Here is a 57,671-nt window from a genome sequence, read left to right as displayed (position 1 = left end):
GCCGGCGTGCGGCCGTATCCGTCGCGACGTCTTCGGCGTGGAGATCGGCGAGACCGCCCTGGTAATCGGCATGCCTGAACTGCGGGGCCGACTTCATTGAGCCGTCTCGCCGCATCATCGTTTGATCGGCGCGCCAGACCACACACGCACGGGCCAAAAGGTCCAGCGGCACGGCGGCGCGACCGTCGGCAGCGACTTTGCGGGTCTGAATGGTCCCAAACACCGCGCGCGCCTCGTCGGCGAACGCCGGATGGATCTCGCGAAACTCGTCAAGTGTGACCCACATGGCGATCAGGCGCAAAGCGCGTCAACCATGACGGCAGCCGCCCCCGGAATCCGGAGACCACCGTCAGCATACGCTGATGCGTAAACCCGGGTCTGCCCAGTATTGTGCAGACCAGCGCGAGTTGCGCTAATTTCGACGCCGGCGCCCCATAGGCAGATAATCACCTCGCTCATTTCCAGGAAGGCGATCGCGCTGCATACGCCGGACGCGGAACCCTTCGATAGGTTGTCGGGCACCGCCGTCGTAACACCGGCCGAATACCCGAGGAGCGAGTCTGCGGCGGTAGGCTCCCAGATCGGCTTCCCGCTGCCGGCGAACCCCTCGGTCTTCCGGAGCTTCTTTCGCGTCAATGGAGAGACGAGCCACCCGAGATTGCCGCGGTCGGCCTTCCCGTTCGCAACGGCGTACTCGAAATCACACAGATTGTCGTACGTCGGGGCGGCACCATTAACACCACCCACTAGGGTCTGGACGCCCGGCGTGTTTAGGATGCCCATGGGCTGACTGCTGCTGCCGGTCCCCGAGATAACAACGCGCTGAATCTCCGTGGCGAGTGCCGCCATAAGCTCGCTTCGAAGGAATGGCTCGACGAGCGACCCCTGCAGGAGAAGCTGGGTGGAGACATCAATCCAGGCCGTGATGCGGTGCGGCACGAGCGCGAGCCGCCCAAAGTTGAACGTCTTGCCGTCGCCCGAGGCGTTCTCGCTCATCCAATCCGCAGATATTGCAGCGAGCGCCCGGGGGAAGTGCAGCTCTGACTGCAGGCCCCCGAACACGCGCGCGCCCATTTTCTCGAGCACCAATTTATCGCGAAACGCGGCGCCGATTTCGGGCACTTCGGTGGAGATGGTCATGCCGCCCTGGTCGCCTGCGATGGCAGTGGTCCCGGTCGCCGAAAGGTCGCGGTGCTCGTACCACGGCAGGATGATCCCGGACGTTTTCCCGAACGGAACGCGAGTCCGCAGCTCCTCCTGCGCCTCGGCCTGCTCCCTGGTGAGATATTTCGCGCCGACCGCAGAGCGGGACTCGACGGCGATTTGATAGATACTTGGAAATCGTGACATAATATTGGTCGGTTTGTTGGTTTGGTTGCCTGAAGATGATCACGCCGCGGGACGCCCATGCGCGGCCCGCAACTCCTCGCTATGCTGCCGCACCACCAGCACGCTTGCCTGAATCCGGGGCACCTGTAGTGCGATCTGTTCTGCAATATTGCGGCCGTCGAAATCGCTCGCGTCGGCGAACAGCCGCCGCATCGACTCGGCCCAGGTCGACGCGTGATTTGCGGCCTGGAACTCCTGCTCAGCGATCACCTGCGGGGCGATGTAGCTGCACTTTCTCGCAAGCGCCTCGCCAAGGGTCGCGATCGTGCCATCAACCACGCTGCGTCTGAGCGTCTCGATATTCTCGGCGTGCGTCGCGCGAACCTCGGCTTCGAGCGCGGCGACTTCGGAGATGATTGGCTGCGCGACCCGTTCCGCTTCGAGTCGCAGTCGGATCAACTGTTGGCGCGCGTTGTTGAGTTCGCCGGATTCGCGGCACTGGAACTCGAGTTCAGCTTCGTTCATTGCGCGATTCTTCCCGCACTCGGCCTCAACTTCCGCGCGCGCCGCGTTGATGATCGCGAGGTGTGGTGCGCTGGACTTCGCAATTTCGCGCAGGATCTCGACGGCCTTCTCGGTCTGGGTTTTAGTTTTAAACATGTTGGTTGTTGGTTACATTGGGCCGGCGTGAGGCCCCTCCGCTAAATGTATGGATGCGCAAACTGACTGGATTGAAAATGTGTAGGCATCGGCTATTCCGATTCTTCTGTCTTCTTTTGCCCCGCAAACTCGTGTTCCGTTTGCACCGGTAGGTCGGTCGCCACGTGACGGGGGGCATAAAGCCTGAATCCAATGCGAAGGGCCTCTAGGTGCGCCTGCATCGTCCGCTCTGATACGCCGAGCCGCGCGCACACGTCGGCCATCGTTTCGCACCCCGGGAACGCGTTGGCGCCGCACGTGGCGAAGAAGAACGCCATGGCACGATCATGCCTCCACTTCTGCGCCTTGGATTCTGTAACCCATCGGACGGCCGCTGGCAGTGAACTGGAATCACGTGGGCGCATGTCGTGAGTCACGCCCAGCCGAAGCCGCCCAGGGTAAAACCGAGTTGTGCGGACCACCCGGACGCATCAAAAAGGGGGCTGTTGCAGAAACCTTGCGAGTTTTGAGTGACTGTAGCCACTCGGTGTTGCGCCGTGGCCTGAAGACTTTTGACCCGCCCCCGGGGGTGACCGACTCGCGCCCGAGGCCCGCCGCACGCCGCCCCGTGGCCGTGGCGTGGCGAGAATGGCCAGACCGACGCCGAGGGCTTGCCCGCGGACCCAATGCCGTAAACGCGAAGGAATCGACGGGGGCGCTTCATGCGGCCTCCTTTGGCGCATACGAAGCCGGCACATTGTCAGCCAGGTACCGCTGCTGCACGCGGTCCAACTGCTCCCACCGTTGGTCTGCCAGGTCTGGGTTGACCGCATTCTCCCGCACCCACGGCCTCCAATTGGCAGGCTCGGGAATCGCGGCGCCCTCGCGCGACTGCATAGCCGCCGCCGTCCTCTCGGTTACACCGGGGTGTGGTTCAGCATTGTCGAAGTGGCGGCCGGATCGTCCGGGATTACCCTTCTCGCGAGCGCGATCGACCTCGGCATGAAACACAGACGGCCAATCGGCAGCGGGGTATGAGTCCCGATGCATGAGCTTTCGGCCGCGGATCTCGCAGAAGGTGGCCTCGGCGGCGTTGGTGTTCGGGAAGGCGGTCGCCAGCTTCTCAGCCAACTCGGGCGGTAGATCAAATCGGGAAGACCAAGGAAAGGGCACAGAGGCGGGGGCGGGGCGCGCAGCGCCTTCTTTCCCCCCGTTCTTCATGTGATTCTTCTCTGATTCTTCTGATGTAGCCAACGGAGCGATTTGGGTTCCGTTGGCTAACGCTAGCCCACTGCTGGCTATCGTTGGCCCATGGTTGGCTATCGAAAGGAGTCGGTAGGTGGACGGTGCGCGAAGGGCCGGCGTGTTGATCTCGACGAGCCCGAGATCGGCCATGACGCGGAGGTGCCTTTTAATGGTGCTAACGCCAACGCCGCTCAGCCGCTGAATCCATGCGTGCGTTGTCTCGAAAGACTCTGCCTGTTTGTCGCTCGCGATCTCCGTCAACGCGTCATACACGGCCAGCGCAGTAGCGACGTTGTTCGTCGCGTCGAAGGCGTCTCGGATGATGCGGCGCGCGCCTTTGCTCTGCCAGCACCACGGGCCGTCATGGATGTCCCGCGCATTCACTGGGCCCCCTTCTCGCCGGCTTCGCGGCGAATGCGCTCGATCCTTCGCAACACCTCGCGTTGCGGCGGCCGGTCTACCTCGTCGGCTTCGTAGAAGTCTGCCAGGGCTTCGGAGCGCGTGCCGGCCGGCTCCATTGGCATCGGCGGCAGGCAAAGGGGGTATTGGTGGGGGAGGTCATCGGCCTTCATGGCGCGGCCCCCCTCGCCGTTCCCTGGCCGTTCTTGTGGCTTCACGGTATGCACTCAACAGCGCGTTGGGTGTCAACTCGTGCGGCAGTCGCTGAGATCGCGCCCAGGTGACAATGCGATCGACCTTGGTGTGTGTGCTGCCGCTCGCGCGGTTCTCGCGGCGGTTCATGCCGCCCTTCCGCCATCCGTGGCATTGGCGATGAACTGTCGAATGCTCGCTTCGGAATAGCGGAGCACCCGGGCGTTGAGCCGAACAGCCCTGATTAGCCCCCGCTTGGCGTACTGTCGCGCGGTGTGTGAGGTCTTGCAGCGCGACCCGGTGATTTCGTTGAAATACCGGAAATCAACCAACCTGTCACTGGTGTTACTACTGCGCGGTATGTCTTCCATGCCGCGGACAAGACCGCGCAACACCTCGCCCGACAATCGGACAAGAATTGCCGGAAATGGAACCTTTATTTCCGCGGTCGGCCGCGCCGCATCGGTACTCCCAATTCAGCACACATCTTCTTCAGGTAGCCCCAGTCAGGGCACCCGGAGCCAAAGCGCCTCCACGGAACGGAATCCATTAGGCCGGTCACTGTGTACTTGGTTCGGCCGCTCCAATCGATGCTATCAAGAATCGCAGATCGCCACGGGTCGTGCAGGTTAAGTGAACCGTCGGACCCGAGCCGCCGCAGGTAGCGCGCAGCGTCTTCAAAGAATTGCGTGTCTCGGCGGTCGATGGCGTCGATCAACTGAGCCAAGGCCCAATCTGCCAGCGGGCGCGCTTTCGCCTCCACGATCAAAGCCTCTGGGGTCGTATGCTGTGCCTCCGCGCGTTTCTGCAGAGTCGTGCCCCGGGGGTGACGATCTATCCATACTCGCTCAGCCCAGAAGGAACCAGGCGGGGCGTCGTGAAGATCACCGAGACGAGCCCGCATCTCGTTATCGAAGTAGTCGGCACCCTTTTTCGTCAGAATCCTGCGGCTATTCTCGGGGCGCCCTGGCCTTCGGGAGCTTGGCTTTTTTGCCTTGGTTTTGCGGCGCGCGTTCACATGCCACCTGCCTTTCCGGCCTCGCGCGAAACCTCGTCGCTTGGAGTTGGAATTGAAACAGTGACTCGGCGCTGTCTCACAAGATAACTGTCGCTCGTCGTCGTGATAGATGCGTGCCCCAGAAATCCACGTGCCTGTTCAAGCCCGTGAGCCTGGAAAACGAGCGATCCCGCGAGCTTCCGCAAAACATGAATGGGCTTTGCGTCGTGAACACCGTTGGCCCTCAGCCATTCTGTTAACTTTTCCCACGTGCGCCATGGCGAAGCATCACAGCGGTACGCGGGCGCGGCTTTGGTTTGCAGCTTCGGTGCGCCGCCCTTGAGCACAAACACGGGGTCCGGGTTGTCTGATTTCGCGCGCCGAAGGATATCGACGGCGACTTCATCCAAGTCGATTGTCCGGGCGCTTTCTTCCGACTTCGGCTCGAACCACTCGGTGCGCTCGATCGTGATGACTCGCCCAGCAAGATCCACCTGCGACCACGCCAGCCGGTCAGCCTCACTTCTCCGCAGTCCAGCGAGCACACAGAGACAGAAGGCGCGAAATGCCTCCGGCTCTTCCTTTTCCAACACTTGGCGTGCCTTGGCAAACAACTGTCCTGCGTTGATCCGTCCGGCGAAGCGCTTGGTGCTTCCGCCAACAGTGACGCCAGCAAAGGGTGGGGGGCTCGGCAGCGTGACATGAGACGCAAGCCCGCTCTCCATGATTCGCCTCGAGAATACCGCGCGCGCCATCCTGATGGTCGAGTCGGCGGAGATAGTTGCCGCGCGCTTCTCCACCGGATTTGTTGCGCGTGCGGCAATGCGCTTGTCGCGCCACTCGCGGACCGCGGCTGCCGTGATTATGGAGAGTGGAACCCCGTCAACTTTCGCACGCCAGGCAAGAAACTCGGCGGACCTGTATGCGGTCGGGTTCTCGGGGCGCTTAATGCCGGCGAGTTCGCCCGCGATTTGGCGGAGCCGCAACGCGGCCTGGGCAAACGACTGCTTTCGCGTCGTCACGAGTTGGGCAGCGGCGCCAATCGCCTGGCCAACCGTTCCGGCCGCAGGTTTCTTGACGGCATCCGGTTTGAATTTCGCAAGCGTCGCATCCCAACCGGCGGAGACGAGTGAGGCGTAAATCTGTTGGGCCTTTGCCGCCGCCGCCGCCGCGTTTGGTGTGTTGAGTCCGAACGCCCCGCGCCTGCCCTGGTGCTTAATTCGAACCGACCAATTCCCGGAGAGTAGCCGCCGGCCACCACGAGTGAACCCCTCGTGGAATAGCCGCTTTTTCCAATAGTCGGCGTGGAGCTTGGAGCGGCGCACCTGATGTTGCTCCGCCACTTCTCCGCCACTTTTTCGCTTCTCACTCCCGCTTTTTGCTTCGCTCAACTTCGCATTCATTGTCCCGTAAATCGCTGGTAACTCGGCACGAGTACCGGCCTTTACGCGATAGAAGCGAAGTGATGAGAAGTGTCCACTCAATAACTGTTAATCACTTGGTCGCTGGTTCGATCCCAGCCCGGGCAGCCATTTCGTCCTTTTGCCAGGAAGTGACGAGCGATGACAGGACGCGACTAAACCCCTCGTTGTCAGTGACATTGACCGAGGCGACGAATTGATCGCAAAGGTCAGCAAGTGACGCCGGATGCCCAGAACGCACAAAAACGTGTGCGTCTCTTTGTGCGTATTCCAAATTGGACGCTGGTATCGCTGATCCCGTGTGAGTGTTGGCCGGTGCCTTGGCGGCCAGCGTGGCGTCGATCCAAGGCAGCTTCGCCAGCTCAGTGTGCAGCGCCAGCGCCGGCACGTCGGTGTAGACCTTGGCTGTCAGATTCGCGTCGGAGTGCCCGAGGACTTCCTGGGCGACGCGCTGATTGATGCCGTAGCGGACGCCGAGCGTATGCCAGATCTTGCGGAAGGAATGAAATGAACCGAGCGCCCGAGCGCATCGACGCGCTCGATGCCCGCCCGCTTGAAATCGCCGCGGAGCAGATCGTAGGTCGGCCAGCGGAACCAGAAGATCGGTTTGCTGAGCGTGTGCGTTTCCTCGGGTTTCGGGCGCAAGGCTTTCAATTGCCCGACGATCTCCGGCCGCAGCGGCACCGCGCGCTTGTCTTTGTCCTTCGTCGTGCTCTCGCGAAACAGCGCGTAGGGTTGCGCCTCGTCGAGATGCACGTCGCTCCACATGAGCGCGCGGACCTCGCTCTTTCGTTGGCCGGTGTAGAGCAGCATTTGGTAGGCGAGCCGGCGCCGGCCGGCGATGGCGAACAACCGCCGCAGCTCGTCCTCGCTGAAAGCGCGGCACGGCCGCACCTGCTTCCCGCGCGTCTCGACGTGCGGCACTTTCGCGAGCGGGTTCACCATCAGACGGGCGGTCTGGACGAGCCAGTTCAGGAACGCGTTCGCGGAGAGTTGAAATTCCTTCTTCGTTTTCGGCGAGAGCTTCAGGCTCGTGCGCCACTTCACGAAAGCGTCCGCTCGGATGTCGCTCAAAACTTTCCAGTTGTTTTCCGTGATCATCCTCCGCACTCGCGTCGTCGTGTCGCGGACGTGTTTTGGGTTCAGCTCCCGGCCGCGCAGGTCGGCTTCGTAGTCGTCAACCAGATGTCCGAGTTGCGTGCCAGCGGCGACGCGCATGGCCTTCGGCGCAACGATGCCTTCCGCCTCGCGCTGTTTCTCGACGATGATTGCGCGGAGTCGCTGCCGTGCGACCTCGCGGTCGGGGGTGTTGAGGCTCACGCGGACTGGCTTCGCGCCTTTATCGAGGGAATAGCGGCCGCAGAACACGCGCGAGAGGACGCGCTTTCCGTTCACGATCCGCGAGGGTCTGAAAACGTATTCGATCATGATTGCACCTCCGAGTATTTGACCGCCGATGCTTCGAGGAACCGTTGCAGCTCGCTCGGCCGAATCCGCGGCGCCCGTTCGCTGACCTTCACGAAAGCAACCCGGCCGCCATCCACAAGCCGCCGGAACTGCCGCAACGAAATCCCCAGCACCCGAGCCGCTTCGGCAAAATTCAGCAAGGTCTCGACCGCGCCGGCATCGCCCACGTTCCGCAACGCCTTCGATTTCGGTGCAGTGTTTGCTCGCGAACGAGTCCCGTCGCGGTGCGGCTCGCGCGGCCAAACCGAACCCGCGCTTGCCGCGTCCACCAGCGTCGCCAGCGGCGGAGTCTCCGGGTGCTGGCCGCCAACGGCGCTCATGGTGCGAAACTCAAGTTCGGATGCGCTCGTGGTATTCATGACGGCACCACTCTCGCCGCCGTAGGCGGCGCGCTCAATCGCCCGCGCCTACCGAATCCGGGCGAGAGTGCCTCCCCATTTTCCGGTAGCTCGTGCGCGAGTCTGCTCCGTTCTTCGCGCGTCCGAGGTGAAGAAGCGCCTGCATCGTGGTCGCACACTTCGGGCACTTTGTTGGTTCGAGACGCAATACCCTAAGGACTTCTTGGGTTTCCAAGTCGCTCAAACCGGTCCCCAGCTATCGCCTCAAGCCGCGGTCGGCGCCTACCGTGATCGCGGTAGGCGACGCACGATCCGAAAATCCCCACGATGCGGCGGCTCGGCTTCGCCTCGAGGGTGCCGCCGCCCGAAAAAGCGGGGCGCTCGCCGCCGCCCCCGCGCCCCCGGCTCGGGGCAACTAATGGCAAGAAAGCAAAGCCGGTGCGCTCGTTGGCGCTCATGAATCGCGCCCTCCAGCTGCCCAAAACCGCAACCAAATCACGGGCCAACACGGCCTACTGCTCGCCTTTCTGCCGGCCTTTAGCCGCGCGTTTTGCCACGTCCGCGCGCAGAGCGCGCGTCTGGATCAGCGTTTCTTTTTCCCAGATGGCGACGATCTCCGGCGGCACGCCGCACTCGGTTGCGACGCGACGCCAACCACCGATCACGGACTCTTCCACTTCACCGAAAATCGTCCGGACCATCGTCGGACGAATCCCGGCCAGCTCTGCCATGCGATTCAGATCGGCGAGCGTTTGTGGGATCGCGGCGCTGCCGAACCACGACAAACCGATCAGGATGTTCGCGACATTTGGGTTGAGGTCGTAGGCGGGCGCGAGTGTCCAGGTGCGCGTGGTCTCGTCGTAAAGGAAGGCGTGATTGCGTCCGTGATCGTCGCGATTCACGGCGAGAAGATTGAAGATCGCGCGTCGTAGGCACTCGACCGCTTCCTCGTGGCCGCAGAGCCGTCGGGCGACGCGCATGAAATCCGAATAGTCCAACTGGCCATCGGACGCGCGACGATGCAGCAGGCCGCTCAACGTGTGGACGTGCCGTTTCGCCACCGTTCCATCGCTCGCGATGTATCGATCGAACCGCGCCGCGGCGAAATGCCGGCGTTGGCCGTCGTTCACGAGACAGGTGCGCGGCACCCGAATTCCAGCCGCTTTCGCCATCTTCATGTAGGCGAATTCCACCGCGCCGCCGCCATCAGAGTCGGCCGGCGAGAACTTCAGGATGCACGGCACGTGGCCGACGGGAGTCGGCCCGCCGACGAGAATCTCACGTTTGTCGGTTACGTCGGCCGAGAGCGGCAAATGCGCAGTCGTCTTGGGAAATGCTCCCCCAAGCGAACTGCCGCCTTTGGCCAATGCAGCGTTCACGTCATCGGTGGTGAGTGGCGCGGGCTTGGCCGAAGCCAAGGCGGCGGCGCGTTCGGCGAGCACTGCCAGCTCGACGGAAGAGGCGTCCGCGTCCCGGCCAGGTCCGAGCGCTGGTTCGAAGGTGATGGCGCCGGGTCCGCGGCGACCGATGGCTGCCAACTTGCCCACGACCGTCGTGATCTGCGGCAGCTCCGCGCGCATCACGCGCTCGCCCCACGCATCTGGCAGCGAATCCGCGATGAGCCCCGGCAGTCCGCCGGGAAACGGCGAGTCACCCGCACGGAATACCCGCGGCTGCGCCATCTGCTCGAGCGGAAATGCGATCGGCGAAAGATCGTGCCCGAGCTGCAGGAAGCTCGCTTCGAATTCGAGGAGATGCGCGCCGTCTTCCTCGCGATGCATCAGCGTCGCCATCGGCTGACCGAGAAAAGCGAGGCGAACAGATGATGGGTTCTTGTCCATGGTTTAGGCGGAACGCCGGGGTGCGCGTTTCCGGCGCTGGGCGCTCGCGTTCATGAATTCTCGCGCGCTCGCCGGAGTCTCCGGCGTCCGCTGAAACGACGCGATAAACGCGTCGGTGAGGCCGAGTGTTGTCAGCAGCTTCGCCAGCCCCAAAAAGCTGATCTGTCCGGAGCGTTCGAAACGCCGCAGGGTCGCAATCGCTACGCCGCTTTTTTGGCCAAGATCGAGTTGCCGAAGCCCATGGGCCAAGCGGTGCTGACGGACAGCGTCGGCTACAGTCCGCAGCAAGTCGGCTTCCGTATTAAGCGATAACATATTATCACTAAGGTCCAAGATGAGGGTTTAAGCAATCATGATTGATTGCTTAATTCGCCCAACAAAGTGGGCCTGGCCATCCTTCAGCAGACCGGCAAAAACGCCGACAAATTTTTACCCTCTTCCGCGCTCAAGCATTTGATTCCCAGCGTGAAAAAGCGCTCTAAACATCGGCAAAATGATCGGCAAAACCGACGGTCCGCACGGCCCAACTGTTCGGATAAACCTTACGGTCGTAAGGTTATTCCGGTCGTTTCAGGTTACTCGCCGACTGCCATCGCGCTGGTTCCACGTCTCTGACGCCAGCGAGGCGTGGCACGTTGGCAAGGCCACGTCGTCGCCGCATTCCCATTCGCTATTCGCGAATCGCGAATGAATGAGCTGGCCGTTGTTCTACGCGCTCACGCCCTCCAGGAAAATCGACGTTCGGTGGTGCTGGAGAAAATACTTCTGATCCGAATTGAAACCACCGACGCGAGGCGGATTCCCAGGGTCGACTCCCATGCGCCGCAGAGAATCAACGTCTGCGATGGGCGAGATTAGTGTCTCGCCGGAATCGGCAAAGGAGATGAATCCACGATCGAAGAGATGATCGATCGAGGGTGTCAGCAGCAGCCCGTTCCCCGCAGCTAGACGCTCCTCATTGTTCGATTCACGCCACGGCTTGATGTGGCTCGCGATGAGGTGGACGGGGTTTGAAACCTGCGTAACGCGGCAGCGAGTTTCAAAGCGGCTGACGTTAGTTTTGAACCGACCTTGGCCCAGACGAGACTTGATGAGGGCCGCGCGTTCCGTTTGCGGCAACTCCGATGACTCAATTTTTCGTTCCTCGACCTGCTCCCACTCATCGATCCCGGGCAATTCCACCTCGATGTTGTTTCCGCTACCCAGCTCGGCAACCTGAACAGCTGGGACCACGAAGCCGATCCGCTCCGCCACGATATGTCCGAGCACATCCGGAATGGCCGCGAGATAGACGGCCTGACGGCCGGTCCCGTCGGCGTTGAGCGGAGAGTGGCGAACACCGATGTGGGGGCCGATCTCATCGAGGACGGCGCGCGGCTGGATCGGGTTAGCCGCAGCCGCGAATTCAACGTCCACCCGCCATCCGATCACGTCCCACGCGTTACCAATGTGGCCAAACTCGTCTGGCCTGGGCGACGTGTAGCAGTGGGTTTTCGCTGCGCCAGAGCCATGGATCAGACCATCGGCATACGAGAAAACAACGTCGCCCGGCCGGACCATCCGCATGAAATCATAGAAGATATTTCGTGCACCATCCTTGCGGCGCTTTGGTGACCAGATGTAACCGCCACGAAATTCGTGCCGGAAAGTTTGCTTGTGATTCACCCACCAGAATGCCACCGGACTCAGTTGCTACTCGTTACTGCTCACGAGTCAGTCGAGAAATTACCTGCCCCAGGATGAATGCCGCATGACGGCTCCCAGCACCACCGGACTTAACCTGCTTATCTCCGACAAGCCGGACATCGAGCGGGACGCATTGGCCGACGCGTTTGCCCGGGGAGGTGGCGAGGTGCACCGCTTGGGCCGGTTTTGGGATCCGCCGGTATTCGATCCCGCAACGGTGCGCGTCTACGGAGCGGACTCGTTTTGTTTGGTGCTTCAGCAGAAGCTCGGGCTCGCGCTCTGCTCGCCCGCCGACGATCTGCTGCTACATGTGCCATCGCGCTTCCTTCAGCGCCAGATTGTGCGACGCACATTGACTGATGCTCTCACCACGCTTCCGGCATTCGTGAAGCCGGTCACGCCGAAGCAATTTCGCGGCGCCGTCTACTCCTCACCGGAAGAACTCAGCGCCGAATGCCGCGGTCTACCGCCGGACACTGCGGTTTTGGTTGCGGAGCCCGTGACATTAACAGCCGAGGTGCGGAGTTTCGTCGTAGAGGGCCAAGTCCTCGACGCAGCGATCTACGAAGGAAGCGGAGCACTAGAGTCCAGCTCGCGGCGGTTCGCGATGAGCCTACTCATCGGTTCTGAAAACACGCCCAATTCGCGGAGCGCATGGCTGCCTCAGCCGCCTGAATGGCCAGCCGAAGGACCAGCTTCGAGGCCTGCGAGCGAACCTCGGCCAATTTCGCGCGGAGTTCATCCAATCGTGAATCGGCGGCGCTCGCATTCATCGAGTGAGACTAACCCGAAATGACCGGCTTCAGCCAACCCGGCAGAGGATCGGCGCGGACGGAGCGGCTTTCTCGGACGCTGAGAACGAGCCGATATGGATTTTCGGCTGAACTGTTGTCATAGACGTGAACCTCGGGGACAAACGTCAGCGCCTGTCTGAGGTTCTCCAGGGACTGCCGGAAGCGCCGCTCGAGACGTTCCGGCGGCACGTCATGACCGCCGGCGCGCACCCGTTGAGCCACCCGAGCCCCGGAAAGTTGAGCGCTGGAGATGCCGATGAAATAGACCGTCACGCGGTAGCCGGCCGCGATCGCATCGCGCAGAAACTGAAGTTTCGCGCCCACGGGATCAGAGAAAACGGTCTCCGTGATGAAGGACATTTCCTCGGCCAGGAGTTGCGACCGCGCCGCATCCGCTGCTGCGGCGGCCTCAGAATCCGAAATTCCGAGCGCTGCGCCGATTCGGTCGGCGTTTACGAATGGCAGCCCGGTGTCCTTGAGGAAGGTCTCGAAAAACGTGGATTTGCCTGCGCCATTCGGGCCGGCGAGAAAGATCAGCCTCGGTTCCATGCCGGCACTCTATTCGACGGGAATGAACTGGCGGTTCGAAAACCGTCCGCGTCGAGTTGATCCGTCGGCCCTGCGTTCGATGATGAGATCGGGTGCCGTCGTATCCGCTTCGTAAACAGGTCCTGCATGTTTGGCGATTAGCGCGAGAGCCTTCTTTCGGCCTTTTTCGGACTGCGACAACGCTACGACCTGATCGAGATCCGCGACATTTCCGCGCTGCTTCACTTTCGCGACGCTTTCGCCCACCAGCACGCTGTCGAGCACCCGCCCCAGCTTGGCCCAGTGCTCGATCTGCGCGGTCGGAGGCCGATCGAACAACGCGCCGGTTGTTCTCGCCATGTTCACCAACTCCGAATCGATGCGCAGGGGGATTGAACTCATGGGCGAACTCTGTAGCATTTCGCTACACGGTCAACTTCCCTCAGCGATCGGCATCCGCGCTGAGTCAGGTCGATCCCGGAACGAACTTCCAGCCAGTCACTTCGCCCACGGCGAAAGGTCAGCGTGTGCGGTGCCGAGCCAGTCGACCACGGCGACACGAAGCTCAAGTGCGAACTCCCGCAGCTCCCTCGCTTCTGCGGCACTCACGCGGCCGGCGGCGTCGTACTCCAGCCCGTTCCGTTTCGCACGACAGGCATCAAGGCAGTCGGCGCCGTCCGGCCAGGTTTTGCCCAATATCAACGGCAGCGACGCAGTGGTGCGGTAATGCGCGTTCAGCTTGTCGGGTCGCCAGTCCTCCGCGAGCAGCGCAATCGAGCAGAGCTGGAGCGCGGCGTTGTAGGCGATGTTGAATCGACCGTGTGGGACAGATTTCGCTTCGAATCCTCAAGGTCGCGATCAACACGCCGAAGATCTTCGCGATTTGGTCGCGGGACGGCTGCTGTGGTTTGAGCCACCCCGCTCCTAGCCCAGTCGCTCAAGGTCATCGGCGCCTCCCTACACGAAGAGTTTTTCCTTCCCGAGCACATCCAGCACGAACGGGTTCTTCGCTCGCCGCTTCCGAAACTCCGCGGCGGTCATCGACACAGGATTTATCTCACGGCCGACCGCGTCCGTGGCCTTTCTCAGGGCCCACGTCGCTCGTCGCCTTGCCAGCGCCGGAGGCAAGCGAGCCGAAAACGAATGCCACTTCGATCCCCTTGATGCCCCGAATTGCCTCCGCGAGCACGTCGCGCAAGCCCGTGGTCTTGAGGACGAGTTGCTGCAGGTCCGGGAACAGCGGGTGGCTTGAGTTGGCCCGGTAGTAGCGTCGGTTCCCGTTGCGCCGGCTGGTGACAAGATCGGCCCCCGAGAGTTTTTCGAGTTCTCCTTGAACCGTCCCCAGTCAATGGCTGGCCCGGTCAGCGTAAGTTGTCAGTAATCCAGCAACAGCCGCGCGTTCATTCCCTCCATGATTTCGGCCGCCATTTCTGACGGAGTCCTGTTTCCACGCCGGTTAGCGACTTTGAAGTCCTGTACAAGCCTCTCTAGGTGCCGTGGCGGATAAAACGCGTAGCGCAGGCCGGCGCACGAAACGTACAGTAGCCGCGCGCCGGTGACCGTTCCGGTTCCGGCGCCGTCGGGACCTCCCTTGTAGTCGTAGTCCTTTATCGTTACCTCCAACGCGGTGAACCCATTTGGCGCCGCCGGCTCGCTTATCGCCCACAGCCGCGTGTCGACGCCGTCCGACCAAGAGCCGGAAACCGAATCCACACGGCCCAACCCGAGCAGCCGTCTGAGTTGCGTGTAGTCACAGGGAAATTCGATCAGCATCAGCGCGACGCCGAGACGCGCGATATCTGCGTTTGACGACCAGTCACCGACGGGCACGTCGATCTTTCGGGTACTGCGTATCGCGCCAGTGGAGAGATCAAAGGTGTAGTGCCAGCCGTCGGCGGTCGTCAGGCAAAAGCTCTTGTCGTACTCCTCAAGACGCAATGCGATCTCCGGGTCTGGCAACGATCGACCGACGTCATCGGCGAGCCATTGATAGTGGCTGGCCGAAACCAGCACCTTCGACGCGTCCTTCAAGAGATCCACGGTTGAGTATTCCTTGAGCAGCTTGCCTTCACAGTAGAACGCGACGGCCAAATGCCCGGGTTGGGGTCTGCTGCCATCGTGCCACGGCCCCATCCGGACAAGGAACCGCGCGTCGTCTGACAAAAACACCTGATGTGAATACCAGCCTTGGGCCCGCCATGCCTCCCGCGTCTCTCCGTGAGGAGAAACTGAGTAGACCGCGGCATAAGGAACTCCCGTTTCTCCGCCTGCCACCATCTTCACGAATGCCGATCCGCGTTCCGAGGTCGTGACCTTCGTCAGTTCAGGAGCGGGACTGTCAGCGATAAGCACGAATGGCGTCCAAGACGAGACACCGACGGCAAGGAGGATGGCCCGGAAGCGATAGCGCGTCGTTCTCACCGCGGCAGGCTCCTCCGTTTGGATCGGCAGTGCAATTCCGAGTTGCTGCATTGGGCTAGAGTGGCCCCCCGTGCGCGCAGGTGTGCGTCGGCGGTGTTGGCACTCTCCGAAGAAATTGCCTCGGCGAACACCTCCAGAAAACGGAGCATTGGTTCGATCCCAGCCCGGATTGCCATTCGACGCACCGTCCGAGCACGGCTTGCTCATGGCCCGTGGCCGGCATGTTCGATTACAATACAGCTCAGTCAGTCGAGGACTTGATGTGACGTGAGCTACGATCTGTATCTCCATCGCTCCGCTCCGGTGACGCATTCCGAATCTACTTTTCATGCGAACTCACGACTGGCGCGTCGGCTGATCGTTTACCTGTACCAGCGTCAAACGAAGGCCGGTGAACGGGATGCGAATCAAGCGGATCTTAATGGCTTTATAAGTCGCATTGTAATGACCTGTAAGATAGAAACTTGTGATTGCCGCTCGGAGACACGGATTTCCCCCTAAAAGCAGGTGTACACGGATGATAGTCGCCTCGTTTAGTTAGATAATAACAAGTCCTCGAAAAGGCAGTGTGAGTACTGCCGCCGACCAGATGACTGGCGGAGAATTGCGCAAGACAGGCCCCTTCAAACGCACCACCGATAGGTCTGTGGCGATTTCTACCCACGTCGCCGCTCCCGACTCGGAACGGAACGTGCTAGCGAAACGAGCCGAACGTCTTCCGCAACCGCTCCGTTCGGCACTTCCAACCAGCACGACGATGGGAAAGACCTACCACGATATCACAGGGACAGTCGGCACTACGCCGCGCGTCCGACTCAATCATACGGCCGCTCGCTCCGGAGCGATCTCGGGGATTTGGCGGCGCTTTCCCCGCGGAGCGTGCCTCCTTGCGCTCAGCGCGTTGGCGTTCGGGCTTCGCGCGGCGGAGCCTCCACCGCGATCATTCGACATCCCGGCGGGAGCCGGCAAGACGACCCTCGAAAGCTTCGCCAAGCAGGCGAAGGTCGAGGTCATTTACAGCGCGGACAAGGTCGAGGGCGTGAAGACCAACTCCGTGAAGGGGGACTACACGCCCCGCCAGGCGCTCGAGCAGCTCGTCGCCGAGACCGGCCTGGTGGTCGTGCAGGATCCGAAAAGCGGAGCGCTCACCGTCACGAAGCCCGCACCCGCAACGCGAAAAGAAAACACCACGGAGAATGAACCGCCCTTCACGGAAGGCCGGCCGACCATGCTCGAGAGGGTGGACGTCTCCACCACGCGCATCGACGGTCTGAACAATAAGGGCCTGCTGCAGGCCGGCGCCAACGCGCCGCTCTACCACGAGGTCGTCACGCGCCTCGATATCGAGCGCATGGGCGTCTCGAGCCTGGAGGAACTCTTCCGCTACATTCCGCAGACCTCGTCGGCCTCGACGTTCATGCAGGCCCCGGCGGGCTTTTCCAACGTCAGCGGCGGGCTGACCTCCCGCACCTCGACCGTCGGCCTGCGCGGGTTCGACTCGTCGCAGACGGTCGTGTTGGTCAATGGCCGCGCACTGCCGCGCAGCGGCTTGGGGTCGAACGGCGGCGCGGACATCGCGCGCATCCCGATCGCGGCGATCGAGCGCGTCGAGATCCTGCCCTACGCGGGCTCGGCCATCTACGGCGCGGGCGCGCTCGGCGGCGCGATCAACGTCATCCTGCGCAAGGAATACACCGGCCGCGATCTCACGACCTACTTCGGCACCTCGACCGACGGCGGCGCGACCGAGTATCGCGCGACGTATCTCGAAGGCCGGAGCTTCAACGGCGGCAAAACCAATCTCACCTACGCGCTCAGCTACCAGCATCGCGAGGCGCTGCGGGCCAACCAGCGCGACTACCTCGACGATGCCTTCCGCCGCTACGGTCCGGACTCGACCGCCGTCAACCCCCAGGGCCAGCGGCTGTTCGAGACGTTGATCCTGCCGGCGTTTGCGGGCTCGCCGGCGACCATCCTGATCCAAGGTGGTGCCACGTCGGGTGATCTGGGCATCCCCGGCGCCGCGGGCGTGCGCTATGCCGGCGTGCCGGCGGGCCTGACTGCGGCCCAAGCGCTGGCACTCACGCCGGGGTCGTTTACGGCCACGGCGGGCAAGCCCACGCTGAGTCCGCGCTATGGTCGCTCGATTCTCTACGAGCCGATCGAATCCTTCAGTGTCAACGCCCAGCTCGAACACGAGTTCGTGAAGGACAAGCTCAACGCCTACGGCGAGTTCACCGTCGGGCAGAACCGGAAGTCCTACTCGATGCCGCAGCAGCTCGTGGAGTATCTGGATGCCGACGACCCGCTGAATCCCTTTCGCAACAACGTCACCCCGGGCTTCGCGGGCCGGGCGGTAACCGTCTTTCTCGATTCGCCGGACCTGCCCGATCCCTCAATCCTCTATAAGGATGAGTCGGCCCGCGCGGTGCTCGGACTCAAGGGCCAGATCACGGAGCGCTGGGAATGGTCGGTCGACGGCGTGCTCGACTACTCGCACAGCTTGACCAACAGCAAGAACCCGTCGACGGACCTGATCGATCTCAACGATCTCGATCCCTACGCCGATCCCGGCCCGTCCGCTCCGGCGGAGGTTCGGCGCGCGATCTATCCGCTCTTCAGCGATCACACCAAGTATCCGATCAGCCAGGCCGACGCGGATAAGTATTTCGGCACGGTGCGCCGCAGCGCCTCGCACGGCCTGCAATGGGAGGGCAATGCGCGCGTGATGGGCGAGGTCTTCAACCTGCCGGCCGGACCGCTCCGCGCCTCGGCGGTGGGCAAGTATCAACATTGGGATTTTGTCTCCGGTCAGCTCATGGACGGCAGCGATGCGACCTCGCGGCTTATCCATAACGTCGGTTGGGACACTTCGTCGAGCAGCACGCCCGGCACGCGCAAGATCCGACAGGGTGCCGTCGAGGTGAGCGTGCCAGTGATCAGCAAGCAGTGGCAGCCGCTGCCGATCGAGGGTCTCGATCTCCAGGGCAGCCTTTCGCGGGAACTCGACACCAGCAGTGGCCTGAACTCGGAAGATAAGCCCTTCACCAACAAACAGTCGGCGACGAGCAGCGTCGTCGCGGTGAAACTGCAGGTGACACGCGACGTCGCGCTGCGCGCGTCGTATTCGGAAGGTTTCTACCCGCCCAACTGGTGGGACGTGAGCGCGCCGACCACGGAGTTTCCGGTCGGCGGCTACTTCCCCGATCCGAAGCGTGGCAACACGATGCAGTTCACGCCGATGATTGCGGTCAAGCAGGGTGGCAATCCGAACCTGACGCCGGAGAAGGCGAAGTCGGACAACTTCGGCGTGATTCTCACGCCGCGCTGGCTCCCAAATCTCACGCTCAATCTCGATTACTGGAAGATCAAGAAGACCGATGCGGTCGTCTCGACCTCTTTCGTGGACATTATCGCGAATCCGGACGCCTTCGGCTTTCTCATCACGCGGCAGGCGCCCGGCGCGGGCGATCCCGCGGGCTGGCTCGGCCGCATCACGGCGGTGGACGCACGGGCGTTCAACGCGTCGGTGACGGACACGGAAGGCATCGACGTGGGCCTGCGCTACAACGAAGTGAAGACGGCGGTGGGCACGTTCGAGTTCGCCGGCTCGGCGAGCTTCACGAACAAGTTCCTCCTCGCGACGACGCCGACCGCGCCGATCGTGAACACGGCGGGCGGCAGCGGTCCGATCCGCTGGCGCGGGAATGCTTCGGCGACCTGGCTCCGCGGGCGTTGGTCGGCCACGATTACGGGCCGCTACGTCGGGCACCATTCGACGAGCACCACGGCTCCGTCCGAGAGCTATCCGGGCGCATCGTCGCTCGATGGCGGCCGCATCCCGGCGTATCTGCACTGGGACCTTCAGGCCAGCTATGAGATTCCCTACGGCATCGCCGCCGCAGATGGCTGGAAGACCTGGTTCTCCGGCGCGAAGTTCACGCTCGGCATGCTCAATGTGCTGAACGACAAGCCGGCGTTCCTCTCGAGCGGCGCGTTCTACGACGGCGCCGATGATCCGCGTCAGCGTTATGTGTATCTGCAGGTGAAAAAGAGTTTCTAACCCGGCCCCGAACCGGAACGTGGAGAGCGGGAAAGCCGGGCACCGGCCCCAAATTTCCCGCTCCCACGGCATCCCGGCTCGGGCGGGAGAAGCGGTTCTCGTTTTTTGGATTTCCTCTTACGGTGCCCGGTGCGGCATCCGCGGCAGTGACCCTCGCACCATCAATCCTCCAACTCTGATCATGTTTCTCTCCTCTCTCTCCCGCGGTGCGCTCTGGGCGCGCCGCCTGCTTCTCCTCGGCACGATCGCTGGTGTGGTGGCGCCAGTCGTGCGGCTGGCCGCTGCGCCCGCGGACATGCCGGCGCCGGCCTCGTCCGATCCGGTCGAGGTCGAACTCAACGCCGTGCTGGCATTGCAGGCCCGCCGCCCCCCTGAGGGCACGAAGGGTGCGGCGCAGTATTTCTGGTATGACAACTACTGCCAGAGCCTCTCCAACGCAGCGGTCGCGTTCATGGAGAAACATCCGACCGATCCGCGCCGGTGGCGTGCAGCCTTCCTGCTGCCGCGCTATCTGCCGCGGTTCGTGAAGTCGATCGGCGAGGGCTACGACGCCTCGAGTGACGAGAAGCTCGTCGTGCGCGACACGGCGCGTGAGGCGGCGTGGACGGCGAAGGTTGAGGCGATCGAGAAGGAGATGCGCGCGGCGGCTGATGTGCCGGATGAGGTGCGCGAGCAGCTCGAGTTCGGCGACATGATGCAGGTGATGAATGCGAACTACCGCGCGGCTTTCGAGGGTGGCACGCCGGTCGATCTGCCGGCGGTGGAGGCGGCGATGAAGAAGTTCCTGGCGGGCTGGCCGGAGAGCGAATCGGGCCGCGGCATCCTGCCGATGTACGTGAGCCTGCGAAAGAAGCTCGGGACGGTGGACGAGGTCGCGGTGCTGGCGGGATTCAGTGACAGCCCGAATCGTGCGGCGCGCGAATATGTGCAGGCACGGGCGCGCTTCGCGGAGTTGTCCAAGAAACCCTTCGAGCTGACGTTCACGGCGCTCGATGGGCGCGAGGTGGATTTGAAGAAGCTGCGCGGCAAAGTCGTGCTGATTGATTTCTGGGCGACGTGGTGCGGGCCGTGCATCGCTGAGATACCGAACGTGAAGAAGACCTACGAGGAACTGCACGACAAAGGCTTCGAGGTGATCGGCGTGTCGCTCGACGCGGAAAAAGACCGGAAGAAGTTCATCGATCTCGTCGCGAAGGAGGGCGTGACCTGGCCGCAGCGGTTCGAGGGCAAGGGCTGGAACGACGCGCTGGCGAGGGAATACACCATCTCCGGCATTCCGGCGATGTTCCTGCTCGATCAGCAGGGCAACCTCGTGAGCACGGATGCGCGCGGCGAGAAGCTCGGGCAGACGGTGCGGCGGCTGCTGAAGATGTGAGGGATCGGCCGGGGCAGCATCGGGCGGCGGAACCGCCGAGGATTGGGCGTGGGTGTAGCCGGGGTCGCCGCCCCGGCTGCAGGTTTGGTTAGTCTAGCTCCGCTGCTGCCCGCGGCCTGCTGCAATCGCACGCTACGATCGACCTTCGTTCAGCGCCGCGTGATCCTAAACGCGGTCAGCGGAAATTCGAAGGCAGTCTCGCCCTGTGCGTTGCTCGCCGTGCGGAATAGCGCCAGCCATCTCTCTCTCAACCTGCGGCGGCTGGCCTCCGGGAGGATCTGATAGCTGTAAAAGGCCGGCGCCACTCGCTCGACCAAGACTTCCGGCGCGGCTTGTACAGCCACTGCGATGGCCTCCGTGGCGATCGCCTCGTCGGTACGCCACTGCGCGGCGGGAAAAATGCGCTTCAGGTCGTCGACGTCCGCCATTCGCACCCCGTTGCCGCTGATGGCCTCGCCCTCCAGTCCTTCGGACGCGAGCGAAGCCTTGAGCTCAGCCGCACAGGCGGCAAAGAGCGCCGAGGGTTCTCGCAAGCCGGGTATCACCGCGGCGAATCTGCCGCCGCGTTTCAGGACGCGGGCGACCTCGTCAACCGCCGCATTCAGGGGGCTGAATAACATGAAGGCCATATGGCAGACGACCAGATCCACGGAGCCGGAAGGAAGTGAAAGGTGGTCGGCCGCTTCGTTCAGAAACCGGACGGTAGCGACGTGAGCCAAGCGGATACGCGCCGAAGCCAGTTCGGCGTCACTCAAGTCGACCGCCGTCACCTGGCCTCCCGGCCCGACGCGCTTCACCAAAATCTCGGTGAGCGGCCCGTTCCCGCAGGCGAGGTCCACCACCGACATGCCATCGGCAGGCTCCGCAAACGTGGAGAACGCGTCATAACTCGTGGCTCCGCTCGCGGTTCGCGCTGCGCCAATGCTTCGCTCGGTCAATCCCGGCGCTGATGCATGGACATTGAGAATCAACTTCTCCTGGTGCGCATTTTCCATGTTCGTTTGGACGGTCATCAAAGCGTCGTTTGCGGCCGATGGGCAACGTTCCTTGCCGCTGCCAACCACCAAGCAAGGCGGCTGCGCCGACGCTCTTCCCCAGTCGTTAGCCGTTCAGGAATGGTGGAGCAGGTATATTCTACTGGCTTTTGCTCAACCCGCCGGTTGAGTCGCTCCTATGCCTCCCTGCACCCACAACGTTAAGAAACGAAAAACCCGCCGCATTAAGAACGACCGCATCGTGGCCGCCAAGAAGGCCGCGAAAGCGAAGGGCTAAGTTTCGCCCGCTTGTGGTGCTCGTGACCGCGTTTTGGTCACTGAGCCGGTGCTCTCAGAGCGCGAGGCCGTCGGGGCGATATCCGCTGTCGCCGGTTACTCGCCTTCGTCGTCCTGGACGTCGGGCGGGGCGATGGGAGAGAGAAGGCGGTCGAGTTCGGCCTGGGTGGGATTGCGGATCGCGCGGACGGTGATGACGGCCTCCCCGGCGGGGAGCGTCACGGTCGTCGGCGTGTCGGGCGTGAGTCCCAGGATCGCGGTCGCCAGCGGCGAGCTGTGGGGCAGACATTCGATGCCGGACTCGGCGTCGGTCGCCGTCTCGCCATGGGTCGCCACGAGAAACGTGAACCGGTGTTTGCGCTTTGTACCGACGTCCTGCTTCTCGACCGTGACCACGTGCCCGAGCTGCACCGTCGGCGTTGGCTTCGTCAGCCAGGTGGCCGGATCGACTTCGATGAAGGTGTTGCGGACGACGAAACGATCGAGCGCGGTCATCTTCCGATCGACGGCGCGGATCGCCTCCTTGGCCGCCTTGAAACCGAAGTTCTCGCGCAGGTCGCCCTGGCTGTGCGCCTCCACCTTGTCCTTCACCAGGTCGACGCGTTTCCGCTTCAGCGCCTCGAACTCCTCCGCCAGCACCCGGTTGTACCCGTGCCGCACGTAGATCGTCGTCGGGGGTGGCGGCGGCAGCCGGAAGATGTTCTTTCGATGCAGTGGCATGGCCGGGACTCTAGCAGAGATCTGCGGTCGCTCCAGACGGGATCCTGACGCGACCGCCCGGCCTCCAGACCGTCCGAGCGAGGGAAAACTCCGCGTGCCAAGTCTTGCGCCGCCTTCTCGCGTGACGAGTAGCGGGTGCTAACGGCCAAGTTGTCGCAGGACATGTGCAAACCTCTTCGCGACGAGCTGTCTTGGATCAGTGGTTCCGCAATACCTGCCGGGCCCTCGGAATGTGGGCGATGCTGGCGGTCGTGGTTTGGGCTGCGCCCCACGCGAGGGCGCAGACCACCTGGACGACGGTGACGTCGCACACGCAGAACGATCTCTGGGGCGTGTGCCACGGTGGCGGCCAGTTCGTCGCCGTCGGCGTGGGCGGCACGATCCTCACGTCGACCGACGGCTCCGCGTGGGCGGCGCGAGACGGCGGGACGAGCGAATGGCTCCTCGCCGTCACTTACGGGGGCGGTCAGTACGTGGCGGTGGGGAACAATGGTGCGATCCTCACGTCGCCGGATGCCGCCACCTGGACGCGACGCGATTCGGGCACCAACCTCCGCCTGAACGGCGTGGCGTTCGGGGGCGACCGCTATCTCGCGGTGGGCGAGCAGGGGATTGTGAGCACGTCGGCGGATGGGGTGACGTGGTCCGCCGCGGCGAGCGGCGCTCCCTCATTCCTTCGCGCCGTCGCGTACCGTGCTGATGTTGGCTTTGTACTGGGCGGCGGGAACCAAACGATTCTGGTGACGACCGACGGCGTTCATTTCAAGCGCCGGGGAATCCTGACGCATGGCAACGTCGAGGCGCTGTTCTGTGATGGCACAACCTTCTTTGCCGCTGGCGAGTCTGAGCTGACGGCCACCGCGACCGATCCGCGACATTGGACTGTCGCATACCCCTGGATCTCACCGTCCGACTGGTACGCGTACTTTCGTGGCATCACTCGGTTCAACGACACGACGATCTGCGTCGGCCAAAGCGGGCGGGGGAACCCCTTGGAGCCGATCTTCTGCCGCGGGTACGTCGTTAAGGTCGACAACCCGGCCGCGCGCCTGGCGGCGGTGGCGGCCAGCGCGAATGAAGTCGTGGCCGTCGGTTTTGAGGGTGTCATCCTTCGCTCGGTGCCGCCGCAGACATCTCCTGGTGTTATTGACGTCACCGTGTCTGGTCCCGGCTTGTACGTCGGCAATCGTGTGACGCTCTCGGCGTGGTCGAGTAACGGTGCGACGCCCAAGACCTACCAGTGGTTGCGGAGTGGGGTGGCGATTGCCGGCGCGACGGCGAGCACGCTGACACTGGGCCCCTTGTCGCCAGCCGATGTCGGGGTGGAGTACCAATGCAAGGTATCAAACGCGTATGGCTCCACCACCGGTCCTAATAGCGGGCTCCCCCTCTCTGTGCGCCCAGCGCCAACCCCTGGCGACCTCATCGATCCAACTTTCTCCACGCCGATCGTCACGGAGCCGCGGAGGGTCGATATCCTGCCTGATGGTCGGCTTCTCGTTCGGGCCGAAATGTATTTCTATCCCGGAGACGAGCCGCAGGAGGGCATTGCGCGGCTGAACGTCGATGGATCGCTGGATGAAACCTTCAACCTGGTCGCGGCGGGCTTGCGGCTCGCGACCGGCACCACCCCGCGCGTGCTGCCGAATGGTGACGTGCTTATTTCCACGGTCTCGACGCTTGCGCCGAGCGGCAACGCCGGTACCCCGGCGTACACCTTGGTCAAATCCGATGGGACGATCGTGCCGCTCGGTACTCGGCTCCCGGGCAACATTTGGTTGACGGACGGGCGTTCCCTTAACGTGACGCTGAACGGCAACGTCGTAACGATCTCCCGCAACCAGCCCGATGGTTCGCCCGACGCGGGGTTTCCGACTCAGACCATCGTCCTCGCCGAACCCCATGTCGGTTCCTGGGACCCGGACTACCGCAGCTTTGTCTTCGCCCACGACGACCTCGGCCGCGTGTTCCTTGCCGCGAGCACATACCAGAGTACCGGTGGGACCGGAGCGATCGGCGTGCGCGGCTCGAAACTGATCCGACTGCTGCCCGATGGCTTGGTGGACGCATCGTTTCCGGTCCGGACCCTGAGTTTGCCGATTGAACAACTTGTGATCGTCGCGGGCAAAATTCACTACGTCTCGTTCGTGAACGAGATTTGGGGCGAATATGATATCTATGCTGGGCGACTCACTGCGTCCGCTCTTGAAGATCCCGGCTATAGTCGCGTCAGCTTCCATGGCGGATCAATGACGAGTTCGCCCAGGAATATCGACATGGTCCTAAACCCGGATGGATCGCTGGTCGTTGCATCGGTCTCGGGGCTTGCGCGGTACGACCCGGATGGCGTTCGCGACACCGACTTTCTCGCCCGATTCGACCTCGCATATCCCGTCACGTTGAGGTTGCACCTGTTGCCTGACGGCAGGCCGTTGCTCGCCGGGAGCTTCACGGCCATCAACGGCCGGGCGGTGACGGGATTGGCGCGGATCAAACCCGTGACCAGCGGCGGCGCATCGCGGTTGGCAAACATGTCGATCCGGGCCACGGCCGGGGAGGGGGATCGTACGTTGATTGCCGGATTCGTGATCGGCGGCGCGTCGGGCTCACGTTCCATGTTAACGCGAGCGGTCGGCCCGGGGCTCGAGGCGTTGGGCCTGGGCGCGGGTGAGGTTCTCGCCGACCCCAAGATGCTCCTGTTTCGGCCCGCCGGCACGACGGAGCAGAACGACGACTGGGACGAGTCAATCGCCGACGAGGCGAGTCGGCGCGGAGCCTTCCCCCTCACGCCCGGCAGCAAGGACGCCGCGCTGCGCGTGGATCTCGGACCCGGATCGTACGGCGTACATGTGAACACGGCCGGAGCGGCTCCCGGGATTGCGCTGCTGGAGATCTACGACGACACGAAGCCGTCGGAGAAGGGCGCGCCGCGGCTGGTGAACAGTTCGGGGCGGGCCTACGTCGGGCCTGGGCAAGTCCTCATCGCCGGCTTTGTGGTTTCCGGAGACCGGTACAAGCGCCTGCTGATACGCGGCATTGGTCCGCGGCTCAGCGCGCTGGGCGTCAGCGGCCCGCTGGCCAACCCGCGCTTGGAGGTTTATCGCGGTGGAACCATCATCGCCGAGAACGACGACTGGGGCACCTCGAAGGAGGCGTGGGACGCACATTTCAAGGCGACCGGAGCCTTCTCCCTGGAACCGGGTTCGAAGGACGCAGCGCTGGTCGTCGATCTGGCGCCGGGCGTGTACACAGCCATGGTGCGAGGCGTCGAGGACGCCGCCGGCCTGGCGCTAGTCGAGGTGTACGAACTGCCTTATCAATAGCCCGCCGGGGTGCCGGCCTGATCCTGAGCGATGCGGCATCCCGCTGCCCGCTCAGCGTCAGGTCGTCTCGCCCGGGACGAGTAGCGGGCGGAGGGTGATTTGCTGGACGCGGCCGGAAGTGATGATCTCGCCGGCGGTGCGGCCGATCGCCTCATAATCGATGCGGAGCGACGAGATGCGTCGTTCGGTCACCAGGTCGGTGCCCATGCCGGAGAGCAGACCGACGTTGGCGGGGCATTCGATGCCGGCTGCGGTGATGGCCTGCCGCAGGATGAGCGCGATGTTGTCCTCGAGACAGAACACGCCGATGCGGCGCCGGGCGGATTTGAGTCGGGCGATGAAACGCTCGCGGTCGTCGGGCGACGCCACCGGGCACACATTCTGTTCGGCGATGCCCGCGCCGAGCATCGTGGCGGCCCGCGTCGCGGCATCACGCAGGTTTTCGATTGCGACGGAGTCCGCGTAGGGGACGGCGATCCAGATCTCGTCGAACCCGCGGGCATACAGATGACCGATCGCGAGCAGGGCGCCCGCTTCGAAGTCGGCTGAGACGCTCGAGAGGCCGGCGATTGACGTGGGGCGGCAGACGATCACCGCGTTCGTCAGCTCGGTGGCGTACTCCGCGAGCACGCGGTCGTCCCAGACTTCGTCCAGGAGAATGCCGCGGAACCCGCTGCGATGAATCTGGAAGAACTCGGCGAGTGAGCTCCGCTGCTCGGCGGCCGTGGCGTGCACGGGCGGATGGGCGGTGTCCGCGTGCCGCACGAGCGTCTCGTTGTGCACGAACAGCATCGAGGTGGGATCGCGTCCGAAGGCCTGGCTGAATCCACCCATGACCGCCTGGTACACGCGACTCCAGTTCTGGAGGCGGCGCAGGAGGCAGGCGTAGGGCTTGTGCAGTTCGACGAGCCGGCGGCTGTCGTTCAGGTAGTAGCGGCCGTTGTCGCGCCGCCAGATGACGCCCTCGTCGCTGAGGCGGATCAGCAGGCGGCAGGCGGTGGCGTTCGAGATGCCGAAATGCTCGCCCATCTCGCGCGTCGTTGGCAGCGGCTCGGCGGCGTTCCAGCTCTTGGCGGTGGCAATCTGGCGCAACGCCTTCTCCAACTCCGCGCTACCGCGGCCCGAGGGGAACTCACCCGCGCTGCCGGGCTTGTCCACGGCGGAGGCGGATTCGTTATGTTCTGAACCGGGAGTCATTTACGCGCCGCGCGAGACGCGGTGAGGCGCTCAACCTCGGCGGACACGTCTCTCGCTTTCAAGCGAATTCTCGTCGGAGCCACGCGTCGCGCCACGCCGGCGTGACGCGTGCGACGGTGCAGATGCGCTCCTATCGTTCAGGCGTGGCTTCGAGGACGAGGACCTCGAAGGGGCGCAGGGAGATTCGGGCGGGTTTGCCCGCGTGGAGCTCGGTGATGGGCGCCGGCGCGTCGGCGTAGGGGCTGATCACGTGGAAGCGGCTGCGGGCACCGCGGGGAAGCTCAAAGGCGATCTGGGCATCGAGGAGAAACTCGGCCGGTTGCGCCGCCGGGTTGCGGAGGGTGATCACGGCCGCATCGGGTGACCACGCGGCCCAGCCGTAGGGCTCCAGGCGCGCGGGATCGCCGCCGATCCAGTGGGTGTCGCGCAGGATGGTCGCCTGCCGGCGCGCCCATTTGGCCGCGGCGGCAATGTCGTCCCAGTCGCGCGTGCTGAGGAGTTCGGGAGAGAGGTAGAGCTCCTGGAGCTGCGTGCCGCAACCGAAGTAGGAGCGCACCTCGTCGCGGAAGTCGCTGCCCTCGGCGGTGCCGAGTTTCTTGGCGAGTTTCGCGTAGATGACGCCGTGGTTCATCACGGAGTTGAGCGGGAACAAGGGGCCCCGCTGGACGACGTTCTTGAACGTCTCTGCATCGCGGTAGGTGAGCCACTGCTGCCGGTCGGTGCCGACGCCCGCAAAGCTGTGGTCGCGGCCGCCGCGCCAGATGTTGTCGACGTGCAGCAGCCAGAAAGGCGAGGCCCAGGTGCCGGTCGTCTGGCTCACGTACAACCCGGGCTTCAGGCCGCGCAACTCGGCGACGAGCCGCAGCATGGCGTCGAAGTCTCGCCCGGCCGCCGGATCAATCATTCCCGTCTTCTTGGGGCCGATGCCATCGAACTTGAAGTACGCGACGCCGTTGTCCCGCACGACCGCGGCGCAGAGTTCGCGAAAACGCTCGTAGTAGCGGGGGCCGGCGAGCGAGAAGCTGCCGTCCCGGATCTCGAAGCCCTCGGGGGCGGCCGCGGCGATGCGCGCCGCCTTGGCCTCCTGGTAGCCGCCCCACGGCGACAGCCAGATGCCGGGTGAGGCGCCGAAGCGGGCGGTCGCGGCCGCCATCGCCTTCAGGCCGTTGGGCCAGCCGGCGTGAAAGCGCCACAGCGAGTGCGTGTCATCCCAGCCGTCGTCGAGCACGAAGCCGTCCAGCTTGACCCCGCGTTGCGCCACGAGCTCACGGCCCACGGTGGCGATGAGCGCGAGCTCCTGGGCCTCGGAGAACGTGTTGCCGTATCCGAGATTGTACCACGTGTTGTGATGCAGGAACGGGGCGTAGGGGCGCGGCCGCTCGCGCTCGATGTAGGCGAGAAACGCCCGCCGCAGCTGGGATGCGTCCGGCGCCGTGCCGAATACGAAGGAGGCAACCAGGGTTTCGCCGGCCCGGAGCGGTTGCATGACCGGGAGGAGGCATTGCACCTTGCCGCCGTTGACAGTGTTTCGCGCCAACGGGTGCTCGACGCCAAAGAAAGTTCGTCCGGCCACCAGCGGCGAACCATTGACGTCGCCCGCCGCTTTCACGTCGGCCGCCGCCGCCGTGTCCACCATGACCACTTGCGTGAGGGGCAGATCGGCCGTGCCGGTATTGGTGAGGGTGAGGCGGGTGCGGGTGTAGGTGACGGCCGGGGTGTCGACGGTCGTCGTCGCCACGGCGATGGAGAACGCGCCGTCGGCCGAGACATACCGCTGGGCGGAGGCGGAGCCGGAGGCGGTCGCGCGCAGGTCGGCGGACCGCACGACGCGGCCGTCGGCGAAGCCGAGGGAGAACGCCTTGGCGTCGAGGTGGAATGCAGCCGCCGATTCAGCCGCCGACGCGGCGAGGATGGCGACCGAGGTGAGGACGTAGAGGAGGAGCGATTTGGCGAGGGGCATAGGCAGACAGAGGGGGGCGCGCCGGCGCGATGGGGATACGGCGGGCGACGCAGATCGGGTGGAGAAGGTGAGGGGGCTGACGACGCGCGGACGGCGTATCAGGAAGTCCGCGATGCCGCGCCCGGCGTGCGCTCGGCGACGGCGTTCATGGCCGCTTCCTGCGCCTCGATGCTCCGGACCAGGGCGAACTGGTTGCGGGCGCGGTCGAGATTATGGCCGGGGCGGTGAATCTTGAAGTACACGTCGCCCTCGAGGTGGTCGGTGAGGAAGCGCAGGCCGATCTCGAAGGTGATGAGCTTGCCGGAGAAGGCGAGGTGGGCGCGCTCGGCGTCCGTGAGGAACTTTCCGGCCGAGGAGAGATAACCGGCGACGAGCGCCTCGTAGATCGGCATGCGCATGGTGACCTTCGCGAGATCGCGTTCGTCCTCGGCGGCGGCGTTGGTGGCGGAGCGGACCATGTCGCCGAAATCGTAGAGCGCCAAGCCGGGCATGACGGTGTCGAGGTCGATGACGCACACTCCCTCCTGGGTGACGTCGTCGAGCATCACGTTGTTCAGCTTCGTGTCGTTGTGGGTGATGCGCTCGGGAATCGCGCCGCGACGCTGCAGGTTCAGGAGGACGTCCACCATCGGCTCGCGGGAGAGCACGAATTCGATCTCGGCGGCGGCGGTGACGGCGCGTTGCCGCGGGTCCTCTTGCAGGATCCGGCGAAAGGTGTCGAAGCGCCGGCGCGTGTCGTGGAAGGCGGGGATGGTCTCGTGGAGCCGCCCGCCGGGAAGGTCGACGAGCAGGCTCTGAAACTCGCCGAAGGCCCGGGCCGCTTCGTAGGCCTGCCTGGGGGTCTCGATCAGGTCATGCGTCCGCGCGCCCTCGATGAAGGCGTAGCAGCGCCAGAACCCGCCGGCCGCATCCTCGTGGTACGCGCGACCAGCGCGGGTGGGGATGACGCGAAGGACGCGGCGATCGGTGTCCGTGATGCCACTGCGCTCGAGCCGCTGGCGCGCATGAGCGGTGACGCGTTCAACATTCTCCATCAACGCCGGGACGTCCTTGAAGATCCGGTGATTGATTCGCTGCAGGATGTAGCGGATGCGCCGGTCACCTTGGGCCATGGTGAGGGCGAACGTGTCGTTGATATGACCCGTGCCATGCGGCGCACCGGCAACGTAAGAGCCGTCCGTCGCGAAGATTTTCGCGAGGGCAGCGAGATCCGGAGGGTTTAAGGGCACGGCGGTTGAGGACATGTTCGGGGAGGGCGGGACGGCGCCGAAGGGGTCTCGGCGGGGCCGCGGGTGAATGAATGCAGCCCGGGATCGCGTTTTGGTGCAACAAAAAATTACGTGTTTCACCAATGCTGCATCGTGCGTTCCCGGTTGCGTGAAGTCGCAGTGGATTCCCGTCCTGTTGAGAGCCCGTTGCGGCGTACGGCCAGCGATAGCGGCAGCGTTACGTTTCCGCGAACAGAGAGGAAATCATTGACAGCTGCCTGTCGACTTGGCCTGTAATGACGGACGAAACGTTACGCAATCAGCTGAAACGCGACCCCATCTCGTGGTTCGGCCGAACCCATCCGCCCCGCTATGAGCTCAGGAATTATCCCGCCTGCACGCCGGCTTTGTGCCGCGAAGCATCGGTGCGACGCCCAGTCGCACCTCGTTCCATCAGCCTGCTCCACGCGCCGTCCCTGGCCGTGGGGCGGCGCGCTGCTCGCAGCCGCGTTGCTCCACGCGCCGGTGCTGTGGGCGCAGACGCCGACGCCGACGGCGGCAAGTGCGTCCAGCGACGAATCCATTGTCCTGAGCCCGTTCGTCGTCTCGAGCGAGCGCGACACCGGCTATGCCGCGACGGATTCGCTTGCCGGCACACGTCTGCGCACGCCGCTAAAGGACATCGCCGCATCGGTCAGCGTCGTGACGAAGGATCTCCTCGACGATCTCGCCGCGACCAACCTCGACAACCTGCTGGTTTATACGACCGGCACCGAAGTTGCCGGCGTGGCGGGCAACTTCTCCAACATGACCACCGGCCAGTACGCGATGGAGGGCGAGACGGTGCGCGAGGCCATCACGACCGGCCCGACCGCACGGGATTCCGGCGGCAACAACCGCGTGCGCGGCCTGGCCGCGGCGGACCTGACGCGGAATTTCTTCTCGAGCCCGTACATCCCGATGGACGCCTACAACACGCAGAGCGTGACCATCAACCGCGGTGCCAACGCGATCCTCTTCGGCTTCGGCAGTCCCGCCGGCATCATCGAGAACAGCCTCAGCACACCTTCCTTCAAAAATCGCGGCACGGCGCAGGCGCGCTTCGGCAGCTATGGCTCCTACCGCGCCTCGCTGGATATCGATCGTGTCCTCCTCAAGGGGAAGCTCGCGGTGCGGCTGATCGGGATGAACGAGCGGCGCTATTACGAGCAGGAGTTCACCTTCCGCGACCAGCGGCGCACGTATGGTGCGGCGACCTTCCGTCCATTCCGCTCCACGACGATCCGCATCAATGGCGAGTCCGGGCAGGTGGAACAGCGCCTGCCGCGCACTGATCCGCCGGTCGACAGCCTCACAACGTGGTGGGACTTCGGCAAACCCGCCAAGGTCACCACCGCCAACAACGACGCGGCGTACAAAGACTGGATGGCGCGCAACAATGTCTCCGGGATGGCCGCGCAGTGGGAGGCCAACACGGGCCTGATCTATCCCGGTCCCAACGCGTACACGCCGGTCGACGGCTTCCCGTCCTGGTCCACTTCGACCATCGCCCAGTACTACTCGGCGCCGAAGAGCAGCCGCGAGGTCGCGCAGAGCATCTACCTAAACCCGCTCGCGCCGTTCATGATGAGCCGGCAGATCCTCGATCGCTCCATCTTCGACTATCGCACGCAGCTGATCGACGGCCCGAACAGCTCGACGAAGTCCCAGTTCAACACCGCCAACGCCGCCATCGAGCAGCTGTTCCTGGACGGCAATGCCGGCATCGAGCTCGTGTACGACTACCAGGAGGCGGAGCAGTCCACCCTCCGGAAGTTCATGTGGTGGCGCGCCAACAACATCTTCATCGATCCCCAGCTGGTCACGCCCGACGGCCGCACCAACCCCAACTTCGGCCGGCCGTTCATCGCGTCCAAGGGCACGTTCAACTACGACCACGCCAAGTATGAGACGGCCCGCGCCACCGCGTTCCTGAAGCACGATTTCAGCAAGCGTCCCGGCTTCCTCGGCCGGCTCCTTGGCACGCAGACCGTCACCGGCCTCTACACCGACCACAAGAACGAGGCCAAGCTGATGAGCGGCGATGCCGCCATGGCCGCGATGGGCTGGCGCGGCGGCAACGGCGGGACCGGCTGGGCCGACCGCACCATCACGACCGTGGTGTATCTCGGACCCTCGCTTGCCAACGCCGCCAGCGCCAAGGGCGCGCATATCTCCGGCGTGCAGGTGGAGACGCAGTATCCCGACGAGTTCTCGCCGTGGACGGTCGGTCGCGAGGCGAGCAACAACAAGAAGTGGGTGCAGGTCCCGACGAAGATCTACCAGTATCCGGACTACGCACACCTGGCCCGGGATTCCCGCGTGACCGCGAACAACGCCGAGACCTACGCGGGCGTCTGGCAGGCCAACTGGTGGGACAGCACGCTCGTTTCCACGGCAGGCTGGCGGCATGACAAGATGGAAGGCTTCGAGGGCTCCTGGCCGGCGACGCAGAACCCGGTGACCGGCGCCGTCAACACCTCCCGCGCGCCCGTAAACCCAAAGGGGGCAGCCGAGAAGAGCACTTTCAGCTACGGTCTGGCGCTGCATGTGCCCGCGCGCTACCTGCGTTCGCTCCCGGGCCGGCCGAACGTGTCCTTCTACTACAACGACTCCGCGAACTTTCAGGTGACGGGGTACCGCATGAACATCCTCGGCGACCCGCTTGGGCCGCAGGAGGGTACCACCAAGGAGTACGCCGTCCGGCTGAGTGCGCTCGACGAGAAGTTCAGCGTGCGCGTCACGCACTACGAGACGAAGCAGGACAACATCAATGACCGCCGCGTCGCGGGCCTGGTCAACAAGGTCGCCTACATCGAGGACTTCATCTACACGTGGGTGCCGCAGGCGACGCTCAATGCCGCCGGCTATGTGGGGCCGCTGGATACGCGCCTGCCGGCGCTGTCCGACCGCTACTTCAAGGCCTGGGGCTGGGTGTACGGCGGGCTCACGGCGGACGGTACAACGTACACGAATCCCACCTACACCGCTCCGAGTACGACGACCACGGCCATCACCAGCATGGTGTCGAAGGGCCTCGAGATCGAAGGCGTGTACAACCCGACGCGCAACTGGCGCATCATGTTCAACGCGGCCAAGCAGGAGGCGGTGCAGGGTGCGACCGATGCGACCGTCTCCGCCCTCGTCGCCGAGCGCATGAAGGAGTGGACGAAGCCGGCGATCTGGTCCGCGCCGCTGAACAACAACGTCTGGACCGGCCAGACCCTCGTGGAGGCGCAGATCATCAATCCGCTCAACACGGCGATTCTCTCCACCGGCGGTCCGGTCGCTGAGCTGCGCAAGTGGCGCGCGAACCTGATGACGAACTACAAGTTCAGTTACGCCCGCCTCAAGGGTTGGTCCATCGGCGGCGCCGCGCGCTGGCAGGACAAGGTCATGATCGGGTACCCGGTCATTCAGGACCCGAAGCTCGGGCTCGTGACCGACGTGAACCATCCCTTCATGGGGCCCGACGAGATCGCGTTCGACGCCTGGCTCGGCTACGAGCGGCGGATCTTCCGGAACCGCGTGGGTTGGAAGATCCAGCTCAATGTCCGCAACCTCCTCGACAACAACCTGCTGATCCCGGTCCGGGCCAACCCGGTCGTGATCGGGGACCTGAACACGCACGAGAATGTCGCCTACCGTATCGGCGAACGTCGGACGTGGCAGGTGATGTCGACGTTCTCGTTCTGATCTCATGCGGGAGCCCGGCCGCGCGTCGGGCTCCCGTTCCGGCAAAGGCGCGCTGGCCGCCGTGCCGGGCCGGTGGCACCCGTTGCGCTACGTGGCGCCTTGGTGTCGGCTTGGCTTCTCCCGCATATGAACCTCCCCCGTCTGCTCTCCGTCCTGGCGGCGTCTGGCTGTCTGCTTCTGACCTCCTGGGCCGTGGCCGAAACCGTCCCGCTGGAGAAACTGATCGATGGCGCCAAGGCGGACGCCGATGACCTGCGCCCGAAGGTGAACCGGAACGTTCGCGGGCAGCCGCTGCGGATCGCGGGCCGGGCGTTCGCGACCGGCCTGGGCGTGCAGACGGACACCTCGGTGGCCTTCCTGGTGAACGGCGGCCAGCGCCTGGTGGCCAAGGTCGGCCTCGACGACATCGCGTTGGGGGACGCCGTCGTGACCTGCGAAGTGCTCGCGGATGGCGAGTCGGTCTGGAGCCGCCGGCTGGTCGCCGGTCAGCTCGCCGAGACGATCGAGCTTGAGATTGCGGGTAAGCGCATCGTGACGCTCGTCGCGGAAGATGCGGGCAACGGGATTCACCAGGCGCCGGTCAACTGGGTCGAGGCGAGTGTCGCCTACACGGGAGAGGCGCCCAAGGCCGCGCCGGTGCCCGGCCGCAAGGAGGACGCCTACATCCTAACGCCCCCGGCGTCGTCGACCCCGCGGATCAACGGCGCGCGCGTGTTTGGCGTGCGCCCGGGGCACCCGTTCCTCTTCACGATCGCGGCGACGGGCGAGCGCCCGATGCGTTTCGCCGCCGAGGGGTTGCCCGCCGGGCTAACGCTCGATGGCGACACCGGGCAGATTCGCGGCGTGGTGCCGAAGGCCGGGACGCATCGCGTGGCGCTGATCGCGACCAACGCGCGCGGGACAGACCGGAAGCCGCTGCGCATCGAAGTAGGGGAAGAAATCGCGCTGACTCCGCCGCTCGGTTGGAACAGCTGGACCTGCTGGGAGGCCGAGGTGGACCAGGAGAAGGTGCTCGCCTCGGCGCGGGCGATGGTGACCACCGGTCTGGCGCAGCACGGCTGGGTGTATGTGAATATTGATGACACCTGGCAGGGCGAACGCCGGCCGCCGACGCACGCGCTGCAACCGAACCAGAAGTTTCCCGACATGAAGCAGCTCTGCGCCGACATTCACGCGCTCGGGCTGAAGGCGGGCATCTACTCGACACCCTGGATTACGTCCTACGCCAACTACGCCGGCGGATCGGCGGACAACCCGGAGGGCACGTGGACGAAGTGGACCGGGGCCTTCGACTACAGCGGCAACAACGTGAAGCCGCTGGGCCTGGGGGCGTATTCGTTCGTGGAGGTCGACGCGAAGCAGTGGGCGGAGTGGGGCTTCGATTACCTGAAGTACGACTGGCGCTGGAACGAAGTCCCCGAGACGGAGCGGATGGCGAAGGCGCTCCGGGCGTCGGGACGCGACATCGTTTACAGTCTATCCAACGCCGCCCCCTTTCGAAACGCCGCGCCGCTCTCGCGCCTGGCGAACGCGTGGCGCACCACGGGCGACATCCGCGACACCTGGGTGAGCATCAAGAGCATCGGGTTTACGCAGGACAAATGGCGCGAGTTCGCCCGGCCGGGACATTGGAACGATCCGGATACGCTCGTCGTCGGCAAGAACGGCCGCCCCTGGGGACCGGTGATGCAGCCGACGCGATTGACGCCCGACGAGCAGTACACGCAGGTGAGCCTCTGGTCGCTGTTGGCGGCGCCCATCCTGATCGGTTGTCCGCTGGACGACCTCGACGCGTTCACGCTGAGCCTTCTGACCAACGACGAAGTGCTCGAGATCAACCAGGACGAACTTGGCCGGCAGGCGGCGCAGACGCTCGTGAACGGCCGGAAGCAGGTATGGGTGAAGGAACTCGCCGACGGCTCACGGGCGATCGGTTTGTTCAATCTCGCGGCGGCCCCGCAGGAGGTTTCCTTCCGCTGGGCGGAGCTCGGGCTGGAGCCGCCCGCTCGGGTCCGCGATGTTTGGCGGCAGCTGGACCTGCCCGCCTCCGACGGCGGCTTCGTGGCGTCCGTACCGCGGCACGGCGTAATCCTGATCCGCGTCTGGCCGACGGCGCGGTGAGCGCGACACGGTGGCCCCGCGGCCGGCACCCCGAGTAGAACGACGGGTGCTTCGTGGACGAGTGGTGCGGGGGCGGAACGGAGCCGCTGCCGGCCGTGGCCAGTCACCGACTGCGGTACTGCGTTCCTGGTGTGATCGCGGGCGGTTTTGACCTTTTCTGAGCGGGACCGTGGGCAGAGACTGCGCGTTCGCGGCGGCACCTGGCCCCATGCCGCTGCGACCCCATGAACGTTCGAGTCACCCTGATCGCTCTTTCCCTGATCGCCAACGGCGCGCTCGGCGCGGCGTGGCTGAGCCGCCGCCCCGCCGCGGCTCCGGCAATCCCTGTCGCGCCGGAACCGACGCGCGCACCGGAGTCCGTGCCTCTCATGTTGAGCAAGGAGGTGTGGGGCAGACTGGCGGACGCGGACGACCGCACGTTCGTGGCGCGATTGCGGGAGCAGGGATTTCCGCCGGCGGTGGTTCGCGCGCTGGCGTCGGCGCGGATTGCGACGCGTTACGCCGAGCAGAAGCGCGCGCTGCGCACGAAGGCGCCGGTGCCCTACTGGCGCGGCCCGGCGTACTCCGGGAGCTTCTCGAGCCTGGACGCCGAAGGCCGGGCGGAACTGAGGCGAATCAACCGCGAGCAGGCCGAGCAGCTGCGGGCGCTCGTGGGTGACGAGGGTGCGGGTGCGGTGAGGACGTGGTATGAGAGCGCCTTCCAAAGACAGAACTACGGGTATCTCCCGCCGGAGAAGGGCGAGGCGCTGCGGGCGATTCAGAACGATTATCGCGAGCTGCGAGCCCAGGTGTGGGACCGGGCGAAAGGCGTCATGCTCGCGGAGGACCGGCGGATGCAGGCGTACCTCGACCAGCAGGAGCGGGCGGACATGGCCAAGGTGCTCAGCGCGGAGGAACTGGCGGAGTACGATCTGCGCTCGAGCCCATCGGCCACCACGACGCGGTCGCGGTTGCAGAATTTTGAACCCACCGAAGCGGAGTACCGGGCGCTGGTGAAGCTGCAGCTCGCCTTCGATGCGCGGTTTGGATCCGGCGACACGAGCGCCGAGCAGGAAGCGCGGCGCCGCGCGGCGACCCCGGAGTTGCGCGCGCAGATTGCCCAGGCGCTTGGGAGTGAGCGGTACGCCCGCTATGAAGTGGTGACCGACGGCTCGTACGGCGGCGTGGTGAGTCTCGTGAAGCAGTTGGGGTTGAGCGGCGACTCCGCCTTTGGCGTCGTGCAGGTGAAGGTGGAGACTATGAAGCAGGCCGATCTCGTGCAGCAGGACCAGAACTTGCCCGCCGAGGAGCGCGCCGCCCGGCTCTCGGCGTTGGCGGCCGCGGCGAGAATGAAGCTCGCGGCGCAACTCGGGGCCGACGGGCTGGAGCGCTACGAGGCGATGTTCGGGCCCTACTGGCTGCCGAAGCTGGAACAGGGCGCGACGAAGGGAGGCGGGCGATGAAGCGCACAAATCTCCTCCTTGCCGCCACCCTGGCGGGGAACGTGGCCCTGGGCTTCGCGCTTTGGCACGGAGCCGCCGGATCCGACACCGAAGTAACCGGTTTGAGAACGGCGGGCGCCACGACGTCGGAGATCGGCGCTCGGCGGACGCCATCGGCGGCGGCAGCGCAGACGTCGACGTCGGCACCGCTCCTTTGGACGCAGATCGAATCGGAAGATCTGGATACGCTCGTCGCGCGACTGCGGGCCGCGGGCTTCCCGGCCCGCGAGGTTCAGGAAATTGCGCGGACGGTCCTAATGACTCGCCGGCAGCAGCGACTGAAGTCGGTGCTGAGCCCGGCAAAGGACCCGCCCTACTGGCGGTCGCTGGCGTTTGGGCCGCAGGACCGAGAGGCGGAGGAGAAGGCGAACGCGGCGTCCCGCGAATTCGCGCCACTTTGGCGGAAGTTGGAGAGACTGGTGCGTGTGCCGTTGGCGGAGGACGCCGATGCGGCGGACCGAGCGCGTGAACGATATGGCAACCTGCCGCTGGAGAAACTGCAGCGTGCGGAAGATATCGAGGCGGCGTTTGAGGACCGCGTGCTGGCGCTGTCCGCGGAGGGGCAGGCCAACACGCAAGTGATGGTCGCTCAGGGGCAGGCCTACGCGCAGATCAAGGCCGAGCAGGACGCGGCGCTTCGGGCGGCGCTGTCGCCCGAGGAGTACCGCGAGTACGCGCTCCGGAGTAGCCCGACGGCGGTGGCGCTGCGCACCCGGCTCGCGCTCTTTCAGCCGACGGAGGCAGAGTATCAGGCACTGTTCGATCTTTATGAGCCCATCGAGCGGCAACTCTCGGCTGGCGGGATGGCGCCGTGGTTGGCGCGCCGGGCCGCGGAGACGCAGTTGACGTCCCAAGTGGAAGCGGCGCTGGGATCGGAGCGCTACGCGGACTATGTCCAGGCCCAGCAGAGTGCAGGCGACAAACTCAGCCGGCTGATGGGCCGGCTTGAACTGCCGCTCTCGACGATCGGCCACATTAACTCGATCCGGGACGACATCACGCAGCGTGCGCAGTCCATCCGCGCGAATCCCCAGCTGACGGCGTCCGAGCGCGCGCAACAATTGTCAGGCCTGGCCAAGGAGGCCGCGACGCGGCTCGGCGCAAAGCTCGGTGACCGCGGGCTGTCGGCGTACCGCGACCTGAAGGGCGACTGGCTGCTCGATTTGGAGAAGCGATGACGCGGCGTATTGGGGCTCTACCTACGTGCGGTCACGACGGTCGAATCTTCCCATTCCCGGGAAGGAATGGTCCCGAATTCAGCGGCCGTGGCAACGTCCGAGGCTGGCTGGATCGAACGTAAGCTTCTTGACCACGGGCACTAACGTTTTGTGTCCGACGCTGGCACGACGTCTGCGAAGGGCGGGCAGCCCCCGCGTTCATGCTGAACCTACGCCACAGCCTCCTCGTCCTTGTGCGGCGTCCGCTGCCGACGCTCGGCATTGTTGCCACCCTGGCGGTCGCGTTTGCGGCCACGTTCCTCGTGCTCGGGCTCATCGAAAGCTATCTGCTGCGCCCGCTGCCGTATGGCGACGCCTCGCGCCTGGTCGTGATCGGCGAGTATCCGCTCCAGACCGGACCGCTCGTCGGGTCGCGCGTGAGCTTCGCCAATGCCGCCGATCTCACGGAGCACACCCGCACGCTCTCGCGCGTTGCGACCGTGCGCAACGAGTCGGTCACGCTGCGGACGGGGGACGCGCTCGAATCGATCTTTGTCCAGCGCGTCACCCCTGACTTCTTCCCGCTGCTCGGGGTGCGGGCCGCGCGCGGCGACGTGATCCATCCGGGCAACGCCGAACAGGATGGCCAGCGCGCGCTGGTGCTGAGCCACGAGCTGTGGCAGCGGCGGTTTGGCGGTGACGCCGGGATCGTCGGCCGCAACGTCGACCTGGACCAGACGCTCTATCGGGTGGTGGGCGTCGCGCCATCCGAGCTGGCGCTACCGATCGTGGGCAATGGGCAACAGGCGTGGCTGGCGCTGCTGCCGCGGGACTTCAATCGCGCCGAGCGGAACGTCCCCCGCCATTTCGTCTTCGGTGAACTCGCCCCGGGCGTATCGCTTTCCGCGCTCAACGCTGAACTGGTCGCATTCGGGCGCACGCTGGCGCGCGATTTTCCCGCTACGAACGGTGAACGCGGATTCTTCGCGTTCTCCCTGCGAGAAGTGCTGGTGGGCGGGTTTCGCTGGCACCTCCTGCTCCTGCAGGCGGCGGTGGCGCTGGTGCTCGTGGTGGCATGCGTCAACGTGGGCTGCCTCTTGGTAACGCAGGGCATTCGCCGTCGGCGCGAGTTTGCCGTGCGCCTCGCGCTGGGGGTCAGCCCGTGGCAACTGTTTCGCCAGTGTTTTTTGGAGTCACTCTGGGTGACCCTTGCCGGCGCGGTCGCGGGCCTGTTGCTGGCGGCGTGGGTGGCGCCGCTCACCTCTCTGCTCCTGCCGGTGGAGAGTGCGCTCCGCCGTCTGCCGCCACCCTCCGTGGGCGCCGTGGTCGTGTGGTCGGCGCTCGGACTCGCCCTCGTCGTGGCGGCCGCCTTCAGTCTGGTGCCGCTTTGGCAGGTGCGGCGGCTCAACCTCGAGGCGGCACTCCGCGATGGCGGCCGGCAGATCGGCTCGCTCAGCGCCGGCGCGGCGACGCGCGTGCTGGTGGGCGTGCAGGTGGCGCTGGCCCTGGCGCTGCTCGTGACCGCGGGTTTGCTCGTGCGGAGCTTTCAGGCGCTGCAGCAGGTTGATCGTGGCATCGATGCCGCGTCGCTGGCGACATTGCGGATCGGGTTGCGTGGGACGGGCTACGAGAGCCGGGAGGCGCGCACGCGCTACTACGAGCGGGTGGTCACGGCGTTGCAGGCCCTGCCGGAGGTCGCGTCGGCGGCGGTCAGCGACTACTCATTTCCCGTGGTGCCTGGCTCCTATGCGGGTTTCCTGGTGGAAGGGGACACGACGGTGGTCGCGCAGTCCACGAAGCGGGCGCTGGCGCGGGCGGTCTCGCCCGAGATGCTACAGGCGAGCGGGCTGAAACAACTGGCGGGCCGGTGGCTGGGAGCCGACGACCGTACCGACACGCGCCGCGTGGTCGTGATAAGCCGCAGCCTGGCGGAGAAGTACTGGCCCGGGACCGATCCGCTGGGGAAGCGGGTGCAACTGGAGCCGTACGGGAACGCGTGGTGGGAGGTCGTGGGCGTGGTGAGCGACTGGCTGAGCCATGGCGCGCAGCCCCGGGTGATCGACACGTTCTATCTGCCGCTCGCGTTTGCGGCGCCGGCGGATGCCGCCGTGTTCGTGCGGGGACGGCAGGGGCGGCTGGTCGCGCCGGAGACGATCCATCGCACGGTGGCGGCAATCGATTTTCATGCGGTGCCGTACCTTCACCGCACGGCGGCGAGCGTCTACGCGGCCGGCGCGTGGCAAACCCGTTTTGGGCTCACCTTGGTGGCGATCTTCGCCGCTCTCGCGGTGATGCTTTGCCTGGCCGGAGTGTACGCGGTGCTCGCGTTTGCGGTCGCCGGCCGGCGACCGGAATTCGGTCTGAGGCTGATGCTGGGGGCGACGGCGCGCGGCATTCGGATTCTGGTGTTGCAGGATGCGTGGCGATTGACGTGGCCTGGGCTGGTCGGCGGGCTCGCGCTGGCCGCGGCGGCGGGAATGGCCCTCCGGCACATGCTGTTCGGGGTGACAGCGCTTGATCCCCTGGCCTACGTCGGGGCATCGACCCTCCTGGCGGCGGCCTGCGCGGCAGCGTCGCTGCTGCCGGCGCGCCGGGCCACGCGGCTGGATCCGCTCACCGTGCTGCGGGCGGAGTGAGTCTCCCGCCGTGCGGCTATGCGGGCAGCGCATGGCGGCGTGGCGGAAGGGGCAGTTCACAGGCTGTGGCCGTGCGGGTAGAGTGGGGCATGCAAACTGTGGCTCCCACTTCCATCTCCGGTCTCCACCACCTCACCGCGATCGCGACCGATCCGCAGGCCAACGTCGATTTCTATGTCGGCGTGCTGGGACTTCGGCTCGTGAAGCGAACGGTCAATTTCGACGATCCGTCGGCCTACCACCTCTATTACGGTGATGCGGCCGGATCGCCGGGTTCGATCCTGACGTTCTTCTCCTGGCCGGAGGCGCGGCGTGGCCGCGTCGGCGGCGGGCAGATCACGCGCATCAGCCTGTCGGTGCCACCGGCGTCGCTTGATTTCTGGCGGGCGCGGCTCACCGCCGCCGGCATCACGGCGGAACGAGCGATCCGGTTCGGGGAGGAGGTGTTGGCCTTTCGGGACCCCGACGGCATTCCGGTGGAGTTGGTGGCCTTGGCGGACGACGCCCGCCTGGGCTGGGCGGGAACGAATGTGCCGGTCGAGCACGCGGTGCGCGGGATGCACACGGTGGAGCTGACCGTCGCTGACCCGGCGCCCACGGAGCAATTGCTGACGGCGTTGATGGGCTACCGGCTGCTGCGGCGGGAGGGAGACCGGGCGCGCTTCGCGGTGGCGGAGGCGCGTTCCGGCCAGTTCGTCGATGTGATCAGGCAGACCGCCGAGGCGCGGGCGATGGGCGGCGCGGGGACGATCCATCACATTGCCTTTCGCGTGGCCGACGATGCCGCCGAGCAGGCCATGCAGGAGCGTCTGCGCGAGGCCGGGTTCCGGGTGTCGCCGGTCATGGACCGTTCGTATTTCCGGTCGGTGTACTACCGTGAAGCCGGCGGCATCCTGTTTGAGATCGCGACCGACGTGCCAGGGTTCGCGATCGACGAGGCGCCGGAGGCGCTGGGGACGGCGCTCAAGTTGCCGCCGCAGTACGAAGCCGCGCGGGCCGAAATCGAGCGGGCACTGCCGCCCGTCGTGCTGACGCCCTGACCCAGGCGGTCAGGGCGTCAGAATGACGAAGAGGGGCGCGGCTCACCGTGGCGGCGGCGCGATCAGGTCGAACTTCCCGCGGCCCCAGGCCCAACCGTAGAGTCCCAGCAGGCTGGCGCTCGTGCCGAGAAGGATGGCGGACAGCGCGAGCGCGGCCCAGACCGCTTCGGCGACGAAGAGCGCCACGCCGACGGTGATTGCGACCAGGACGGCGATCGAAAGGACGAAGAGCACGGCCAGCGTGAAAAACCAGCGCCCGGAGGTGTCGTTGGTGGATTTGGAGATCGAGAGGATTGTCCAAACGGGCATGAGCGCGAACGCGACCACCGCCGCGCGCACCACCAACCCGAACGTCTGCAGCGCGGAGAGTGGCGTCGGCGCGAAGCCGAACTGGATGGCGATCCAGAGAATCGGAAGCGCGGCGATCGTACCCAGCGCGCTCACCCGCAGAAGTGTCCCCGAGAGTTCGCCGAAGCCGATGGGCAGGAACGCGTGGATGCCGACGATGCCATTGGACGAGATGACACCCTGCAGGCCGGTCCAGCCGCCCATGGCGGGTGGAAGCAACGCGGCGATGAGGGCAACCACGGGGAACCAGACGAGCCACTCGCCGGTTTGGCCGGCGGCGCGCAGCAAGGGCGCGGCGAGCGCGAAAACGAAGGCGAACAGCCAGATCCGTCCCCACCGGGCTCCTTGCGGCTGGAGAAAGTCCACGAGCACCCGCTGCCGCGGCGACAGCAGCCGGGTGACGCCGGCCTCGAGCCAGCCGCGTCGAAACAGCGCCAGCCCCGGCGCGGTCGTCAGGGCGTCGTCGATGCGCTCACGCCAGGCCCCGTCGTCCCCAGCGTGCGGCGTCTCGCTGCTCCCCGGCGCGGCGAACAGGTCGGGAGAAAACGGCGCTCTGCCGGCGGCATCGGCGGCCTGGATGGCGGCGTCCTCCTCGGCGGCGAAACTGGGCTCGTTCGCCGACTCGGTTTCGTCCAGCAGGGCGCCGACGCGGAAATCTCGTTCGCCGGCGTGGAGCGCGCGCCAGAGGCACACGGCGCTGGCGGTGCCGAGCGTGAGGACCAGGAGCCAGCCCCACCAGCCGCCGGCGACGGCGTCGGCCTGAGCCGTGGCCAGCCAGCCGCCGGGCGTGGCGAGCGAGAGCGTCCCCAGCAGGGGCGTGGTGAAGCGCGCGCCGAAGGCATTGCCGAACTGCAGGAGGAGCCACGTGCCGCCGGCGAACAGCCCGCCGATCGTGCCGAAGGGGAGCTGGGGCCGCCAGCGCGCCAGACCCCAGGCGACGGCGAGCGCGGTGAGGTATTGCGCCAGGGCGAAGACGGGTGCCGCCACCCATCCCGCCGGCGTGCCGGTCCGGGCGGCGAGGACCACGCCGAGTGCGAGCCAATCCACCGCCAGCCAGACGGCGGTGCGCGCGAGCAGGGTGACCTGGTGACGGAACACGGCCTCATCGCGGGCCGGCAGGAAGGAGAAGATCCAGAGCGACGCGCCGGAATGGAACAGGTCGGCGCACTGGCCCGCGCGCAGCAGCGTGAGCGCGAGCGTCCAGAGCACGAGGTACGGCAGGACGGCGGCAGGCTGCGGACTGGAGACGGCCGCGCTTGCGACGACAAACGGCACGAGCCAGCGCAACAACGCGATCGAGAGCGGCCGCGTGAGCCGGCGGCGCCCGACGCGCCGGCGCTCCCGGCGCAGCGCGGGATCGGCCTTGACGGCGGCGCGCACCCGCCGGCGCAGCCGCCGGACCACTTGACGATCGCCGGTGATCATGCGGCGGGCTCCCGAAATTGCCGCAGCCGGGCTTCGAGACTGTCGGGCCCGGTGGGGGGCAGCGCGGCCAGTTGCTCGCGGGTGAAGCTTTCGCGGAGCCGGCCATGATCGATGACGCACAGCAGGTCGCAGAAGCGTTCCGCGATCTCGAGGATCTGCGTCGAGTAGATGATGGTCGCGCCGGCGGCGGCCGATTCGCGGGCGCGCTGTTTCACGATGGCGAGACCCTGCGGATCGAGTCCCGAGGCGAACGGTTCGTCGAGGAGCCAGAGCTCGGGTGCGACGGCGAGCAGGGCGGAAAAGGCGACCTTGTAGAGTTGTCCGCGGCTGAGCGTTTCGAGCGGCGCCTCGGCGAGCGGGAGCAGGTCGAGGTCACGCAACGCGGCGAGGATTCGGTCGTCGACGCCGGGGTCGTCGCGCTCATAGGTGCGCAGCACGAGGGCGATGTGCTGGAGCGCGTTCATGCCGGCAAACAGCGCGGGGAAGTCGGGCAGGAACATCAGGCGCTGACGCTGGTCCAGCTGCCGCCGCTGGAACGGCTGCCCGTCAAACCGCACCTCGCCGCGCGTGGGCGCGACGATGCCGGAAAGGCAGCGGAGCAGGGTAGTCTTGCCGGCGCCGTTCAGGCCGATGACGGCGACGATGCGGCCGGGCGGGAGCTCGAGCGAGAAGTCGGCGAGGGCCATGACCCTGCCATATCGTTTGGTGACGCCGCGAAGCTGGAGGTGCACGCGCAGGGGAATTGGCCGAAGTGTCCGGGGCACACAAATCCTTTTCCCCTTACGTCGTGGCGGGCGCCACGGCGCAAGAAAGGGGGAGACGAAAATGCCGGGGTGCAAGGGCAGTGTCGCGTGGGCGGCTGATCGCGGCGTTGGCGGGCGAGGAAGAAGGACCGTACCCCCAAGGGGGATGCGCGACTGTGCTGCTGGGAGCGAGTGCCGCGGGTTGCCGTGAGGGGTGGTCGGGATTTTGTCGCTCGCATGACGATGAGGCTTTCGCCGCAGGCGGCATTCTTGGATCAGGCGATCGCCCGCCTCGGGCGCGACGCGCGCGTTGACGCGGTGCTCATCGCGGGCGCGTCGCTGACGGGCAGCGAGGACGAGCACTCGGATGTCGATCTCATCGTCGTGTGCCGGGATGACGGATACGCCACGGTGATGGCGGAGCGGCGCGCCCTGGCGGCATCGCTCGGACCGCTGCTGGCGGCCTTCACGGGCGAGCATGTCGGCGAGCCGCGGTTGCTGATCTGCCTCTACGGGCCGCCCGTGCTGCATGTGGACCTGAAGTTCGTCACGCGCGAGGCGCTGGGGCGGCGGGTGGAAACTCCGCTCGTGGCGTACGACCGCGTCGGCGACATGCCGGCGGTCCTGGAGCGGGGCGAGGCCGCTTGGCCGGCGCACACCCCCGAATGGTTCGAGGAGCGTTTTTGGATCTGGGTGCACTATGGCGCCACGAAGATCGCCCGCGGAGAGCTCTTCGAGGCGCACGCCATGCTCGCCCACCTGCGTGCGGAGGTGCTGGGCCCGATGGTGGCGCGCAATGAGGGGAAGCGACAGCGCGGGGTTCGGCGGGTGGAGCTGGACGTGCCGGGGGCGGTGCCGGCCCTGGCGGCGACGATCGCCCAATACGATCGGGCGGACTGCTGGCGTGCGCTCGATGCCGCCGTCGCGCTTTACCGCGAGGCCCGGCGGGTGCAGCCGCCGGGTAACCTGCGTCCGGATACCGAGGGGGCGATGGCCGGGTACCTGGCGGCGCAACGCTCGCGATTCAGCTGAGCGGCGCACGGGGCCAAGGTGGGGCCCCGCGCCCGGCGGCCGTGCCCTAACGTTAGGACGGCTCGGGAGATTGCCTCGGGTGGGGGCCAGGCGCAGGATTCGCGGCGCTTCAACCCCAACTCCCCATGATCTCCTGCGTCCGCCTCACTCTGCTTGCTTCGCTCGCGCTGGCATCGGTCGCCGCCGCTGCGCCAGCAGCTCCTGCCGCGACCCCCGACCCGGCGGCTCCTGTACCCGCTGCGCCGATCGTCATCGCGAACTTCACCGAGATGCTCCCGAACGTCTACGGCTACGGCACGTGGCAGAACGCGTTCGCCGTCGCACCCAAGGCCGGCTTTCGCGTGCTGGCGACAAAAGGCGCGCAGGGCGACGGCGGCTTCTGTCAGAACCTCCAGCCGGCGCTCGATCTCGCCGCGTGCACGTACATCGAGTTGGCGCTCGCGGTGCAGCCCGACAACCAGGTGCCGGAGTACACGATCACGTTCAGTGATGGTGACGGCACGCAATGTTGGGGGCGCGTGCGCGTGGCGCAGCTGGCGCCGGGCTATCCCGTCTGGCTGCGGCTCAAGCGGAGCGATTTTGCCGTGTCGACGCGTGATCCCGGCAAGGATGGCAAGATGGATTGGGCGAAGGTCGCGCAGTGGCACCTGCAGGGTGACTGGCAGACGAAGCAGCCGGCCCAGGTGCTGTTCATCGCGCTGCGCGGGCGCCCGTAAGCGCCGCGCGTTGTCCCGGTCCTCGCCGTCCATCGCATGCCGTCACGCCCCACCGCCGTGCCGCGTTCCGCCTCGCGTGTGATTGCCACCACGGCGCGGGCCCGCGAGACCTGGCAGGTTCGGTTGGCCGGCGTCGGGCTCGTTTTTGCCGCGGTGGCGGCGTACGCCAACAGCTTGGGCGGGCCGTTCATTTTCGATGACCTGCTGTCGATCCCGCAGAATCCGACCCTGGCAAACTGGCTGACCGCGCTGGCGCCTCCGGGCGGTGCGCTCACGGTTTCGGGCCGCCCCTTTCTAAACCTGACCTTTGCGGTGAACCGGTTCCTGGGCGGTGACGTCGTCGGGGGCTATCATGCCGTCAACCTGCTGATCCATGTCGTCGCCGGGCTGACACTTTTCGGCCTCGTGCGGCGGACGCTGGCTGGCCTCAGCCGAGCGCGCGCCGGGATGCCGGCGCCGGTGACGCGTCCCGCGGCCGACGCGACGTGGATCGCGTTTGCCGTGGCGCTGCTCTGGCTGGTGCATCCGTTGCAGACGGAGTCGGTGACCTACGTCGTGCAGCGGGCGGAGTCGTTGATGGGCCTGCTGTATCTGCTGACGCTGTACGGCTTCGTGCGTGGCGTGGAGGCGGGGTCGCAGCGCTGGTTCGCGTTGGCGGTGGGTTGTTGTCTGCTCGGCATGTTCACCAAGGAGGTGATGGTGTCCGCGCCGCTGCTGGTCTTCCTGTACGACCGCACGTTCGTGGCGGGCAGTTATCGGGCCGCGTGGCGGCAGCGGCGGGGCGTGCATCTCCTGCTCGCGGCGACGTGGTTGCCGCTGGCGGTGCTGGTGGGGGGCGGCGCGGGCCGGGCCGGCACGGCGGGGTTGGGCGTGGGCGTGAGTTTCGCGGCGTATGCAGCGACGCAGTTCGAGGCATTGTGCCGCTACCTGGCGCTGTCGGTGTGGCCGTGCCCATTGATCATCGATTACGGCGTCCAATGGGTGGCATGGCGCGAAGTGTGGCCGCAGGTGCTGGGGGTGACGGCGCTGGTGGCGGCGACGGGCTGGGCGCTGGTGCGTCGGCCCGCGGTGGGCTTCCTGGGACTTTGGTTCTTTGCGATCCTGGCGCCGACCTCGCTCATCCCGGGCATGCGGCAGACGCTGGCGGAACATCGCATGTACCTCGCGCTCGTGCCGGTGGTGGTGCTGGGCGTGTTGGCGGTGCAGGCGGTGCTCGGCCGCCGGGCGCGTTGGGTGCTGCTGGCGGTGGCAGCGGTCGGCGGCGGGCTGACGGCGCGGCGAAATCTCGATTACCAGAGTGATGCACGGATCTGGGCCGATGCCGTGGCGAAGCGTCCGGGCAACGCCGCCGCGCAGAACAACTATGGCAACATTCTCGCGCGGGAAGGACGGTTCGAGGCGGCGCTGGCGTGCTACGACGCGGCGCTGCGGATCGAGCCGGGGTTCGCGGACGCGCAGCACAACGCCGGCAACGCGCTGCTGAGCCTCGGCCGCCCGGCGGAGGCGATGGTGCGTTATGAGCAGGCGCTGCGGGCACTGGCCGGACGCGCGGAAGTGCGGACCAAGCTCGGCGATGCGCTGCGCGCGCTCGGCCGAAACGACGAGGCGCGGGCGCAGTACGAGGAGGCGCTGCGGCAGGATCCAAATTACGCGGCGGCGCACAACAATCTCGGCAATCTCCTGCGGGAGGCTGACCGGCAGCCGGAGGCGATTGCGCACTATGAGGCGGCGATCCGGCTCAAGCCGGAGGTGCCCGAAGTGTACAACAACCTGGGCATCGCGCTGCTGATCGCCGGGCGGCCGCACGACGCGATCGCTCGATTTGAGCAGGCACTCCGGCTGAACCCCGACCTGGCACAGGTGCACCTCAACCTCGGGCTAGCGCTCGCAAGCATCGGGCGCGGGGCCGAAGCGGCGCCGCATTTGCAGACGGCGCGCCGGCTTGGCGCCACGCTGCCCGACCTGGGCCGCTGAATGAATATCGGGCCTGGTCAGGCCGTCGCCGGGCTTTCAACGGTGGCGTCGGGCGGCGGCCAGGTGACGCCAGCGAGTTCCGGCGGCAGGCGGCGGGGAGCGGAGGGGTAGAACCGTGAGAGATCGGTCTGCGATACGGACGAAGTGCAGGTCTTCACGCCGCCGCGGCCCGAGTTTCGCTGAACGGCTGAACCCATTGCGGCGGCCAACGTAGCGGCGCTCCGGCAATGGGAGCTGGTCAACGGCTATCGGAGTCTTCTAGTGTCCGCGCGATCCGTCGGGGCGGGGTAGGCTGCACCTCGGGTCGCCTCCTACGCCATGTCACGCACGACCTTTACGGTGAATCTCGCTCCTGCGCGGGTACGCGGGCCGGAGCGCGAACTGAGCGCTGCTGATGTCGGCCGCTGATCCAGATTCGGGCAGCGCTGCCGGCTCCGACCCCACGCCGATGCCCGGCCGGGCGGCGGCGGCGGCACGTTGGCGCGAGATTCTCGACCACACGAGCGACGTGATCTTCGCGGTACGCGTGGAGCCCGGAAACCGGTTCGTGTACGAGGATGTCAACGCGGCCGTGGAGCGGTTGGGGCTGCCAGCCGCCGCTTTTCGCGACGGGACGCACACGGTGGCGGAGTTGCTGCCGAAGGCCGCGGCGGAGCAGACGATCGCGCAGTATGCCGCCTGCGTGGCCGCGCGGGCGCCGGTGGAGTTTGAGCAACAGATTCCGACGCCCGTGGGGGTCCGGGAGTTCTGTACCAAGATTGTCCCCGTGCTCGATGCCCAGCAGCAACAGGTCGTTCGGCTGGTGGGCTTTGGGCAGGACGTCACGGAACGGAAGCGGACAGAGCAGGCGTTGCGCGAGAGCCAGGAGCGCTTCAGCCGCATTTTCCATCTTGTCCCGGCGTCGATCAGCCTGGCGCGGATGGACAGCGGCATGTTGGTGGAGGTCAACCAGGGCTTCGAGCGCGTCTCCGGCTATTCTCGGGCGGAGGTGATCGGGCGCACGGCGGACGAGCTGAATCTCTGGTGGAACAACGCCGAGCGGGATCGGTTGGTCGAAGCGATGCGGGCACGCGGGGAGGTGCAGAACATGGAACTCTGGGCGCGCCGCCGGGATGGTCGGCGGATGCTGCTCTCGATCTCCGCTCGCGCGGTCGACGTCGCGGGCGTGGCGATGCGGTTGTCGATCGTCTACGACATCACCGCGCGCAAACAGACCGAGCTGGCGCTGCGGGAGAGCGAGGCGCGGATGGAGGCGGCGCAGAGCCAGGCGCAGATCGGCAGTTGGACGCTGGATCTGGAGAGCGGCACGGGCTTTTGGTCGCGGCAGATGTTCGGTCTTTTCGACCTCGAGCCCGGCGAGCCGCCGACCTTGTCCGAGGTCGAGGCGATGATTCACCCCGATGACGTGGCGCCGATGCGGGCGGCGATGCGGGCGGTCGCCGAGACGGGCGTGCCCGGCAATTTTGAGCACCGGACGAACCCGGATCGCTGCCGGCTGCGTCACCTTGAGGCCCACATCCTGGCGGCGCGTGATGCGGGCGGCGTGATCACGGGCCTGTCGGGCACGCTCCAGGACATCACGCACCGCAAGCAGGTCGAAGAGGCCTTGCGCGAGAGCGAGCGCCGACTGCAGCGGCTCCTGCAGAACTCCAACGACCTCTTCATGGTGATCGACGCCCAAGGCCGTTTTCTTTCGGTACATGGCCCGGTGGAAGCCGTGCTGGGCTACACGCCGGCGGAGATGCTGGGCCGGAGCGGCTTTGACGACATCCACCCCGACGACATGGAGGTCGCGACAAGCACGCTGCGGCAGACGCTCAGCAACCCGGCGGTGGCGTATCGGAACGAGTACCGCACGCGGCACAAGGATGGACACTGGGTGACGATGGAGACGGTGGGAACGAACTGGCTGCACGATCCCGGGATCCGCGGCGTCGTGCTGAATTCCCGGGACATTACCGAGCGCAAGCGGCTCACGGAGCTGCAGACGGCGAAGGCGCAGGCGGAGATCGCGAACCGCGCGAAGAGCGTGTTCCTCGCGAACATGTCGCACGAAATCCGAACGCCGATGAACGCGATCCTCGGCTTCACCCAGCTGCTGCTGCGCGACGCGAATGTGACCCCGGACCAGCGGGAGCGGCTGAAGACGATCGATCGCAATGGCGAATACCTGCTGGCGCTGCTGAACGACGTGCTCGAGATCTCGAAGATCGAGGCGCAACGGGCGACGCTGAAGGTTGGTCCGTGCGACCTGAGGGCATTGCTGCGCGACCTGCACGCGATGTTCGCGGCCCGGACGACGGCGAAGGGCGTGGCGCTGGGGTTCGAGGGTTTGTCAGACCTGCCGTCTCGGGTGATCGCGGACGAAGCGCGGATCCGCCAGATCTTTGTCAATCTGCTGGGCAACGCCGTGAAGTTTACGGATGCCGGCAAGATCACGGTGCGAATCCAGACGAGCCGGCAGGAGGATGGGCATTGGCTGGTCCGCGCGGAGGTCCAGGATACGGGGCCGGGCATCGCGTCGGAGGAACTCGGGCGGCTGTTTCGCCAATTTGAACAGGCGGACGCGGGCCGCCGGGTCGGATCGGGCACCGGTCTCGGGTTGGCGATCAGTCGCGAGTTTGCGCGGATGATGGGCGGTGACATCACGGTGCAGAGCGAACTGGGGCGCGGCAGCCGGTTCCTCGTCACGCTGCAATTGCGCGCGGCGCCGGAGGCGATGACGGAGAGCGAGCTGCGGCCGCGCGCGCGGGTCCTGCGCCTGGCCGTTGACCAGCCGGCCTGCCGGGTGCTGGTGGTCGATGACCAGGAAGACGGCCGGCGGATGCTGGTCGAGTTGCTGCAGGGCGTGGGCTTTGACGTGACGACGGCGGCCAACGGACTTGAGGCGGCGGCGCGATTCGAGCAGCGGCCATGTCATGGCGTGATCATGGATCTGCGGATGCCGGTGATGGGAGGCTCGGAGGCGACGACGCGCATCCGGGCGTTGGACTCCACCGGGCAGGTGAAGGTAATCGGCCTGTCTGCGAGTGTGCTGCGGGAGGGCGACGAGCCGCTGCCGGGGTTTGATGCCTTCATGGGGAAGCCGTTCCGGGACGAGGAACTGCTGGAGCGGCTGCGGCAGTTGCTTGGCGTGCGGTACGACTACGATGCGGCGAGGAAGGATGACATGCGGGTGCGGAGGCCGGCCGGGCCGGTACCGCCGGCGTTTGTGGGGCCGCTGCGGCGGGCGGTGGAGGCGGCGGATCTCGATGCGGTGCTGGCCTTGGTGGCGGAGATGAGCGCGGAGGCGCCGGCGCTGGCCGCGCAGCTCCGGGAGATGGCGGACCGCTTTGCCTGGGACGAGCTGGCGCAGGTATTGCCGGCGCCTTAACGGCGCCGGAGTGGCCGGCGGCGGGCCGCCGGAGTGAAAGTGGCCGGAGGCTGGGCCGCCGGAGTGAAAGTGAGAGTGAGGGGTGAAAGTGGCCGGAGGCACCGGAGGGCCGGCGCTGTGTGGCGCCGGCGGACGAGGCGCGTCAGGCGTCGTCGAGGTTGAACACGATCGGTATCTGCATGCGGGTGTTGACGGCACTGCCGGCGCGGCGGCCGGGTTTGAACTTCCACTTGCTTACGGCCTGGACGGCGGCGGATTCGAACTCGCGCTGGGAGGAGCGGACGGCGAAGGCGCCAAGGACATTGCCCTGGGTGTCGACGATGAACTCGACGAGGACCTCGCCCGTGACGCCCTGGCGGCGCTGTTCAAACGGATACTGCGGAGGCGTGCGCACCCGCGGGACGGGCTGCTGGTCGAGGCTGGAGGGATCGAAGATCTGCAGTTTGTGCCATGCGGTGTTGTCGCGGTGCTCGGGAATCTTCACCAGTGACGCGTTGGGCTGCACGTTTTCCGGCGGAGGCGGCTGGATGCGCTGGACGAATGACGTGTCAGTGACCACCTGCGGGACGTCGACCTGCATGGGCGGCGCGAACTCGGCGGGCGCGACGGCATCGCTCGTGGTCTCGACGATCTCGGGCTCCTCCGGCTCGAGCGGTGGCATGTCGATGACCGTGAGTGTGGGGCGCTCGCGCACGACGGGGGCCGGCGGCCGGTTGGGGAAGAGTTTCCCCTCGAGGAAGACGGTGCCGTGGATGACAGCGGAGAGGGCGAGGCCGATGACGAAATCCTGGCGCATGGTGCTGGGAGGGTGATTGAGCGGCCGGCCCGCTGCGTGCGGTCGGTCCGCTCGGAATCACGATCCAGCGGCAGATTTCTTAGGGGTGGGGAGAAAAAAGTCTCCACGGACGCGGGGGGCGTCCGTCGGAGTGCGCCTCGTAGGGAGTGAAAGTGAAAGGGGGGGAGCCGCTGACGGGTGGGACGACAGGAATCGTTCTCTTGCTCTTCCTCTTACTCTCACGATCACGCGCTGGAGTCGGACGGATGAAGAAATCCTTCAATCCATCCGGGCCGGACACGGAGGTCACGGAGACCGGAGGAGGGGGCACGGAGAACGAGAACGAGAACGAGGGCGTCGGCTACGAAAAGGCAGGCGCGGCCTCAATCCCTCAATCCCTCAATCCCTCAATCCCTCAATCCCTCAATCCCTCAATCCCTCAATCCCTCAATCCCTTGGGAGAAAGAGGAAGAGTAGGAGTAAGAGAAAGAGTTGGTGGGGCTACGGGACCCTGGGGGCGCTGTAGTCGATTACGCGGGGAGTGCCGACCTCGACTTTGCCGTTGCGGGAGATCTTGCGGGTGAGCGTGACGACGCCGGTCATTTCGCGACCAAGGTAGGGGCCTGCCGCGGTAACGAGGCTGGGAAGCGATTCGCTCATGGAGATGCCAGCGGAGTTCACGGTCATTTTGGTGCGCCAGAGGAGAACTTTACGGCCTTGTTTCATCGCGGCGTAGTCGAAGGCAGAGGCGACGACGAAGTAGCAGCTGCTAAAGGATTCCTCTACGAGATCCATCATCTCCGGGTTTGCGTTCATGAACTGCTGGAACGGGCTGCCGGGGTCGTTCTGCCCCGAGAGCAGGGGAGCGCGGGACTGGCGGGAAATGGCCTCGCGGTTGATCGCGGCGGCGAGTTCCTGGGAGAACTTGTCCCCCGCGACGAGCGAAGCGCGGTGCAGGACATCGGTGCGGGCGTGCGGGTCTCGAAGTACGATCCGCAGGAGCGAGGAGGCGTCGCGGGAATCGTCGTCGGCGAGAATGAACGGACCGGACGAAGATTCGCCGGATCCCGTGCCGTTACGGGCCGCGGTGTCGGCTGCGCTCTGCGCCATCTGCTCGATGGCGACAGTCTGCTGAAAGTCGTCCGCGGCAGTGGAGAAACGGGCAAACGAGCCGTAATTGAAGACGATCGCGATGGCTGGGAGTGGCGAAGATGGGCTGGCCGGCGTGTAATGACTCGCGGCCAGTGCGCCGTGCATCGCCCGCGTGAGATAGCCGACGTCCGGCGGCGTTTCGCCAGCGGGCGTATTGTTGCCGAGCTGGGTGAATTTGCCGGCGCTCGCGATGTAGTAGACCTGGTGCTCAGCGGTCGGGAGTGCGCGTTTCCGGCCCTCGGCGGTGAGCTCGGTGACGACGTGGAAATCGAGCGACGGATGCCGTTGCAGGGATTTGGGCAGGAGCGAGAAAGTCCAGCCGCTGCGGGACGGTTCGACGGGCAGGGGATCGGGCGCTGCGGGCTCAGACGCCTGGGCCAGCGCGACGAAGCCGAAGGCAAAGAGCGGCAGAATTCGGGAGAGCATCAAATGAGGGATTGAGGGAATGGGGGAGTGGGGGGCCGGCGCGAGGCGCCGGAGTGAAAGTGAAAGTGAAAGTGAGAGTGAGAGTGGCGGCGGCGGGGGACGGCCGGGGCGGAGCGATAGTGGCGGGCGGGAGGTGCTGGACGGAAACGGTCGAGAGTAAGAGTAAGAGGAAGAGTAAGAGAAAGCGTTGGAGGGCTCTCGCTCTTGAGCTGACGCGCGGGAGGGGGCGGACGTTACTGGGGGACGGAGCAGCGGGCGACGCTGCGGCCTCCGCCAACATTGGTCGTGAAGTAAACCGTTCTATCTCCCGGGCCGTACACGGGGTGCGGGTGGCTGTCCTGGCAATCCCACGCCGAGTGGTGTCGCGTTAGCGGGGTCCACGTAATGTGACGCGCGGCCCAATCGACCTGCAGGCGAGTAATCCATTCGCCGCCCCAAAGCCCGTTCTCCGGCGCGCCTTCCGGATGCCAGTAGCCGTCGGACACCAGCCAGTCGGTATGCTGGGTGCCGGCGGTGAAGTGTCCGTAACGCTGATACCGCGCGGGCAGCGCGATCTCCACATTGTCGCCGCCGGCCGGGGAGACGCGGCCGATGAAGGCGCGGCCATCGGCATACTTGCCGTGGTAGATGATGCCGCGACCGTCGGCTTCCCACATCTCATGGCAGGCCCAGTCGGCGCGGCTGCGGCCGGCGCCCTCTTCGCGCAGCCGGCGATGGGTGCGGCCATCCCACAGCCAGAGACGGCGAATGCCGCAATCCGACGGCCACTCGTGGTTGTAGAGAATCCAGTCGGGGTTCACCGGCGAGAACTGCACGTGGGTGATCCACGCCTGCGGCACGCGCTCGCAGGCGAGCTGCGCGCCGGTTTCGGTGTCGAACACGCGTAGCCACGAGCTCAGCCCTTCGCGCCGCACGCGCTCGTCGATGTCGTACGCGGGCTTGTCGGTGATCACCTCGTTGCGTTTTCCCGCCACGAAGTTCTCGCCGCGCTGTGGCGCCGGCACGTCGTCCTCCAAAGCCCGTGCGTCCGTGGTGGGCAGGCAGATCCGGCATCCATCGGCGCTGAGGTGGGTGAAGGCCGTGACCTGCCCCGCCGGCACGCGCGCGATCGCTCGTGCTTTGCCGTCGGCGAGGTCGACGCGCATCAGGTCGTCGCCCTGCAGGTAGAACACGCGGCCGCGCATGGGATCGAGACTCACACTGGCCTTGCCGAGGCCGCGGTTCGGCGCGCCGCGGAAATAGACGTACGACTTCAGCACGCCATCGCGGTTGTTTGTGAGCGGCCGAATCTGCCGCGATGCCAAGTCGAGGGCCCAGAGGTTTGGATTGCCGGCGTCCTCGCGTACGACCACCAGCGTCCGGCCATCGGCCGTCACGCTGGGCGTTGTGAAATAAAGCAGCTGGGTGGGGTGGTCCGCACCGCCGTGAAGAACCTCGAAAGCATGGGTGTCGCTCATGGAAATCAGCTTCCATCAATCGCCAGCGCCGAGACGGATTCAAACCTTAGCTTTTCGCTTCTACTTTCCCGTTCACCGCGGATGGCGTCGGAGCGCTCAGCTGCTGGGCGGCACCGATGCGGCGGGCGGCGCGAGCTGCCGGTGCAAGGCCTCGAGAATGTGGCGGGGCAGGGCGGGCTTGCTGAGAATCTCGGTCACGCCGAGCTGGCTGAGTTCGTCGCGGCGGACCGTGTCCTGCAGACCACTCATGGCGATCACCTTGAGGTTGGGCTCGAGGGCGCGGAGGGCTCGAATGAGGACGACGCCGTTCATCTCGGGCATCATGATGTCGGTGATCAGCGCCTGCACGCGCTCGCGCTGGGCAAGGAAAGTCGCGACGCCCTCGTTGCCGTTGGCGGCGACCGCCACCTCGTAGCCGTGCATTTCCAGCAGGCGCTGGAGGGTGAGGCGAATGGCGGCCTCGTCGTCGACCACGAGGACGAGTTCGCCGCGCCCGCGGGGAATGGAGTCTGGCGCGGACGCCGTGGTCTCGGTGGCCTGGGGCGCGGCCGGGAGGTAGACCTTGAAGACGCTGCCGCGGCCAAGCTCGCTGTACACCGTCACGAAGCCCTCGTGGCTCTTGACGATCCCGAGCACGGTGGAGAGGCCGAGGCCCGTGCCCTTGCCGACGTCCTTGGTCGTGTAGAAGGGCTCAAAAATCCGGTCGAGGTCGCCCTGGGGAATGCCGGCGCCGGTGTCGGCGACGGTGAGGAGAACGTAGGGGCCGGGCTTGCCCTTGACGTGGACGGTGAACCCGCCGGCCTCCAGCAGGGTGTTCTCGGCGGTGAGCGTCAGCTTGCCGCCGTTGGGCATGGCGTCCCGGGCGTTCACGGTGAGATTCATCAGGACCTGGTGAAGCTGCGTGGCGTCGCCCGTGACCGGCCAGAGGTCGGCAGGGGCGTGTTCGGCGACGGTGATGTCGCGGGGAAACGTCTCGCGCATGATGCCGGCCATCTCGCGGAGGAGATGGCGGGCGTTGACGAGGCCGCGCTGGCCCTCGATGCCTCGACTGAAGGTGAGCAATTGACGGATGATGCTGGCGCCGCGCAGGGCACCGCGTTCCACGATGTCGAGCAACGCGAGGTCGTCGGGGCTGGTGAGCTTGGAGCGGAGCGCGGGCCCGAGCATCAGGGCCGGCGCGAGGATGTTGTTCAGATCGTGGGCGATACCGCTGGAGAGCGTGCCGATTGCCTCGATGCGCTGCGACCGCAGGAACTGGCTTTCGAGCGTCTTGCGATCGGTGATGTCCTCGGCGACGCCGACGATGCGATGGACCCTGCCGTGTTCGTCGGCGATGGGGAACGCGCGGTCATGAATCCAGCGCACGGTGCCATCGGGTCGCTGGATGCGGTAGGTTTCGTCGAAGGTGCCGGCGGCCTGCTTGGTCGCGGCGGCCTCGACGACGCGGGGGCGGTCTGCGGGATGGATGCTCTCGATCCAGGATTCAGGCTGGGCGTAGAGGCTCTCGCACGAGCGGCCCCAGATCCGTTCGAAGCCGGGACTGATGTAGAGCATTTCCCGCCCCTCGAGCGTGGTCATCCAAAACACCTCGCTGATCGACTCGACCACCTGGCGGAAGCGTTCCTCGCTGGCGCGCAGCGAATGCTCGGCCTCGCGGCGGGCGGTG

40 protein-coding genes (2 of these 40 running past the window's edge) are annotated in these 57,671 nt (G+C 65.8%); 14 read left to right on the top strand and 26 right to left on the bottom strand.

The window, feature by feature from the left end; translation table 11 throughout:
* The 11 genes from DB354_RS07900 to DB354_RS07840 form a co-directional block, all read right to left on the bottom strand.
* Positions 1-301: the 5' portion of a hypothetical protein gene (locus DB354_RS07900; protein ID WP_107834905.1), read on the bottom strand. Its footprint begins 86 nt before the window's first position; the window shows 301 of its 387 coding nt (coding positions 1-301); the start codon lies at positions 299-301; its stop codon lies beyond the left edge, outside the window.
* On the bottom strand, positions 292-1,350 hold the full coding sequence (locus tag DB354_RS07895) for a phage major capsid protein (protein ID WP_107834904.1): 1,059 nt from the start codon (positions 1,348-1,350) through the stop codon (positions 292-294). The genes DB354_RS07900 and DB354_RS07895 overlap by 10 nt, the downstream gene beginning before the upstream one ends.
* A gap of 39 nt (positions 1,351-1,389) precedes the next feature.
* A complete protein-coding gene (locus DB354_RS07890) occupies positions 1,390-1,989 on the bottom strand; it encodes a hypothetical protein (RefSeq protein WP_107834903.1) in 600 nt (199 codons plus the stop codon).
* 699 nt (positions 1,990-2,688) lie between these two features.
* Positions 2,689-3,597 (bottom strand): hypothetical protein, encoded by a 909-nt coding sequence (locus DB354_RS07880; RefSeq protein WP_107834901.1) that lies wholly within the window; start codon positions 3,595-3,597, stop codon positions 2,689-2,691.
* Positions 3,594-3,785, bottom strand: a complete 192-nt coding sequence (locus tag DB354_RS21955; protein ID WP_146180152.1) for a hypothetical protein — start codon at positions 3,783-3,785, stop codon at positions 3,594-3,596. The genes DB354_RS07880 and DB354_RS21955 overlap by 4 nt, the downstream gene beginning before the upstream one ends.
* Positions 3,786-4,818: 1,033 nt before the next feature.
* Positions 4,819-6,204 (bottom strand): tyrosine-type recombinase/integrase, encoded by a 1,386-nt coding sequence (locus DB354_RS07870; protein WP_107834899.1) that lies wholly within the window; start codon positions 6,202-6,204, stop codon positions 4,819-4,821.
* Between the two features lie 91 nt (positions 6,205-6,295).
* Positions 6,296-6,610, bottom strand: coding sequence for a hypothetical protein (locus DB354_RS22260; protein ID WP_158277431.1), 315 nt, complete (start codon positions 6,608-6,610; stop codon positions 6,296-6,298).
* A gap of 20 nt (positions 6,611-6,630) precedes the next feature.
* Positions 6,631-7,650, bottom strand: a complete 1,020-nt coding sequence (locus DB354_RS07860; RefSeq protein ID WP_107834898.1) for a tyrosine-type recombinase/integrase — start codon at positions 7,648-7,650, stop codon at positions 6,631-6,633.
* Positions 7,647-8,048, bottom strand: a complete 402-nt coding sequence (locus tag DB354_RS07855; protein ID WP_107834897.1) for a helix-turn-helix domain-containing protein — start codon at positions 8,046-8,048, stop codon at positions 7,647-7,649. Before DB354_RS07855 ends, DB354_RS07860 begins: the two co-directional genes overlap by 4 nt.
* 491 nt (positions 8,049-8,539) lie before the next feature.
* Positions 8,540-9,820 carry a type II toxin-antitoxin system HipA family toxin gene (locus tag DB354_RS07850; RefSeq protein ID WP_233256586.1) on the bottom strand — a complete coding sequence of 427 codons (1,281 nt, stop codon included), beginning with the start codon at positions 9,818-9,820 and terminating at the stop codon, positions 8,540-8,542.
* A gap of 756 nt (positions 9,821-10,576) precedes the next feature.
* Positions 10,577-11,533, bottom strand: a complete 957-nt coding sequence (locus tag DB354_RS07840) for an HNH endonuclease signature motif containing protein (protein ID WP_233256585.1) — start codon at positions 11,531-11,533, stop codon at positions 10,577-10,579.
* Positions 11,534-11,618: 85 nt separating this feature from the next.
* Between DB354_RS07840 and DB354_RS07835 the strand changes: the two genes are divergently transcribed.
* Complete coding sequence (locus tag DB354_RS07835; protein ID WP_107834893.1) at positions 11,619-12,350, top strand: ATP-grasp domain-containing protein; 732 nt, start codon at positions 11,619-11,621, stop codon at positions 12,348-12,350.
* Here DB354_RS07835 and DB354_RS07830 read toward each other — a convergent pair.
* The 3 genes from DB354_RS07830 to DB354_RS07815 all read right to left on the bottom strand — a co-directional run bounded on the left by DB354_RS07830 (position 12,337) and on the right by DB354_RS07815 (position 15,348).
* Positions 12,337-12,897: a zeta toxin family protein gene (locus DB354_RS07830; RefSeq protein WP_107834892.1), complete on the bottom strand. Its 561-nt coding sequence runs from the start codon at positions 12,895-12,897 to the stop codon at positions 12,337-12,339. The genes DB354_RS07835 and DB354_RS07830 overlap by 14 nt on opposite strands.
* A gap of 9 nt (positions 12,898-12,906) precedes the next feature.
* On the bottom strand, positions 12,907-13,278 hold the full coding sequence (locus DB354_RS07825) for a hypothetical protein (RefSeq protein WP_158277430.1): 372 nt from the start codon (positions 13,276-13,278) through the stop codon (positions 12,907-12,909).
* A gap of 972 nt (positions 13,279-14,250) precedes the next feature.
* Complete coding sequence (locus DB354_RS07815) at positions 14,251-15,348, bottom strand: hypothetical protein (protein WP_146180150.1); 1,098 nt, start codon at positions 15,346-15,348, stop codon at positions 14,251-14,253.
* A gap of 850 nt (positions 15,349-16,198) precedes the next feature.
* Between DB354_RS07815 and DB354_RS07810 the strand changes: the two genes are divergently transcribed.
* Positions 16,199-19,360, top strand: a complete 3,162-nt coding sequence (locus DB354_RS07810) for a TonB-dependent receptor (RefSeq protein ID WP_158277429.1) — start codon at positions 16,199-16,201, stop codon at positions 19,358-19,360.
* A 181-nt stretch (positions 19,361-19,541) separates the two neighbouring features.
* Positions 19,542-20,735: a TlpA disulfide reductase family protein gene (locus tag DB354_RS07805; protein ID WP_107834887.1), complete on the top strand. Its 1,194-nt coding sequence runs from the start codon at positions 19,542-19,544 to the stop codon at positions 20,733-20,735.
* Between the two features lie 149 nt (positions 20,736-20,884).
* On the opposite strand, the gene DB354_RS07800 is transcribed toward DB354_RS07805, so the two are convergent.
* Both DB354_RS07800 and DB354_RS07795 read right to left on the bottom strand, forming a co-directional pair.
* The gene (locus tag DB354_RS07800) at positions 20,885-21,748 is read right to left on the bottom strand and encodes a class I SAM-dependent methyltransferase (RefSeq protein ID WP_107834886.1); all 864 of its coding nucleotides are present in this window, start codon (positions 21,746-21,748) and stop codon (positions 20,885-20,887) included.
* 354 nt (positions 21,749-22,102) lie between these two features.
* Positions 22,103-22,726 carry a GreA/GreB family elongation factor gene (locus DB354_RS07795; RefSeq protein WP_107834885.1) on the bottom strand — a complete coding sequence of 208 codons (624 nt, stop codon included), beginning with the start codon at positions 22,724-22,726 and terminating at the stop codon, positions 22,103-22,105.
* A 239-nt stretch (positions 22,727-22,965) separates the two neighbouring features.
* Between DB354_RS07795 and DB354_RS07790 the strand changes: the two genes are divergently transcribed.
* Entirely contained in the window at positions 22,966-26,049 is a 3,084-nt protein-coding gene (locus tag DB354_RS07790) for a hypothetical protein (RefSeq protein WP_158277428.1), read from the top strand.
* A gap of 57 nt (positions 26,050-26,106) precedes the next feature.
* Here the strand turns inward: DB354_RS07790 and DB354_RS07785 are convergent, their stop codons facing one another.
* The 3 genes from DB354_RS07785 to DB354_RS07775 form a co-directional block, all read right to left on the bottom strand.
* On the bottom strand, positions 26,107-27,207 hold the full coding sequence (locus DB354_RS07785; protein WP_233256584.1) for a substrate-binding domain-containing protein: 1,101 nt from the start codon (positions 27,205-27,207) through the stop codon (positions 26,107-26,109).
* Positions 27,208-27,376: 169 nt separating this feature from the next.
* Positions 27,377-29,206, bottom strand: coding sequence for an enterotoxin (locus DB354_RS07780; protein ID WP_107834882.1), 1,830 nt, complete (start codon positions 29,204-29,206; stop codon positions 27,377-27,379).
* A 98-nt stretch (positions 29,207-29,304) separates the two neighbouring features.
* Positions 29,305-30,450, bottom strand: a complete 1,146-nt coding sequence (locus DB354_RS07775) for an aminoglycoside phosphotransferase family protein (protein WP_107834881.1) — start codon at positions 30,448-30,450, stop codon at positions 29,305-29,307.
* A 336-nt stretch (positions 30,451-30,786) separates the two neighbouring features.
* Between DB354_RS07775 and DB354_RS07770 the strand changes: the two genes are divergently transcribed.
* From DB354_RS07770 to DB354_RS07745, 6 genes are all read left to right on the top strand, one after another.
* A complete protein-coding gene (locus DB354_RS07770) occupies positions 30,787-34,149 on the top strand; it encodes a TonB-dependent receptor plug domain-containing protein (RefSeq protein ID WP_107834880.1) in 3,363 nt (1,120 codons plus the stop codon).
* A gap of 126 nt (positions 34,150-34,275) precedes the next feature.
* Positions 34,276-36,270 (top strand): NPCBM/NEW2 domain-containing protein, encoded by a 1,995-nt coding sequence (locus DB354_RS07765; protein WP_107834879.1) that lies wholly within the window; start codon positions 34,276-34,278, stop codon positions 36,268-36,270.
* A 224-nt stretch (positions 36,271-36,494) separates the two neighbouring features.
* Positions 36,495-37,712, top strand: a complete 1,218-nt coding sequence (locus tag DB354_RS07760; protein ID WP_107834878.1) for a hypothetical protein — start codon at positions 36,495-36,497, stop codon at positions 37,710-37,712.
* A complete protein-coding gene (locus DB354_RS07755; RefSeq protein ID WP_107834877.1) occupies positions 37,709-38,929 on the top strand; it encodes a hypothetical protein in 1,221 nt (406 codons plus the stop codon). Before DB354_RS07760 ends, DB354_RS07755 begins: the two co-directional genes overlap by 4 nt.
* 200 nt (positions 38,930-39,129) lie before the next feature.
* Positions 39,130-41,544 (top strand): ADOP family duplicated permease, encoded by a 2,415-nt coding sequence (locus tag DB354_RS07750; protein ID WP_107834876.1) that lies wholly within the window; start codon positions 39,130-39,132, stop codon positions 41,542-41,544.
* 98 nt (positions 41,545-41,642) lie between these two features.
* Positions 41,643-42,584, top strand: a complete 942-nt coding sequence (locus tag DB354_RS07745; protein WP_233256583.1) for a ring-cleaving dioxygenase — start codon at positions 41,643-41,645, stop codon at positions 42,582-42,584.
* Positions 42,585-42,626: 42 nt separating this feature from the next.
* Here DB354_RS07745 and DB354_RS07740 read toward each other — a convergent pair whose 3' ends face one another.
* Complete coding sequence (locus tag DB354_RS07740; protein WP_107834874.1) at positions 42,627-44,357, bottom strand: hypothetical protein; 1,731 nt, start codon at positions 44,355-44,357, stop codon at positions 42,627-42,629.
* Positions 44,354-45,088, bottom strand: a complete 735-nt coding sequence (locus DB354_RS22255; protein WP_158277427.1) for an ABC transporter ATP-binding protein — start codon at positions 45,086-45,088, stop codon at positions 44,354-44,356. The genes DB354_RS07740 and DB354_RS22255 overlap by 4 nt, the downstream gene beginning before the upstream one ends.
* Before the next feature lie 249 nt (positions 45,089-45,337).
* Between DB354_RS22255 and DB354_RS22250 the strand changes: the two genes are divergently transcribed.
* From DB354_RS22250 to DB354_RS07720, 3 genes are all read left to right on the top strand, one after another.
* Positions 45,338-46,132: a nucleotidyltransferase domain-containing protein gene (locus tag DB354_RS22250; protein WP_158277426.1), complete on the top strand. Its 795-nt coding sequence runs from the start codon at positions 45,338-45,340 to the stop codon at positions 46,130-46,132.
* A gap of 125 nt (positions 46,133-46,257) precedes the next feature.
* Entirely contained in the window at positions 46,258-46,848 is a 591-nt protein-coding gene (locus DB354_RS07725) for a hypothetical protein (protein WP_107834871.1), read from the top strand.
* Between the two features lie 36 nt (positions 46,849-46,884).
* Positions 46,885-48,822, top strand: a complete 1,938-nt coding sequence (locus DB354_RS07720) for a tetratricopeptide repeat protein (RefSeq protein WP_107834870.1) — start codon at positions 46,885-46,887, stop codon at positions 48,820-48,822.
* A 17-nt stretch (positions 48,823-48,839) separates the two neighbouring features.
* On the opposite strand, the gene DB354_RS07715 is transcribed toward DB354_RS07720, so the two are convergent.
* Complete coding sequence (locus DB354_RS07715) at positions 48,840-49,019, bottom strand: hypothetical protein (RefSeq protein ID WP_107834869.1); 180 nt, start codon at positions 49,017-49,019, stop codon at positions 48,840-48,842.
* Between the two features lie 197 nt (positions 49,020-49,216).
* Between DB354_RS07715 and DB354_RS07710 the strand changes: the two genes are divergently transcribed.
* Positions 49,217-52,195 (top strand): PAS domain S-box protein, encoded by a 2,979-nt coding sequence (locus DB354_RS07710; protein ID WP_107834868.1) that lies wholly within the window; start codon positions 49,217-49,219, stop codon positions 52,193-52,195.
* Positions 52,196-52,337: 142 nt separating this feature from the next.
* On the opposite strand, the gene DB354_RS07705 is transcribed toward DB354_RS07710, so the two are convergent.
* The 4 genes from DB354_RS07705 to DB354_RS07690 form a co-directional block, all read right to left on the bottom strand.
* Positions 52,338-52,991 (bottom strand): energy transducer TonB, encoded by a 654-nt coding sequence (locus DB354_RS07705; RefSeq protein WP_107834867.1) that lies wholly within the window; start codon positions 52,989-52,991, stop codon positions 52,338-52,340.
* Positions 52,992-53,471: 480 nt separating this feature from the next.
* Positions 53,472-54,548: a hypothetical protein gene (locus tag DB354_RS07700; RefSeq protein ID WP_107834866.1), complete on the bottom strand. Its 1,077-nt coding sequence runs from the start codon at positions 54,546-54,548 to the stop codon at positions 53,472-53,474.
* 233 nt (positions 54,549-54,781) lie between these two features.
* Complete coding sequence (locus DB354_RS07695) at positions 54,782-56,005, bottom strand: oligogalacturonate lyase family protein (RefSeq protein WP_146180148.1); 1,224 nt, start codon at positions 56,003-56,005, stop codon at positions 54,782-54,784.
* Positions 56,006-56,101: 96 nt separating this feature from the next.
* Positions 56,102-57,671, bottom strand: partial view of a PAS domain S-box protein gene (locus tag DB354_RS07690; protein ID WP_158277425.1) — the 3' portion only. 1,493 nt of this gene lie beyond the right edge of the window; 1,570 of the gene's 3,063 nt are visible here — the last part of the coding sequence; its start codon lies off the right edge, out of view — the gene reads right to left on this strand; the stop codon is at positions 56,102-56,104.

It is taken from the genome of Opitutus sp. ER46 (assembly GCF_003054705.1).
Taxonomy (GTDB): Bacteria; Verrucomicrobiota; Verrucomicrobiia; order Opitutales; family Opitutaceae; genus ER46.
This window is presented reverse-complemented; position numbering and strand designations above follow the sequence as displayed.

Coding starts and splice junctions, on each gene's coding strand:
- DB354_RS07895 (WP_107834904.1), bottom strand. CDS start 1,350: ATGTCACGATTTCCAAGTATCTATCAAATCGCCGTCGAGTCCCGCTCT.
- DB354_RS07890 (WP_107834903.1), bottom strand. CDS start 1,989: ATGTTTAAAACTAAAACCCAGACCGAGAAGGCCGTCGAGATCCTGCGC.
- DB354_RS21955 (WP_146180152.1), bottom strand. CDS start 3,785: ATGAAGGCCGATGACCTCCCCCACCAATACCCCCTTTGCCTGCCGCCG.
- DB354_RS07870 (WP_107834899.1), bottom strand. CDS start 6,204: ATGAATGCGAAGTTGAGCGAAGCAAAAAGCGGGAGTGAGAAGCGAAAA.
- DB354_RS07860 (WP_107834898.1), bottom strand. CDS start 7,650: ATGATCGAATACGTTTTCAGACCCTCGCGGATCGTGAACGGAAAGCGC.
- DB354_RS07855 (WP_107834897.1), bottom strand. CDS start 8,048: ATGAATACCACGAGCGCATCCGAACTTGAGTTTCGCACCATGAGCGCC.
- DB354_RS07850 (WP_233256586.1), bottom strand. CDS start 9,820: ATGGCGACGCTGATGCATCGCGAGGAAGACGGCGCGCATCTCCTCGAA.
- DB354_RS07835 (WP_107834893.1), top strand. CDS start 11,619: ATGACGGCTCCCAGCACCACCGGACTTAACCTGCTTATCTCCGACAAG.
- DB354_RS07830 (WP_107834892.1), bottom strand. CDS start 12,897: ATGGAACCGAGGCTGATCTTTCTCGCCGGCCCGAATGGCGCAGGCAAA.
- DB354_RS07825 (WP_158277430.1), bottom strand. CDS start 13,278: ATGAGTTCAATCCCCCTGCGCATCGATTCGGAGTTGGTGAACATGGCG.
- DB354_RS07815 (WP_146180150.1), bottom strand. CDS start 15,348: ATGCAGCAACTCGGAATTGCACTGCCGATCCAAACGGAGGAGCCTGCC.
- DB354_RS07805 (WP_107834887.1), top strand. CDS start 19,542: ATGTTTCTCTCCTCTCTCTCCCGCGGTGCGCTCTGGGCGCGCCGCCTG.
- DB354_RS07800 (WP_107834886.1), bottom strand. CDS start 21,748: ATGACCGTCCAAACGAACATGGAAAATGCGCACCAGGAGAAGTTGATT.
- DB354_RS07795 (WP_107834885.1), bottom strand. CDS start 22,726: ATGCCACTGCATCGAAAGAACATCTTCCGGCTGCCGCCGCCACCCCCG.
- DB354_RS07790 (WP_158277428.1), top strand. CDS start 22,966: ATGCTGGCGGTCGTGGTTTGGGCTGCGCCCCACGCGAGGGCGCAGACC.
- DB354_RS07780 (WP_107834882.1), bottom strand. CDS start 29,206: ATGCCCCTCGCCAAATCGCTCCTCCTCTACGTCCTCACCTCGGTCGCC.
- DB354_RS07775 (WP_107834881.1), bottom strand. CDS start 30,450: ATGTCCTCAACCGCCGTGCCCTTAAACCCTCCGGATCTCGCTGCCCTC.
- DB354_RS07770 (WP_107834880.1), top strand. CDS start 30,787: ATGAGCTCAGGAATTATCCCGCCTGCACGCCGGCTTTGTGCCGCGAAG.
- DB354_RS07765 (WP_107834879.1), top strand. CDS start 34,276: ATGAACCTCCCCCGTCTGCTCTCCGTCCTGGCGGCGTCTGGCTGTCTG.
- DB354_RS07760 (WP_107834878.1), top strand. CDS start 36,495: ATGAACGTTCGAGTCACCCTGATCGCTCTTTCCCTGATCGCCAACGGC.
- DB354_RS07755 (WP_107834877.1), top strand. CDS start 37,709: ATGAAGCGCACAAATCTCCTCCTTGCCGCCACCCTGGCGGGGAACGTG.
- DB354_RS07750 (WP_107834876.1), top strand. CDS start 39,130: ATGCTGAACCTACGCCACAGCCTCCTCGTCCTTGTGCGGCGTCCGCTG.
- DB354_RS07740 (WP_107834874.1), bottom strand. CDS start 44,357: ATGATCACCGGCGATCGTCAAGTGGTCCGGCGGCTGCGCCGGCGGGTG.
- DB354_RS22250 (WP_158277426.1), top strand. CDS start 45,338: ATGACGATGAGGCTTTCGCCGCAGGCGGCATTCTTGGATCAGGCGATC.
- DB354_RS07725 (WP_107834871.1), top strand. CDS start 46,258: ATGATCTCCTGCGTCCGCCTCACTCTGCTTGCTTCGCTCGCGCTGGCA.
- DB354_RS07720 (WP_107834870.1), top strand. CDS start 46,885: ATGCCGTCACGCCCCACCGCCGTGCCGCGTTCCGCCTCGCGTGTGATT.
- DB354_RS07715 (WP_107834869.1), bottom strand. CDS start 49,019: ATGGGTTCAGCCGTTCAGCGAAACTCGGGCCGCGGCGGCGTGAAGACC.
- DB354_RS07710 (WP_107834868.1), top strand. CDS start 49,217: ATGTCGGCCGCTGATCCAGATTCGGGCAGCGCTGCCGGCTCCGACCCC.
- DB354_RS07705 (WP_107834867.1), bottom strand. CDS start 52,991: ATGCGCCAGGATTTCGTCATCGGCCTCGCCCTCTCCGCTGTCATCCAC.
- DB354_RS07700 (WP_107834866.1), bottom strand. CDS start 54,548: ATGCTCTCCCGAATTCTGCCGCTCTTTGCCTTCGGCTTCGTCGCGCTG.
- DB354_RS07695 (WP_146180148.1), bottom strand. CDS start 56,005: ATGAGCGACACCCATGCTTTCGAGGTTCTTCACGGCGGTGCGGACCAC.